Genomic DNA, 56,509 nt, shown 5'->3' on the forward strand with positions numbered 1-56,509 from the left:
CGTCACCGTACCCGTGGCTCGCGGCGATGGCGTGCCCGGCGGTGGCGATCGCCGCGGTGCCCGGCAGCTCGGCGACGACGCGCGCGCTGACCGCGTCCCAGACGTTCACCACCCGCAGGATCTCGGGGGCCCGGTAGGCCCGCGTCAGCTGCGCCGCGTCCGCGGCGACTCGGTCGAGGGAACGGGGACTCGTCTCTTCGCTCATGGGGCCAATCTAGACCCCGGTCGACCGGCCGGGCCAGGGGCTCGGCGCCCCTTCCCGGCCAGTCGTCAGGATGGGGTCAGTGACCCATGCCCATGCCACCGTCGACGGGGATCACGGCACCCGAGATGTAGGCCGCGTCATCGCCCGCGAGGAACGAGGCGGCGCCCGCGATCTCGGAGACCTGGCCGAAGCGGCCGGCGGGAATGGACGCGCGGTACTGCTGCTGCTGGGCCTCGGGCAGTTCCGCCGTCATGTCGGTCTCGATGAAGCCCGGGGCGATGACGTTCGCGGTGATGTTGCGCGCGCCGAGCTCGCGGGTGAGCGAACGGGCGAAGCCGACGAGCGCGGCCTTCGAGGAGGAGTAGTTGATCTGTCCGGGCGAGCCGTAGAGCCCGACCACGCTCGAGATGAGGATGACGCGACCGAAGCGACCCTTGAGCAGTCCCTTGGCTGCGCGCTTGACCACGCGGAAGGTGCCGGTCAGGTTCGTGTCGATGACGCTCGTGAACTCCTCCTCCGTCATGCGGAGCAGCAGGGTGTCCTTGGTGATCCCGGCGTTCGCGACGACGACCTCGACCGCACCCAGCTCGGCCTCGATCTCGGAGAACGCGGCGTCGATCGACGCCGCGTCGCCCACGTCCGCGCGCACGGTGAGCGCGCCCTCGGGACCGCCCTCGCCCGAACGGGAGGTCACGGCCACGCGATGCCCGTCGGCGATCATGCGCTCCGCGATGGCGAAGCCGATGCCGCGGTTTCCGCCGGTCACGAGCACAGTACGAGGAGTGGTCATCGAGGATCCTTCCGTGGGAGTGGGTTCCCAGCCTAGAGGATCGCGGTTCACGGTCAGTTTGCACGCGCCCGGAGCGCGTAGGCTTGAGTGGAAGGACAGGTGAAGATGGCCGAGCAGTATCGTGTGACTTCGGTGGGGGCGGCCCCGGCCGAGGACCGTGCGCACCGCATGCGCGCGTACTTCATCATGATGACGATCAGGATCGCCTGCGTCGCCTCGCTCTTCTTCGTGCATGGCTGGTGGGTGCTGCTGTCCGCAGCGGGCGCCATCATCCTCCCGTACTTCGCCGTGCTCATCGCCAACGCCGTCTCGACCACCGACGGCGAGCGTCCCGACGCGCCGAGCCCGCTGCAGCTCGAGAGCGCCGAGCCGCCCGCCGAGACCGACGAGGCGGCGGACGAGGATCCCGCGGAGACGCTGATCGTGATCGACGCGCCGGCGGAACGACGCTCCGCTCGGCCGTCATCCGCTTCGACCACCGACGGCGGCGATCAGACGGGCGCGACCGCGTGAGCCTCGGACTCCCCCTCGCGTTCGGCGAGGAACCCGCCATGCGTTTCACCTGCTCGCGCGCCGGCTGCGCCGACGCCGCGACGAGCGCGATCCGCTGGCGCAACCCCAAGATCCATTCCGAAGACCGCCGCAAGACCTGGCTGGCCTGCGATGCGCACCTGGAGGTGCTGCGCGACTTCCTCGCCGCGCGCGACTTCCCGCTCGCGGTCGTGCCGGTGAGCGAGCTCGACGATGCGGAGGACCGCGACCGATGACCGCCGAAATCGGGTGGAGCTTCCTCCGCAGCCGCCGCTGGCTGGGCTACTTCGCGCTGTTCGTGATCTTCGCCGTCGCCTGCGTGCTGCTCGGCAACTGGCAGTTCGAGCGACGGGCCGAGGCCCGTGCCGAGATCAACCGGCTCGACGCGAACTACGCCGCCACCGCGGTTCCGATCGACGAGATCGTCACCGATCCCGCGAAGTTCGACGAGGACCGCATGAAGTGGCACCCGGTCGAGCTGCGCGGCGAGTACATCGGCGAGACCTACCTCGCACGCAACCGCCCGGGCGAGGGTCGCGTCGGTTCCGACCTGATCCAGGCGTTCAAGCTCGACGACGGCCGCGTCTTCTTCATCGACCGGGGCTGGGTGCCGGTCGACGGCAACCAGGCCGTTCCGAAGGATCTGCCGCGCGGACCCGAGGGCGAGATCGAGGTGCAGGCGCGGCTCCGCGCGAGCGAGCCCTCGATCGCCGGGCGCAGCAGCACGGGCCACACCGTCGCGAGCATCGACGTGCCCGAGCTTGTCGAGCTCGCGGGAGTGACCGGGGAGGTCTACTCCGCGTCCTACGGCCAGCTCATCTCGGAGAACCCGAGCGCGAAGACCGGAACCCTTCCGCCGAAGCCCGAGCTCGACGAGGGCCCGCACCTCTCCTACGCGCTCCAGTGGTACGTCTTCATCCTGATCGCCCTGATCGGCGTCGGCTACGCCGCGCGGCAGGAGTACCGCACGCTGAACGCCGACGGCGAGACCGTGCGACGCCAGGACGAACGCAGTGCACGACGGAAGCAGCGACGCGGTCCCAGCGACGCCGATGAGGAAGACGCGATGCTCGATGCGTGACCGCGCGATGGATTCGACCGTGCGCGGCCGCCGGGTGCGGCCTGTCCGCAGCCGCCGCGCGGCGCTCGCCGCGGTACTGGGGCTGGCCGTGCTGCTGCCGCCGGCGCTCTCGGCCTGCGCGCCCGAGCCCGACGCGCAGGCGACCCGGAGTTCGCTGTCGAAGGTGACGGAGCCCGCCGCTCCCCCGAAGGCCGCCGAGAAGTTCGACGCGAAGAAGCACCCGGAGCCAGTCGCCCAGCCCGAGTACTGCACCGCGTACCTCGTGATCACCGCGCGCGGCACCGGCGAGCCCGTGGGCAACCAGCTCGTCACCCCGGTCGCTCGTCGCATCGCCGAGGCGCGCCCCGGCGAGATGCTCACGGTCGACCTGTTCTACCCGGCGGACACCGACATCAACGAGGGCGGCACCGAGGGCGTGCGCCGGCTGATCGATCAGCTCAACGTGCAGGCGGAGCACTGCCCCGATCAGCGGACGATCCTGCTCGGGTATTCGCAGGGCGCCTTCGTCATCGGGGACGCGCTCGCGGATCCGAAGGACCGGCTGATCGGCGAGACGGTCGGGCAGCTCAGCCCGGAGGCGCGCGAACGCGTGCTCGCCGTCGTCCTCTACGGGGATCCCCGCTTCGCGGGCGGCGAGCCCTACGACGTCGGCACCTTCACCGAGAAGGTCGGCGGGATCCTCCCCCGTCGTGCCGGCGTGCTCGCGCCGTTCGCAGACCGCATCCGCGACTACTGCGTCAAGAACGACTTCGTCTGCCAGGCCAGCGATTCGCTGGACGAGAAGGGCCACGTGTCCTACTACCGCAACGGCATGCAGGCGGAGGGTGCCGCATTCGTCATCGGGCGGCTCGGCCCGCGCGAGCGGCGCTAGCCGGTCCGGAGCGCGGGAGCCGGGGGTTTCCGCCGGGTCTGCGCCCGAACGAAGCCCGCGCTCAGGAGGAACAGGGCGAGGACGACGAGCGGGAATCCCAGCCCGAAGGCGAGATCGAGCCCGGCCGAGGAGGCGAACGAGAGGGCGAGCGCCGTCGGCATCCCTCCGATGATCGCGGTTCCGAGGCCGGCCCCGAGGGCGGCCACCGACCGGATCCGTTCCGACCCTCCCGCGCCGACCGGGATGAGCGGGAGCAGAGCGAAGGTTCCGATCCCGCCGACCAGGCCGGCTCCGACCGCCGCGAGGAAGAACGGCGCGAAGGCGCCGACGTGGTTCCCGTACGCGGTACTCGGCTGCAGGAGCTGCTCGACGAGCAGCGGGCCGCAGGAGATGGCGAGTACGCTGCCTCCGGACCAGAGGCCCGTGCGGATCGCGAGCGGCCGCTCCGCGCTCCCCGCTGCCGTATCGCCCCGACCGACGCGACGCGCACGTGAGCCGAGCCAGCAGATCAGCCCGATGAGAATGCCCAGCAGCAGCGAACCGAGCAGCGCCGGGAACCAGACGAGGCCGAAGCCCCACCCGATCCCCCAGCGATCCTCAGGCACTGCGTAGAAGGAGTACACGAGGAAGACCGTTGCCGCGCCGACGCCGACCAGGGTCGTCCCGTAGACCGCGACACCGATGGTACTCCGCGCCGTCGCGGCGACCGGGGCCGCTCGCGATGCTTCCTGCGTACTTTCCACACCGAGAGCCTAGTATGCCCCTACGCCAGCTCGATGAGCTCCAGGTACTCCTTCGACCAGTGGTCCTCGGTCGCGTCGGGCATGATCAGCACGCGCTCGGGGTTGAGCGCCTCGACGGCACCCGGATCGTGCGAGACCAGCACGACCGCGCCCGAGAAGTGCGCGAGCGCATCGAGCACTTCCTCTCGGCTGGCCGGGTCGAGGTTGTTGGTGGGCTCGTCGAGCAGCAGCACGTTCGCGCTGGACACCACGAGCATCGCGAGCGCGAGTCGGGTCTTCTCGCCACCGGACAGCACGCCGGCGGGCTTGTGCACGTCGTCGCCGGTGAACAGGAACGAGCCGAGCACGCGTCGCGCCTCGGTCTCGGTGAGGTGCTGCGACACGGAGATCATGTTCTGCAGCACGCTCGCCTTGACGTCGAGCGTCTCGTGCTCCTGCGCGTAGTAGCCGACCTTCAGGCCGTGCCCCGCGACGAGTTCGCCCGTGTCGGGCTCGTCGACGCCGGCGAGCAGGCGCAGCAGCGTGGTCTTGCCCGCGCCGTTGAGTCCCAGCACGACGACCTTCGAACCGCGGTCGATCGCGAGGTCGACGCCGGCGAAGATCTCGAGCGAGCCGTAGGACTTCGAAAGCCCCTCGGCCATGAGCGGGGTCTTGCCGCAGGGCGCGGGATCCGGGAACCGGAGCTTCGCGACGCGCTCGACCTGGCGGACCTCGTCGAGGCCCGAGAGCATCCGCTCGGCGCGCGCGACCATCTGGTGCGCGGCCGCGGCCTTCGACGCCTTCGCGCCGAACTTCGCCGCCTGATCCTTCAGCGCGGTGGCCTTCTTCTCGACGTTGGCGCGCTCCTTGCGGCGGCGCTCCTCGTCGGCGGCGCGCTGGCGCAGGTAGAGCTTCCAGTTCATGTTGTAGATGTCGATGACCTGGCGGTTCGCGTCGAGGTAGAAGACGCGGTTCACCGTCTCGCCCACGAGGTCGATGTCGTGCGAGATGACGATGACGCCGGCCTTCGAGTTCTTGAGGAACTCGCGCAGCCACACGATCGAATCGGCGTCGAGGTGGTTCGTCGGCTCGTCGAGGATCATCGTGTCCGCGTCCGAGAAGAGGATGCGCGCGAGCTCGATACGGCGGCGCTGACCGCCCGACAGCGTCTTGAGCTGCTGGTCGAGGATCCGGTCGGGCAGACCGAGGTTGTGCGAGATCGAGGCGGCCTCGGACTCGGCGGCGTACCCGCCGAGCGCCTGGAAGCGGTCGGTCAGGTTGCCGAAGCGCTTCATCGCCTTCTCGGCGACGGCCGGATCGTCGGAGGCCATGTCCTCGGTGGCCTTCTCGATGTTCTGCTGCAGCGTGCCGAGCCCGCGGGCGTCGAGGATCCGGTGCCGGGCGATCTGCTCGGGATCGCCGGTGCGGGGGTCCTGCGGCAGGAAGCCGAGCTCCCCCGAGATGGTGATCTTGCCCTCGGCGGGCTGCAGTTCACCCGACAGGGTGCGGGTGAGCGTCGTCTTGCCGGCGCCGTTGCGTCCGACCAGGCCGATCTTGTCGCCCGGGTTCACCCGGAACGTCACTCCCGACATGAGGCGTCGGGCGCCGACGTCGATCGCGAGATCCTCGACGGTGATCATGCTGTTCTCTCCTGAACTGGAATCTGCGTGCGGAGGCCCGGGACGAGTCTCCTCGTCCCGGGCCTCCGCACTGAGCCGGCTCGCGAATCAGATCGCGAAGCCCAAAGCTCTCATCATATCTCGACCGTCGTCGGTGATCCGCTCCGGCGTCCACGGCGGCATCCACACCCAGTTGATGCGGAAGGCCGTGACGAGGCCGTCGAGCGCTTCGGCGATGTCGTTCTCGATCACGTCGGTCAGCGGGCAACCGGCGCTCGTCAGCGTCATGCTGATGACCAGCGCGTCGTGCTCGTCGTCGAAGGCCAGGTCGTAGATCAGGCCCAGGTCGACGATGTTGACGCCGAGCTCGGGGTCCGAGACGTCCTTCAGCGCTTCGAGCGCCTGCTCCCGGAACTCCGGGTCGATCGACGTGGTGGTGGCGGTATCGCTCATGCTCGCAGCTTACGCCTCGACGGTGAGGAAGCGGTCGTAACCCTCTTCCTCGAGACGGTTCGCGAGCTCCGGGCCACCCTGCTCGGCGACGCGGCCGTCGACGAAGACGTGCACGAAGTCGGGCTTGATGTAGCGCAGGATGCGGGTGTAGTGCGTGATGAGCAGCACGCCGAGGCCGGTGTTCTCCTTGGCGCGGTTGACGCCCTCGGAGACGATCTTCAGCGCGTCGACGTCGAGACCGGAGTCGGTCTCGTCGAGCACGGCGAACTTCGGCTTGAGCAGTTCGAGCTGGAGGATCTCGTTGCGCTTCTTCTCGCCGCCCGAGAAGCCCTCGTTGACGTTGCGCTCGGCGAACGAGGAATCCATGCGGAGGTCCTTCATCGCGGCCTTGACGTCCTTCATCCAGGTGCGGATGGCGGGCGCCTCGCCGTCGATGGCGGTCTTCGCGGTGCGGAGGAAGTTGGCGTTGGTGACGCCCGGGATCTCGACGGGGTACTGCATGGCGAGGAACAGGCCCGCCTGCGCGCGCTCGTCGACGCTCATCTCGAGCACCTCTTCGCCGTCGAGCAGGATCGAGCCGCTCGTGACCTCGTAGCGGGGGTGGCCCGCGATCGCGTAGGCGAGGGTGGACTTGCCCGAGCCGTTGGGGCCCATGATGGCGTGGGTCTCGCCCTGGCGGATGGTCAGGTCGACGCCCTTCAGGATCTGCTTCGCGCCCTGGTCGGTCTCGACGCTGACGTGGAGGTCCTTGATCTCAAGAATGGAGGCCATGGTTCAAATCTCTTTCGTAACAGTGGGATCGATGTACACGTCACCGTCTTCGATTTCGACGACGAAGACGGGAACCGGCTCGTAGGCCGGGAGGTTCTGCGGGGCGCCGGTGCGGAGCGAGAAGGCCGAGCCGTGAGCCCAGCATTCGAGCGTGTCGTCCTCGACGAACCCCTCGGAGAGGCTGATCTGGCCGTGGGTGCAGGTATCGCCGATGGCGTGCACCTCACCCTGACCGTCGAGCACGACCGCCATCGGCACGCCGTCGATCTCGACGCGGACCGCTTGGTCCTGCGTGAGATCGGCGAGCGCCAGGGCCTTCTGTCGGGTCACGAGCGCACGCTCGCGGCGAGCTCCGCTTCGACGGCTTCGTGGAGACGCTCCTCGGTCGCCGCATCGCCGATCTGAGCGATCACCTCGAACAGGAACCCGCGGACGACGAGCTTGCGCGCCTCCTCGGCCGAGATGCCCCGGCTCTGGAGGTAGAAGATGTGCTCGTCGTCGAAGCGGCCCGTCGCGGAGGCGTGGCCCGCACCCTCGATGTTGCCGGTCTCGATCTCGAGGTTCGGGATCGAGTCCGCGCGCGTGCCCTCGGTGAGCACGAGGTTGCGGTTCTGCTCGTAGCTGTCGGTGCCGTCGGCGTTCTGCCGGATGAGCACGTCGCCGATCCACACGGTGTGCGCGCCCTCGCCCTGCAGCGCACCCTTGTAGGTGACGCGGCTGCGGGTGTGGGGAGCGTCGTGATCCATGTAGACCTGGTGCTCGAGGTGCTGGCCCGCATCGGCGAAGTAGGCGCCGAGCGCCTCGCCGTTGGCGCCCTCGTGGTCGAGGTGGATCGACGGGTTGAGGCGCACCACGGAGCCGCCGAGCGACACCACGATGTGGGTGAGCGACGCATCGCGGCCCACGGTGGCGTAGTGGCTGGCGAGGTGGATCGCCTCGTCGTCCCACTGCTGGACGCTGACCACGGTCAGCTTCGCGCCGTCGCCGACGACGATCTCGACGTTCTCGGTGAGGTTCGCGTCGCCCGCGTTCTCGAGGATCACGAGACCCTGCGACTGCGGGGCGGCCTCGATCACGGTGTGCGCGGCGCGCTCCGCGTGATCGAGCGCGTCGCGGCGGACGATCGCGGTGACCGTCTCGTCGCCCGAGATGGTCACGAGGTGCGCCTCGCCGAACGCGGTCCAGGCGTTCGCCGCGCCGCGCTCCTCGGGAGTGCCCGCGCGGCCGATGCGCGCGTCGTCGCGGGCGATCCACTCGCTCGAGACGCCGGCGACCTCGGTCACGGACACCGGGAGGCGCGAACCGTCGAGCGCACCGTCGAGCAGGCCCTGGAACTTCGCGATGGGTGCGAACTTCCAGGTCGCCTCGCGGCCGGTGACCTGCGGGAAATCGGCGACATCGGTCGAGGTGAACCGATCGGAGCGGGTCTGCACCGGGATCTTGCGGTCCCAGCCGCCGTCCGAGTGCGCCACTGCGCCGTGCTGAGCGGGGTCCATCGTTGCTGCAGCGTTCGTCATTATCCGACGGATCCTTCCATGCCCATCTCGATGAGCTTGTTCAGTTCGAGCGCGTACTCCATGGGCAGCTCTCGGGCGATCGGCTCGATGAAGCCGCGGACGATCATGGCCATGGCCTCTTCTTCGGCGAGCCCGCGGCTCATGAGGTAGAACAGCTGCTCCTCGCTCACGCGGGAGACGGTCGCCTCGTGGCCGAGCTCGGCATCGTCCGTGCGGATGTCGATGGCCGGGTAGGTGTCGCTGCGCGAGATGGTGTCGACGAGCAGCGCGTCGCAGACGACCGAGTTGGCGGCGTGGTGGGCGCTCGCCTCGACGCGGACCTCGCCGCGGTAGCCGGTGCGCCCGCCGCCGCGCGCGATCGACTTCGCGAGGATCGACGACTTGGTGTGGGGTGCGAGGTGGATCATCTTCGCGCCCGTGTCCTGGTGCTGGCCGGGGCCGGCGAAGGCGACCGAGAGGGTCTCGCCCTTCGCGTGCTCGCCGGTCAGGTAGATCGACGGGTACTTCATGGTGACCTTGGAGCCGATGTTGCCGTCGACCCACTCCATGGTCGCGCCCGCCTCGGCGACGGCGCGCTTGGTGACCAGGTTGTAGACGTTGTTCGACCAGTTCTGGATCGTCGTGTAGCGCACGCGGGCGTTCTTCTTCACGATGATCTCGACGACGGCCGAGTGCAGCGAATCGCTCTTGTAGATGGGAGCGGTGCAGCCCTCGATGTAGTGGACGTAGCTGTCCTCGTCGGCGATGATGAGCGTGCGCTCGAACTGGCCCATGTTCTCCGTGTTGATGCGGAAGTAGGCCTGCAGCGGGATCTCGACGTGCACGCCCTTGGGGACGTAGACGAAGGAGCCGCCCGACCAGACGGCCGTGTTCAGCGCGGCGAACTTGTTGTCGCCCGACGGGATGACGGTGCCGAAGTACTCCTCGAAGATCTCGGGGTGCTCGCGCAGCGCGGTATCGGTGTCGAGGAAGATGACGCCCTGCTCTTCCAGATCCTCGCGGATCTGGTGGTAGACGACCTCGGACTCGTACTGGGCGGCGACGCCCGCGACGAGGCGCTGGCGCTCGGCCTCGGGGATGCCGAGGCGCTCGTAGGTCTCCTTGATCTCCTCGGGAAGCTCTTCCCAGGAGGTCGCCTGCTTCTCGGTGGAGCGCACGAAGTACTTGATGTTGTCGAAGTCGATCTCGGAGAGGTCGGCGCCCCAGCCCGGCATCGGCTTCCGGTCGAAGATCTGCAGGGCCTTCAGGCGTCGCTGCAGCATCCATTCGGGCTCGTTCTTGAGCGCCGAGATATTGCGCACGACGGCTTCGCTGAGGCCGCGCTGCGCCGCAGCGCCGGCTTCATCGGCGTCGTGCCAGCCGAACTCGTATACGCCCAAGCCCTCGAGCTCGGGCCGGTCAATCAGCACCTCTGGCATGGCTTCCATCCCTCGATCGTCTCCGCGCGGGAACCCGACGCGAGACCGGAGGGATCCGGCCCTCGGAGCGCGACCGCGCCCTGCGAGTTCCCTGCAGCGGTGCAGTAGTCTGGGCCGTGAGCGGCCGTGACCCCGAGACCGCAGGTGCTGGGCACCGCGCTCCGGGTCGCCGCACGCAACCTCAACTCACCATTCTACAGACTCGCTGTGAAAACGGGAGAGGTGCGCCGCGGTTCGACGAACCCGGTCCGCTCGTTCCCAGCATCGAGAGGAATTCAACCGTGTCGAGCGCGAGCACCGTCTCCCCCGCATCCGATTCGCCCGCGGCGGGTCCGACATTCCGCGCCTCGCGCTTCCTGCGCATCGCCGCGTGGGTGTCCTTCGTGCTGAACGCGACGATCATCGCGACCGGCGGCGCGGTCCGCCTCACCGGCTCCGGCCTCGGCTGCCCCACCTGGCCGCTCTGCACCGCCGGATCGCTGGTCCCCACCGACGAGCTGAGCTACCACTCGCTCATCGAGTTCGGCAATCGCACCATCTCGGGCCCGCTGCTCGTCTTCGCGATCCTCGTCGCGATCCTCAGCTGGCGCATCCGCGCGGTGCGCAGGGACCTCTTCACGATGTCCGTCGTCGTGCTCGCGCTGGTCCTGCTGCAGGCCCTCGTCGGCGGCGTCATCGTCTGGCTGCACCTGAACGCGAACCTCGTCAGCTTCCACTACATCGTCTCGCTCGTGCTCGTCTGCCTCACCGCCGCGTACATCGCGCGCATGTACGATGCGCCCGGTGCTCGCGAGCGCGCCGTGCCGAAGCCCTTCGCGATCCTCACGCACATCACCACTTTCGTCATGGCGATCCTCGTGGTCGTCGGCGTGCTCACCACTGGCGCCGGCCCGCACTCGGGCGACGCCGACATCCAGCGCCACGGGCTCGACGCCTCGATCCTCGCGCACGTCCACGCGTGGCCCGGCTACATCTCGTTCGCCCTCGTGGCCGTGCTCTTCGGCTGGGCGATCACCCGCGAGCTCCGCCCCCGCCGCTGGACCGCCGCGCTGCTCGGCCTCCTCATCGTGCAGATCATCGTCGGCGTCTACCAGTCGCGCTCGGGCCTGCCCCCGCTGGCCGTCGGCGTGCACATGGTGCTCGCCTCGCTCACGGCGGCGACCATGACCATCGTCGTGCTGCGGCTGAAGCGGCCTGTCGCGGCGAACGACTGAAGGACCCCCGCGTGCGCATCGCGATCGCCGCCGCAGGATCCCTGCTGGTCCTCGCATTCGGGATCTTCGGGCTCCTGGTGATGAACGACTGGGGTCTCGTCGCGGCCAGCCACGAACCGCTGGACCGGACGCTGGACGCGATGCAACAGGCCGAGCAGGATCGCGCGCTCGTTCCCGGCGGCATCTTCATCGTGCTGGCCGTCGCTGCGGCGGCCGGCCCTGCGTTCGCCGCGCTCAAGTCCAGCGAGCTCCCTGCCTGGGCGCTCGCGGCGATCTACCTGGCACTGCTGGTACTCGGCGGCCCCGCCTACTTCATGTTCTCGTTCGCCAATCTGAATTCGATCGGCGATACCTACGCCGACTGGGACTCCGAGGCCGTGCAGCGCCTCGAAGCCCCGCTCTATTCGACGAGCCTGGGCGCGATGATCGTCCTGGTGCTCCTGCTCGTCGTCGTCGGCGTGCGGAAGCTCAGTCGCCCGACTCCCGGGACTCGTTCGTCCCGCTGATCGCCTGCCGCTCCGCGCGCTCGGCCTCCTGCGCCGCCCGCAGCTCCTGCTGCACGGCGTGCAGGCGGTCCTCGGCCTGTTGACGTCGGCGCTGGGCGAGCGTCTCCGCACCGAACTTCTGGCGCACGCGGTCGCGCGCCTCGGCGACTCCCGTGATGATGTAGCTGCTCGCGATGAGGATGGCCTGCGCGGACAGATTCACCCAGAGCAGCAGCGCGACGAGCGCGGCGAACGTCGCCAGCAGCGGGTTCGCGGTCGCTCCGCGGACGAAGAGCCCCGACAGCTCCTGCAGCACGGTCAAGGCAACTCCGCCGAGCGCGGCGCCCGCCCACAGGGTGCGGGCGGGGGCGCGCACCCCGGACAAGACACGGAACGCCAGCGCGACCGCCGCGGCGTCGATCGCGAACACGATCACAATGCCCAGTGCGCGCGACAACGCGATCGCGGCACCGCTTCGCGGCGAGAAGCCGAGCACCCCGCTGACGCTCTCGACGCCGGCCGACGCCAGCACGCTGAGCGCCGCTGCTGCGACGAGCAGGCCGCCGAATGCGATGCCGACCAGCAGGTTGCGCAGGAGGGTCCAGAGGAAGAAGCCGTCGTCGTGCTCCTCTCCGGCCAGCACTCGGAGCGCGGTGCGCAGGCTGCTGATCGCGCTGATCGCTGCGCCGACGAGACCGACGAGCGACAGGGCGCCGACGATGCTGAAGCCGACCGGTGCGGAGATCGAGGTCGGGTCGACGACCTTCGATAGCCCGGGGATCACCCGTTCCAGCGCGTCGCGCAGCGCCCGCATGGCCTCGGGGTCGCCGCCCAGCCAGAGCGCCGCGATCGAGAACCCGAGCAGCACCGCAGCGGAGATGCTGAACAGCGCCCGGTAGGTGATGCTGTCGGCGAGCATCGCGCCCCGGCGTTCGGTGTAGAGCAGGAACGCGCGGACCAGCCGCAACCGGAGCGCCCACGCGGTCGCACGTCGGACGAGCGCGTTCACGCCTGACGACCCGATTCGAGTTCACCGTCCGAGACCGGGGTCCCGGTCTGCTCGGTCCGGATCCACGGTGTCAGGTCGAAGCCCTGGGCGCGTGCCGTACTGGCGTAGTCGGCGACCGTCGCCGCATCGAGCTCGGGCTCGCGTGCGAGCAACCAGAGGTGGGTGCGGTCCGGGGTGCCGACGAGCGCGATCCGGTATTCGGGATCGATACGGAGCACCCAGTAGTCGGCGCGGGTGAACGGGATCCATCGGAGGCCGGCGGGGAGGAACGTCACCCGCAGCCGGCCTGGGTGGCCCTCGACCGGCTCCGCCTGGCCGACGGCCTGCGTCGGGACCCCCTCGCCGTCGATGCAGCGGTTGTCGACTCGGATCGTGCCGTCCTCGTGCAGCGAGTACTCCGCGGTGACGCGGATCGCATCGTCGTCCTCGAAGCGCAGCGGCAGGCGCCCGATCTCGAACCACAGCCCCAGGTAGCGCTGCAGGTCCAGCTGGGCCACCGGTGCGACGTCGCCGTGCTCGCTCACGCGCGTCCTCCCTCGAACGCGTCGCGGGACATTCCGGCGATGTACGCCGCCTGGCCCACGTGCTCGAGTGCGTCCGCCGACATGCTGACGAGACGGGAGCCGCGCGTCACCGGCGGGTCCCAGCGGTCGTCGACGATCTGCGCGAGCGACGCTTCGTCCAGCTCAGACAGGTAGGCGAGCTGGGCGGCGACCACGGCGCCCAGGTGGTCGAGCAGCAGGTCCGCGTCGTCCGCTCGAATCGCGCGCGCCTCCTCGGCGCTGTGGCCGTAGCCGAGTTCGTGGGCGCCGGTCGCGAGCCCGAAGCGGCGGTCGAAGCCGTCCGCGGTCCAGACCGGCTCGCGCCCGGAGAGCGCTGAGAGCTGCTCGTCGATCTCTCGCGCCGCGTGCCAGAGCAGCCACGCGATCGAGTTGTCGTGATGCGGGTGAGCGTTGAGCAGCTCCGGAGTCAGCCGCTCGCGCAGATGCTCCGCCGCGTCGAGCGGCCGCCGGGTCAGGTCGGTGAGGATCTCGATGCCGTTCATGGCGCCAGGATATGAGTGCGTTCGGATCGGCGCCAGGGGGTTGCCGCCCGCGTGCGTCCCCGAGCCGATCCGTGCGCGGCGTGGCTCATCAGTGCCCCTGATGGGACTCGCCGTGCGGCAGCGCGAATTCGCCCGGCGTCGAGAGCGCGAGTGCCGGTGTCGTCACCGCGGCGACGACGAGCGCCTCTGCGACGAGCACGAGCACGAACGCACCCGGCCGGCGCCCGCGAGACAGCGGAGCGGCGGGAGCTTCCCGCCGCCCGCGGCGCAGCGCGATCGCCGCGACGGCCGCCACGCTCCAGCTGAGGCCGGCCAGGGCGAGGAACGGGACGAAGCCGATCAGTCCGGTGATGAGCATCCCGCCGGCCAGCAGCACCTCGACCGCGGCGACCGAGCAGGCGATCCGAGGAGTCGCGATCCGGCCGAGACGCAGGGAGATGACCGCCCATCCCAGGTGCGCCGCTGCGAGGACGAGCAGTGGGATCGCGACCGCGATCCCACTGCCCGCGGCCGTCGCGCACAGGATCAGCGCGATACCGACCCCCGCGAGCGACGACCAGAGCGTCCCGTTCACGGCGCGGGCGACGGTGTCAGCCCCGCACCCGATCCCGAGACCTCCCGGTCTGCGGCCAGTGCCACCACGATCAGGACCAGCGCGCTCGCCAGGTGCAGGACGTGGTCCGCGGTGTTCAGCGCGAGGATGTTCGCCGCCGTGTCCGCGATGAAGAAGCCGACGATGCCGACCAGCAGGTAGACGAAGCCGACCGTCCCGTTCGCGCCCTTCGCCGCGCGAACACCGGCGAACGCGGCGAGCAGCAGCGCCGCGCCGATGAGCAGGTGGACGATGTTGTGCAGCGGATTCACCGCGAAGAGCCCGAGCAGCAGCCCGCCCTTCGTCGCGATGAAGCCCACTCCCCCGGTCACGGCGAAGCCGAGCAGGCCGACGAGCAGGTAGACGGCGCCGAAGATGCCTCCGACGATGCGGTTGGGTGAGGTGTTCACGGTGGTTCTCCCTCGAACAGCCGGGACGGCCCGATCGGGCGCGTCGGGCCCGCGCCCGATCGGAGGTGGTTCCCCCGGGCCGACCGCCGACCTCTTTCAAGTTTCCGAACCCGTGGGCTTTCGCGGCACCCCCTTGACTCCAGCTCGGCGAGCGACTATCGGCTGCCGTGCATCCGCTGTCAGGGGCTTCCCATCCGGAGCGATCGGGCGTTTCATGAGTCCATGAGCACTCAGATCCTCGCCATCGGCACCGCAGTCCCCGAATCCCGGCTGCCGCAGCCGAGCACCCGCGACTTCTTCGCGGCGCAACCGGGGGTCGACCGCCTGACCGCCCGACTGATCGGAGCGGCCTTCGACTCCTCCGCCATCGACAACCGCTACTCCGTGATCGGCGGTTTCGGAGCCGGCGAGAACCTGTTCACCGAGGACGGGGCGACATTGCGCGCGCCGTCGACCGGGGCTCGCAACGAGCTCTATCGGCGGGAGGCGCCGCTGCTCAGCGCCGCCGCCTCGCGCGAGGCCCTCGAACGCTCCGGCTACACGGCCGCGGAGGTGACACACGTCGTCACCGCCTCCTGCACCGGGTTCTTCGCGCCCGGCCCCGACTACCTGCTAGTGCGTCAGTTGGGGATCCCCACGAGCGCCGAGCGCACGCACATCGGATTCATGGGCTGCGCCGCCGCGTTCCCGGCGCTCCGCGCGGCCGCCCGTATCTGCGCCGCGCAACCCGGATCCGTCGTGCTCGTGGTCTGCACGGAGCTCTGCTCGCTGCATATCCGGTCGTCGAGCGATCCGGAGCAGATCGTCGCGTCCGCCGTGTTCGGCGACGGTGCGGGCGCCGCGATCGTCTCGTCGGCCCCGGCGAGACGGAGCGAAGCGCTGGAGGTGGGCGACTTCTCCACGGCGATCACCTCGGAAGGCGAGGCCGACATGGACTGGACGATCGGGGATCGCGGATTCGAGATGCGCCTGACCGCGAACGTGCCCCGGATCATCGGGCGCGAGATCGCCGGCGTCGTCGAGTCGATGATCGGGGCGGACGCCGATCCGCTGACCGAGATCGACGTCTGGGCCGTGCACCCGGGAGGTCGGAGCGTGCTCGACCGCGTGCAGGACGGTGTCGGTCTCGGCGACGGAGCGTTGGCGCACTCCCGCGCCATCCTGCGCGACTTCGGCAACATGTCGAGCGCGACGATCCTGTTCATCCTGCAGCGGATCCTCGCGGATGCCGAGGTCGCCGACGGCGCTCGGATCGCCGGTCTGTGCTTCGGGCCGGGGCTGACCGTCGAGACGGCCCGATTCGTGCGGCGCACACGCGCGGATCAGCGGGCATGAAGCCGCCCGGCCCCGGCCTCGCACAGCGTGACGAGGCGCTGACGGAGCTGATGGACGACCCGGACTGCGATCCCCGCCGCCTGCAGCGGACGCTGCGCGGCTTCGGCCTCGTCAATGGCGCCGTGTCGCGGTGGGGCGCGGTCTACCGCACGCTGCTCAGACCGATCCTCGCCGCGACGGAGGCGCCCGCGCGCGTGCTCGACATCGGATCGGGCGGCGGCGATGTGCTCCGGCGGCTGGCACGACTGGCCCGACGCGACGGCTTCGCGATCGATGGGCTCGGCGTGGACCCCGATCCGCGCGCACTCGACGCGGCGGGTCGGGGGCCGCGCACCCCCGGAGTCCGGTTCACGTGCGCGACGAGCGCGGAGATCCGCCGCTCGGGCGACACCTTCGACCTCGTCGTCTCGAACCACGTGCTGCACCACCTCGACGAGGCATCCTTCGACGCGCTGATCGACGACTCGAGCGCGCTCGCCGCGCGCGCCTGCGTCCACTCGGACATCGCCCGCGGGCGGCTCGCCTACGCGGCGTTCTCGGTCGCGGCGCTCCCCGTCGCCCCGGGCACGTTCCTCCGGGTCGACGGGCTGCGGAGCATCCGACGGAGCTACACCCCCGCCGAGCTCACCGCGCGGCTCCCCGCCGAGTGGCGGGTGGAGACCGTCGGCCGGTTCCGCCTGCTCGCGGTGCGCCGCTTCTCCGGGGCGCCCCGATGACCGCCCGCGTCGATCACGAGGCGATCGTCGTCGGCGCGGGCCCGAGCGGGCGTTTCCTCGCCTCGGAGCTCGCCCGGCAGGGCATCGACGTGCTGCTGGTCGAGCGCCGGAGCGCACCCGCGGAGCCCGGCGTGGTACCTCCTCAGGGAGGCCGCGCGATCGGTCTGCACCCGCCCGCGCTCGCCGCGCTCGAGCCGTCCGGCGCGACCGAACTCCTGCTGGCGCTCGCCGCGCGGGTCGAACGGGGCCTCGCCTACGACGGACCCCGCCGGCTCGCGGTCCTCGACTTCGCGAGGCCCGGGCGTCGCTTTCCCTTCGCGGTCTCGGTCCCCCAGTCCGCGACCGAGCACGCCGTATCGCTCGATGCTCCGGAGCCGAGCTTCGACGCGGAGGTGCGATCGGTCGTGCCGTACCCCGACCGGGTCGTCCTGGAGATCGTGCGGAACGAGCAGGAGCAGGAACTCACCGCGCGCGCCGTCGTGCTCGCGACCGGCGCCGCCGGCCGGGTGCTCGCGCTGCCGTACGCGCGCCTCGCCGCCCGCGAGTATCCCGACCGCTTCCTGATGTCGGATTCCGCGGAAGCGTTCGATCGGCGCGGCGACGACCGCACAGCCGTCATTGCGCTCGATCCTCGCGGGGTGCTCGAGTCCTTTCCGCTGGCGGGCGGCGGTCGTCGATTCGTGGCCGGATTCGGAGCAGAACCCGATGACGTGGGCGGTGCCAGTCTCGAGGACTCAGGGAATGGGCGATCCGGGCACGCCGCGCGTGCCTCGGAGCGGTTGCGGCGAGCCGTCGCGGAGCGTTCGGGCGACGCCGCGTCGGTTCCGGCGTTCGAGGCGGTCTCCGTGTTCCGGATCCGCCGCGCGCTGCTGGACCGGATGCGGCTCGACGCGGGCGGCAGGCTCTTCGCGATCGGCGACGCGGCGCACGAGATCAGCCCGATCGGCGGGCAGGGAATGAACCTCGGCCTGCTCGACGCGGCCGGGCTCGCCCCGATCCTCGCCGCGCGTCTGCGCCTGGACGACGACCAGGATCGTGAGCTGGTCCGGTGGGAGCGGCAGCGCCTGGCTTCGGCGAGGACCGCGGCCCGCATCGCGGGCCTCAACACCGCGCTGGGTCGCCCGCGCGGCCGCCTCGAGCACACGGCGCTGCGGGCCTCGATCGGAACGACGATGCGGACGCCGTTGATCCGGACCGCGGCGAAGGCCTACACGATGGGCTTCGATCGCGCCGCGTGATGCGGGCGAGGGATCAGAACGGCAGCAGCGCGTCCACCGCGATGAGGAGCGAGAGCACCGAGAGGTAGAGGTTCGCCGTGTGGAAGACCTGCATCGGCTTGCCCTCCTTGCCGCGGATCGCCTGCGCGTAGAGGCGGTGCGCCTGCACGATGAAGTAGGCGCCGAACGCGGTCGCCGCGATCGAGTAGAGGAGGCCCATGTCGGCGACGGGGATGAGCAGCAGGCTCGCTACGACGGTCGCCCAGGTGTAGAGGATCACCTGGAGGCCGACGGTGACCCGGCCGCGCACCACGCCGAGCATCGGCACGCCGGCGGCGGCGTAGTCCTCGCGGTAGCGCATGGACAGCGGCCAGTAGTGGGCCGGGGTCCAGAGGAAGATGACGAGGAAGAAGACCCACGCCGGCCAGTCGAGCGAACCGGTGACGGCGGCCCAGCCGATGAGCACCGGGAAGCAGCCGGCGATGCCGCCCCACACGATGTTCTGCTCGCTGTGGCGCTTGAGCACGATCGTGTAGATCACGACGTAGAAGAAGATCGCGGCGGCGGACAGCGCCGCCGCCAGCCAGTTGGTCGTGGCCCAGAGCCACGCGACCGACAGGATGCCGAGCACCCAGGAGAAGATCAGCGCGCCGCGGTCCGAGATCTCGCCGGTGACGAGCGGACGATTCTTGGTGCGCTTCATCTTGCGATCCATGTCGCGGTCGATGTAGCAGTTGAACGCGCCCGCCGAGCCGGCGCTCATGGCGCCGCCGATGAGCGTCGCCAGCACCAGCCAGAGGTTCGGCACTCCGCGCTGCGCGAGGAACATCGCCGGGATCGTCACCACCAGCAGCAGCTCCATGACGCGAGGCTTGGTCAGCGACACGTATGCCTTCACGGTACGGCGGAATCCCGGCCGCTGACGCGGCTCGTGGAGCTGTTCGGGGGCTGCGATCTCGGTGGACATCGCTCTCAATGATATCCCGAGCCGCGGTAAGCTGGGACCCGGTCTGCGCGGCCTTCGCGCAATCAACGGTTCCGAGAGGCTGGGCATTGGCAAACGAACTGCAGTGGGATGAACTCGACGATCGCGCGGTGGACACCGCTCGTGTGCTGGCCGCGGACGCGGTCGAGAAAGTGGGCAACGGCCATCCCGGCACCGCGATCAGCCTCGCCCCGGTCTCGTATCTGCTGCACCAGAAGGTGATGCGGCACGATCCGGCCGACGCCGACTGGGTGGGCCGCGACCGCTTCATCCTCTCAGTGGGGCACTCGTCCCTGACCCAGTACGTGCAGCTCTACCTCGGCGGCTACGGCCTCGAGCTCGAGGATCTCGAGTCGCTGCGCACCTGGGGCTCGAAGACCCCCGGCCACCCCGAGTACGGGCACACCAAGGGCGTCGAGATCACCACCGGCCCGCTCGGCCAGGGCCTCGCCTCCGCCGTCGGCTTCGCCTACGCGGCGCGCTACGAGCGCGGGCTCTTCGATCCCGAGGCCGCTCCGGGCACCAGCCCCTTCGACCACTTCATCTACGTCGTCGCCGGCGATGGCGACCTGCAGGAGGGCGTGACCAGCGAGGCGTCGTCGCTCGCGGGCCACCAGGAGCTCGGCAACCTGATCGCGATCTACGACTCCAACCAGATCTCGATCGAGGACGACACCGACATCTCCTTCTCCGAGGACGTGGCGAAGCGCTACGAGTCCTACGGCTGGCAGGTCATCGAGGTCGATTGGAAGAAGACCGGATCCTACGTCGAGGACGTCGCCGAGCTCTACACCGCGATCGAGGCCGCCAAGGCCGAGACCGGAAAGCCGAGCCTCATCATCCTCAAGACCATCATCGGCTGGCCCTCGCCCGGCAAGCAGAACACGGGCGGGATCCACGGTTCCGCCCTCGGCGCGGAGGAGCTCGCCGGACTCAAGACCGTGCTCGGCTTCGATCCCGAACAGCGCTTCGCCGTCGCCCCCGAGGTCATCTCGCACACCCGCGAGGCCGTCGCCCGCGGCGCTGAGAAGCGGGCCGCCTGGCAGGCCGACTTCGACGCCTGGGCCGCGGCCAACCCCGAGCGCAAGGCGCTGTTCGACCGCGTCGAGGCGCAGGAGCTGCCCGCCGAGGCCGCCGAGGTGCTGCCCGAGTTCGAGCCCGGCACGAGCATCGCGACGCGCGCGGCGAGCGGCAAGGTACTGAACGCGCTCGGCCCCGTGATGCCCGAGCTGTGGGGCGGCTCGGCCGACCTCGCGGGCTCCAACAACACGACCATCGCCGGCGCGGCATCCTTCGTGCCCGCCCACCACTCGACCGGCGCCTGGACCGGCAACGACTACGGGCGCGTGCTGCACTTCGGCATCCGCGAGCACGCCATGGGCTCGATCCTCAACGGGATCCAGCTGCACGGCAAGACGCGCAGCTACGGCGGCACCTTCCTCATCTTCAGCGACTACATGCGTCCCGCGGTCCGTCTCGCGGCGCTCATGAACGTGCCGAGCGTCTTCGTCTGGACCCACGATTCGATCGCCCTCGGCGAGGACGGCCCGACGCACCAGCCGATCGAGCAGCTCGCCACGCTCCGCGCGATCCCGAACCTCGCGATGGTGCGCCCCGCCGACGCCAACGAGGTCTCGGTCGCGTGGCACGAGATCCTCACCCGCCACGCGGGCCCCACCGGCATCGCACTGACCCGCCAGAACGTCCCCGTGCTGCCGCGCGGTGGCGACTTCGCGACCGCGGAGCAGGCCGCGGAGGGCGTTCGTCGCGGCGCCTACGTGCTCGCGGACTCCCCCACGGGCACCGTCGACGTGCTGCTCATCGCGACGGGCTCCGAGGTGCAGCTCGCCGTCGAGGCGCGCGAGATCCTCGCCGCCGAGGGCGTCGGCGCGCGCGTCGTCAGCGCTCCCTGCCTCGAGTGGTTCGCCGAGCAGACCGCCGAGTACCGCGAGAGCGTACTGCCCGCGGCCGTCACCGCGCGCGTCAGCGTCGAGGCCGGCCTCTCGCTCGGCTGGGAGCGCTACGTGGGCGACCGCGGCCGCTCCGTCTCGATCGAGCACTTCGGCGCCTCCGCCGACTACCAGACCCTGTTCCGCGAGTTCGGGATCACCACCGAGGCCGTCGTCTCCGCCGCGCGCGAGACCGTCGCCGCCGTCTGACCCGCTGAAAGGACCGAACGATGAACGCATCACCCACCGCCGAGCTCAGCACCGCCGGCGTCAGCATCTGGCTCGATGACCTCTCGCGCTCGCGCATCGAGAGCGGCAACCTGGTCGAGCTGATCGGCTCGCGCAACGTGGTCGGCGTGACCACGAATCCGACGATCTTCGCGAACGCGCTCGCCAAGGGCCACGGGTACGATTCCCGCATCGCCGATTGCGCGAGGCGCGGACTCGACGTCACCGAGACCATCTTCGAGCTGACCACCGCCGACGTGGCCGACGCCTGCGACATCTTCGCCGACGTCTACGCCGCATCGAACGGCCTCGACGGCCGGGTCTCGATCGAGGTCGAGCCGGGTCTCGCCCGCGACACCGCGGGCACCGCGGCGCAGGCGAAGCAGCTCTGGGAGCGCGTCGGCAAGCCGAACGCGATGATCAAGATCCCCGCGACGGTCGAGGGCCTCGAAGCCATCACCGAGACCATCGCGGCCGGTATCAGCGTCAATGTGACCCTGATCTTCAGCCTGGAGCGCTACCGCCAGGTGATCAACGCATACCTGACCGGGCTCGAGCGGGCCCGCGAGGCCGGCATCGACCTGTCGACGATCCACTCGGTCGCGTCGTTCTTCGTGTCGCGCGTCGACACCGAGATCGATGCGCGGCTGCGTGCCGCCGGCACCGACGAGGCCCTGGCGCTCACCGGCGCCGCGGGCGTCGCGAACGCACGCCTCGCCTACGAGGTCTTCGAGCAGTCCTTCGCCTCCGAGCGCGCCGCGCTGCTGCGCGCGGCGGGTGCCAACCCCCAGCGTCCGCTCTGGGCGTCCACGGGCGTCAAGGATCCCGCGCTGCCCGACACGCTCTACGTGATCGACCTGGTCGCGCCCGGCGTCGTCAACACGATGCCGGAGGCCACCCTCGAGGCCGTCGCCGACCACGGCGAGGTCCGCGGCGACACCGTCAGCGGCACCTACCGCGAGGCGGATCAGGTGCTCAACGCGATCGACGCGCAGGGCGTCGACTACGCGGAGGTGACCGAGCTGCTCGAGGTCGAGGGTCTGCAGAAGTTCGACGTGTCCTGGGCGGAGCTCGTCGAGACCGTCAGAGGCGCGCTGAGCGCCGCTCGGGAGGACGTGCGGTGAACCCGGTCGTGCGGATGGGGAACGGGCAACCTCTGACGCGCGAGCGTTCGGCCGACGAGCCGAACGGCAGCCCACTGGCTGACCAACCCGGCGGCACCGCGGGTGCTGCCGCCGACGGTTCGGTCGAGGCGCTCCTGGAGCGCCTCGTCTCCGGCCGCATCGCGAGCCGGATCGCGGCGCACGACGCCGCGATCTGGGGGCCCGAGGCCGAGGCCGAGGCACGGATCCGTCTGGGATGGACCGATGCCTCGGCTCGGGCCGCGGAGCTGCTGAGCGGCATCGCCGAACTGCGGAGCGATTTCGCCTCGCGCGGCATCGATCGGATCGTGCTGTGCGGCATGGGCGGTTCGAGCCTCGCACCCGAGGTCATCACCCGGCACGACGGCGTCGGGCTCGTCGTGCTCGACTCGACGCACCCGGACCAGGTGCGACGCGCGCTCTCGGGCGACCTCGCGCGGACCGCGGTCGTCGTGAGCTCCAAGTCCGGATCCACCATCGAGACCCGGAGCCACCGCGCGACCTTCGCCCAGGCGTTCCGCGACGCGGGCATCGATCCCGCGGATCGCATCGTCGTGGTGACGGATCCCGGCTCCCCCCTCGAGGCCTCCGCGCGCGACGCGGGGCAGCGGGTGTTCATCTCCGACCCGAACGTGGGCGGCCGGTACTCCGCGCTGACCGCCTTCGGGCTCGTCCCCTCGGGGCTCGCCGGCGCCGATGTCGCCGCGCTCGTCGCCGAGGCGGAGGGCGTGCGCGAGGCGCTCGCGACCGATGCACCCGAAAACCCCGCGCTGCAGCTCGCCGCCGCGATCGCCGTGGGGCTTCCCGAGCGGTTCGCGCTGGCCATCGCCGAGGCCGCCGATGCCCGCTGGGGGCTCGGCGACTGGATCGAACAGCTCGTGGCCGAATCGACCGGCAAATCGGGACAGGGCGTGCTCCCCGTCGTGCTGGATCCCGCCGCCCCCGAGCTCGTCGAAGGCCTCCCGACGACCGCGCTCGGCGTCACCGTCGGCGCCGTCGATAACGGTGAGGTCCCGTCCGCGCCGCGGCTCGACCTCTCGGCGTCCGGTCCCCTCGGAGCCCAGATGCTCACCTGGGAGGTCGCGACCGCCGCCCTCGGCTTCCTCATGGGGATCGACCCGTTCGACCAGCCGGACGTCGAGTCGGCGAAGGTCGCTGCTCGGGCCGCCCTCGACGATGCGCACGGCACGATCCCGGCGATCGGTGCGATCGGCGACTCCTCCGGCACCGCCGATCTCGGCATCGAGGTGCTCGCCGCACCTTCGGGCGCCCTCCCGGCCACGATCGCCGAGCTCATCGCGTCGCTCCGCGCCGCCGTCGGCCCGGCCGGCTACCTCGCGATCCAGGCCTATCTCGACCGCGAGGGCGGCACTTCCGAGGCGCTGCACGCGCTCCGGGCCGCCGCGGCGGAACGGCTCCTGGCCCCCGTCACCTTCGGCTGGGGTCCCCGTTTCCTGCACTCCACGGGGCAGCTGCACAAGGGCGGCCCTGCGGTGGGCGTCTTCCTGCAGATCCTCGACGCGGCAGAGCCCGAACTGGCCATCGCCGAGTCGGACTCCGGTTTCGGGGAGCTCATCGCTGCGCAGGCCCGCGGAGATCGCGACGTGCTCGTCGAGCGCGGACGTCCGGTGTTCGCGCTGCGCTGCGCCGACCCGGCCGCCGCCGCGCGCACGATCGCGGCCGCGTTCTCCGATGCGCCGTCGCAGGGCACCGAGGAGGCCTCTGCGTGATCGGGAATCCGCTCCGCTCCCCCGACGACCTCCGACTCGACCGCGTCGCCGGCCCCTGCGCCATCGTGCTCTTCGGCGTGACCGGCGACCTCGCCCGCAAGAAGCTGCTGCCCGCGATCTACGACCTCGCGAACCGCGGCCTGCTGCCCCCGGGCTTCGCCCTCGTCGGGTTCGGCCGACGCGAGTGGAGCGACGAGGAGTTCACGCAGGTCGTGCGCGAGGCCGTCGACGCGCACGCGCGCACCCCGTTCGATCCGGACACCTGGGAGCAGTTCTGCACCGGGATCCGCTTCGTCACCGGCGCCTTCGATGAGGCCGCGGCCTACGAGCGCCTCGCCGAGGTGCTCGGCGAGCTCGAGCGGGATCGTGGAACCGGGGGCAACACCGCGTTCTACCTGTCGATCCCGCCCAAGACGTTCCAGACCGTGAGCACGCAGCTGCGCGACGTCGGCCTCGCCGAATCCCCGTCGAACAGCTGGCGCCGGGTCGTCATCGAGAAGCCGTTCGGGCACGACCTCGAGAGCTCGCAGGAGCTCGGCCGCGCCATCGACGCGGTGTTCCCGCCCGAGCACGTCTTCCGCATCGACCACTACCTCGGCAAGGAGACGGTGCAGAACCTGCTCGCGCTCCGCTTCGCGAACGTGTTTTACGAACCGATCTGGAACGCCGAGCACGTCGACCACGTGCAGATCACGATGGCGGAGGACATCGGCGTCGCCGGCCGTGCCGGCTACTACGACGGCATCGGGGCGGCGCGGGACGTGATCCAGAACCACCTGCTGCAGCTGCTCGCGCTGACGGCGATGGATCGACCCGCGAGCCTCGGTGCCGACGATCTGCGGGCGGCGAAGGAGCGGGTGCTCGAGTCGGTGGTGCTGCCCGACGATCTCGTCGAGACCACCGCGCGAGGCCAGTACCTCGGCGGCTGGCAGGGCGGCGCGAGCGTCACCGGGTTCCTCGAGGAGGAGGGCATGGCCCCGCACTCCACGACCGAGACTTTCGCGGCGATCACCCTCGGGATCGATACGCCCCGCTGGCGCGGAGTGCCGTTCTATCTGCGCACCGGCAAGCGCTTGGCCAAGCGCGTCACCGAGATCGCCATCGTCTTCAAGAAGGCCGTCGATCCGCTGGTCGCTCCCGAGATGCTCGGCAACAACGCCCTCGTGATCCGGGTGCAGCCCGACGAGGGCGTGACCACCCGGTTCTCGTCCAAGGTGCCCGGCCCCGGTCTGCAGATCCGCGACGTCACCATGGACTTCGGCTACAGCCACGCCTTCACCGAGGCCAGTCCGGAAGCGTACGAGCGGCTGATCCTCGACGTGCTGCTGGGCGAGCCCCCGCTCTTCCCCGGCCAGCGCGAAGTGGAGCTCTCCTGGCGGATCCTCGATCCGATCGAGGAGGCCTGGAGCACGAGCGGAGCGCCCGAACCCTACCATCCGGGCGGATGGGGCCCGACGAGCGCCGAGCGGATGCTCGGTCGCAGCGGCCGCGCTTGGAGGATGCCGTGATCGAGACCCTGCCCGACACCACCGTCAGCGGGATCAGCAAGCGTCTCGTGCTGCTGCGCGCCGAGGGCGGAGCGACCACGCTCAGCCGCGTGCTCACGCTGCTGATCTTCAGCACCTCCGAGGGGCTCGAAGAAGCGGTCGCGGCCGCGAACTTCGCGTCCCGCGAGCACCCCATGCGCATCATCGCGATCGCGCTGCCCGAGGGCGAGGACCGCCCGACCTGGGTCGGCGAGGTCAGCCGCGACGTGCGTCAGCGCGAGCTCGGCATCGGCGACGTCCCGGTCAGCGGGCTCGACGCCGAGATCCGCGTGGGTCGCGACGCCGGCGCGGGCGAGGTCATCGTCCTACGCCCTCGCGGTGCCGTCGCCGTGGATCCCGAACGCCTCGTCAGCGGTCTATTGCTCGCCGATGCGCCCGTGGTCGTGTGGTGGTCCGACGTGTGGCCCAGCCGCACCATCGACACGCCGCTCGGCCGGCTCGCACAGCGGCGTATCAGCGACAGCGGCGGCTTCCGGGATCCTGCCGCGCACCTCACGGAGCTCGCCTCGGGCTACCGCGCGGGTGACACCGACCTCGCCTGGTCCCGCGTGACGCTCTGGCGCGCGCAGCTCGCGGCCGCGCTCGACAACGCGCCCGAGCGGCGCATCACGGGCGCCACCGTGTGCGGCACCCCCGACTCCTCGTCGACCATGCTGCTCGGCGCCTGGCTGCGCTTGCAGCTCGGCGTGCCGGTGCGCCTGCTCGACCTTCCGGAATCCGCGGGTATCGAGTGGGGCATCCAGTCCGTCACGATCCACTCCGACGACGCCGACACCGTCATCGAGCGCTCGCGGGGTACCTTCGCCGCCATCACGCAGCCCGGGCACCCGCGCCTCGAGGTCCCGATCCCCCGGCGCGGTCGCGCGCAGTGCCTGGTCGAGGATCTGCGTCTGCTGCAGGCCGACCAGCTCTTCGGCCGCGTCCTCACCGCGGGCGTTCCCCTGCTGCTCGCCGATCAGCCGGAGGGCGAGCGATGACCGCCGGGCTCCGCTTCGAGTCCGCACCCGACGCCGCAGCGCTCACCGAACGGATCGTCGAACGCCTCGTCGGCGTGCTGCGGCGCGCTCAGGAGGACGGTCGGATCCCGGTGCTCGTGCTCACCGGCGGAAGCATGGGCAAGGCGTCCCTCGCGGGCATCGCCGCGCACCGCGACCGCGGTCTCGTCGACTGGCGACGGGTGCGCGTGCTCTGGGGCGACGAGCGCTGGCTCCCCGCCGGCGACGCGGAGCGCAACGACCGGCTCGCCGACGACCTGCTCTTCGGAGCGGTGGACTTCGATCCCGCGCTCGTGCACCGCGTCGCGGCCGCCGATGCCGGCCTGAGCCTGGACGATGCGGCAGCGGCGTACGCCGGGCTGATCGCCGGGCTCGACCGCATCGACCTCGCGCTGAACGGCGTCGGCCCCGACGGGCACCTCTGCTCGCTCTTCCCCGGCCGTGACGATCTGCTCCGCGACGACGATGCGCAGCCGCTCGCGATCGCGGTGCGCGAGTCGCCGAAACCGCCGCCCGAGCGGGTCAGCCTGAGTTTCCGGGCGCTGGACCGGGTCGAGCACCTGTGGCTGCTCGCCGCGGGCGCCGAGAAGGCTCCGGCGATCGCACGAGTGCGCTCCGCCGACGATCCCGAGCCGCTGCCGGCCGGTCGCGCGCGCGGCAGCGTCGAAACGGTGCTCTGGGCAGACGAAGCGGCGCTCGGCCGGAACTGAATCCGGGCCGAGCGCCGCTCGGTGCCCGCTGTTCGCGGGCGGGGTGGGGTTACGCCTTGGAGCGCGCGGAACCGCGGCGGGCGCGCAGCTTCAGCAGCGCCTCCTCCAGCAGCTCTTCGGCTTCCTCGGGCGTGCGACGCTCCTTCACGTATGCGAGGTGCGTCTTGTAGGGCTCGTTCTTGAGGAGCTCCGGCGGATTGTTCTGATCCCGGCCGGCGGGCAGACCGCTGTGCGGGGAATCGATCTGCTCGGGGATCTCCTCTTCGGCGACGTCCGCCGAGAAGTAGCGGACGGTCTCGTTGCCGAGTGCGTCCCAGTACGAGACCTCTTTGCGGTCAGCGCGAACGCCGTGATCCATCTCGCCCATGGGGCCGGATCCGACTCGAGCGCCGCGGATAGCGTTGCTACCGGACACGTGTTGCCTTTCTTGCGATGCAGCCGGGGCTGCGGCTGGTCAGTGGTGCGCCGGACGGCGTCGGACGGTCAGACCGTCGCGAAGCGCTCGACCAGGCCGAGGCCCACGATCGAGGCGAACCACACCAGCGAAACGCCGATGGTGATGCGGTTGAGGTTGCGCTCCGCAACCCCCGACGAACCGAGGCTCGAAGTGACGCCGCCGCCGAACATGTCCGACAGACCTCCGCCGCGACCCTTGTGCAGCAGGATGAAGAGCGTCAACAGCAGGCTGGTGATCACCAGGAAGACGAGCAGAACGATCTTGAGGATACCCACGCGGGCCACCTTTCGAGGGGTCGAGGCGCAGCGCGCCATCGACCAGTATACCGTGCCGTCCCGGGGCCTCCCCCGGGACGGCACGGTGCGTCGCCGACTACGCGCCGGTGACGTGCTTCTTGAACTGGATGATTCGGGAGAACTCGTCGGACTTGAGGCTGGCTCCGCCGACGAGCGCGCCGTCGACGTTCGGCTGCCGCATGAAGCCCGCGATGTTCTGGCTCGTCACCGAGCCGCCGTAGAGGATCCGGGTGGAACCGGCCGCCTCTTCGCCGCGTGCGCGCAGGATCGCCTCGCGCAGGGCGCGGGCGACCGCCTCGGCCTGCTCGGGCGTGGCGGCCTGGCCACTGCCGATCGCCCAGACCGGCTCGTAGGCGAGCACGAACTCGGCGCCCTTCGGGAGCTCGGCGAGCGCGGCCTCGAGCTGCGCGACGGGGATCGCCGCCGCACCGTGCTCGGCGAGGTCCTCGGCGGTCTCGCCGACGCAGATGACCGGGGTGACCCCGGCAGCCGCAGCCGCGCGGGCCTTGGCCCCGACGGTCGCGTCATCCTCGCCGTGCCCGTGACGGCGCTCGGAGTGCCCGACGATGACGTAGGCGGCCTCGAGCTTGGCGAGGAACTGTGCCGAGATATCGCCCGTGTAGGCGCCCGACTCGTGCGGGGAGACGTCCTGCGCGCCGAGCTTCAGCGAGAGCTTGTCGGCGGCGAGCAGCGTCTGCACCGAACGCAGGTCGGTGAACGGCGGGAACACCGCGACCTCGACATCCGCGTAGTCGTGGCGCGCGTCCTTCAGCGCCCACGAGAGCTTCTGCACGAAGGCGATCGCCTGCAGGTGGTCGAGGTTCATCTTCCAGTTGCCGGCGATGAGCGGGGTGCGCTCGACCTGCGGCAGCTCGACGGGTTCGGCCGTCTCGGCTGCGGGGGCCTCATCGGCCGCGGGCGCTGCGTCCTGCTCCGCGAGCGGCGCCACCTCGACCGTGTCGTCGGTGACGAGCTCGGCGTCCTGCGCGTCGTTCTGCGATTCGTTGCTCATGCGAGCACCTCCAAACCGGGAAGGGTCTTCCCCTCAAGGAACTCGAGGCTGGCGCCGCCGCCAGTCGAGATGTGTCCGAACTGGTCGTCGCGGAAGCCGAGCGCGCGCACGGCCGCGGCGGAGTCGCCGCCGCCGACGACGGTGAAGCCGTCGGTCTCGGTCAGCGCCCGCGCCACGGTGCGGGTGCCCTCCGCGAACGCCGCCATCTCGAACACGCCCATGGGCCCGTTCCAGAAGACGGTCTTGGCCTCGGCGATGACCGCGGCGAACGCCGCGGCCGACGCCGGGCCGATGTCGAGGCCGATGCCGGCCGCTCCGAAGGAGCTTCCGTCGATGGCGTCGGCGGCGACCACCTCGTGCGCGGCGTCGGCGGCGAACCGCTCCGCCACGACGATGTCGGTCGGCAGCACGATGCGCACGCCGCGCTTCTCGGCGTCGGCGAGATACCCGCGCACGGTGTCGAGCTGGTCCGCCTCGAGGAGGCTGGAGGCCACCGCGTGCCCCTGCGCGGCGAGGAAGGTGAAGACCATCCCCCCGCCGATGAGCAGGGTGTCGACCCGCTCGATGAGGTGCGAGATGACGCCGAGCTTGTCGGAGACCTTCGACCCGCCGAGCACGACCGCGTACGGCCGCTCGGGGGTGACGGTCAGGCGCTCGAGCACGCGCAGCTCGGCTTCGACCAGGCGGCCCGCGGCGCTCGGGAGCGCCTCTGCCAGTTCGGTCACGCTGGCCTGGCGGCGGTGCACGACGCCGAAGCCGTCCGACACGAACGCGTCGCCGAACTCGGCGAGGCGTGCGGCGAACGCGCGGCGCTCCTCCGCGTCCTTGCTCGTCTCGCCCGGGTTGAACCGCAGATTCTCGAGGAGCACCACATCGCCGTCGCCGAGCGCCGAGACCGCGGCCGAGGCCTCGGTCCCGACGGTCTCGCCGACGAACGCGACGGGGGCCCCGAGCAGTTCCGCCATGCGCACCGCGACCGGACGCAGCGAGTAGCGCTCCTCAGGCGCACCGGCCGGACGGCCGAGGTGGCTGATGAGCACGATCCGTGCACCGACCTCGCGGAGCTCGCGGATCGTGGTGAGCGAAGCGCGGATCCGTCCGTCGTCGGTGATCTCGCCGTCGGCGAGCGGAACGTTCAGATCGCAGCGGACGATCACCGTCTTCGACCGGAGCTGGCCGAGGGATTCGATGGTGCGCATGGCGGCTTGGGTCCTCCTTCAGGGGGATGTGGGTGCCGGGGGCTGGAGTCGGCCGGCGTCCGACTTCGCGCTCAGGAGAGCTGGGATCCGACGAAGCGGGTCAGGTCGACGAGACGGTTGGAGTAACCCCACTCGTTGTCGTACCAGGCCGAGACCTTCGCCAGGTTGCCCGAGACCGCGGTGAGCTCCGAATCGAAGATCGCCGAGTGCGGGTTCTGCTGGATGTCGCTGGAGACCAGCGGATCCGTCGAGTACTGGAGGTACCCGGCGAGCGGGCCCTCGGCCGCCGCGCGGAACGCCGAGTTGATCTCGTCGACCGTGAGGCCGTCGCGCGTGACCAGCGTCAGGTCGACGATCGAGCCGGTCGGGACGGGAACGCGGTAGGAGGATCCGTCGAGCTTGCCCGCGAGCTTCGGCAGGACGAGGCCGATGGCCTTCGCCGCGCCGGTCGAGGTCGGGACGATGTTGATCGCGGCAGCGCGGGCGCGACGGAGGTCGCGGTGCGGGCTGTCCTGCAGGACCTGATCGGCCGTGTACGCGTGCGCGGTCATCATGAAGCCGCGCTCGATGCCGAAGGCCTCGTCGAACACGCTCGCGACGGGCGCGAGACAGTTCGTGGTGCAGGACGCGTTCGAGATGACGTGGTCGTTGGCCGCGTCGTACTGATCCTGGTTGATGCCCATGACGAAGGTGGGAGCCGGGCCCGTGGCCGGCGCGGAGATGATCACCTTGCGCGCTCCGGCGGTGCGGTGCGCCTCGGCATCGCTCACCTTGGTGAAGTGTCCGGTGGACTCGATGACGATGTCGACGCCGAGCTCCGCCCACGGCAGCTTGCCGGGATCGCGCTCGGAGACCACCCGGAAGGTGTCGCCGTTCACCGTGATCGACGTGTCGTCGTGCGTGACCTCTGCATCGAGGATCCCGCCGACGGAGTCGTACTTGAGGAGGTGTGCGAGCGTCGCTGTGTCGGTGAGATCATTCACCGCGACGAGGTCGAGATCCGACCCCTGGCTCAGCGCCGCACGAAGGAAGTTCCGGCCGATTCGACCGAAACCGTTGATAGCGATCCGTGTGCCCATTCACGTGCCTTTCAACTGTTGAGATGGCCGAGACGGACTCCCCGCCCCGGTGCACGGACCGCTCGGGTGAGCGATCCGCACCACTCGACGGCGACCCGCGGGTCCCGCCGAGAGACGAACGGGCCGATCCCCGAAGGGACCGGCCCGAGCCGACTCACTCGCCGAGCTGGATCAGCCCGCTGGTCTGCGTGCGCGCCGCGTCGAAACGCTTCGCGACGTCCTGCCAGTTCGCGATGTTCCAGAACGCGGAGACGTAGTCCGCTCGCACGTTCAGGTAGTCGAGGTAGTACGCGTGCTCCCAGACGTCGAGCATCAGCAGCGGGATCTGGCCGGCCGGCAGGTTGCCCTGCTGGTCGAACAGCTGCTGGATGTGCGGACGCTGGCCGAGCGTGTCCCACGCGAGGAGCGCCCAGCCGGAGCCCTGCACGCCCAGCGCGGTCGCGGTGAACTGCGCCTGGAACTTCTCGAACGAGCCGAAGTACTCGTCGATCGCCGCGGCGAGCTCGCCCTCGGGGCGCTCTCCGCCCTCGGGCGACAGGTTGTTCCAGAAGATGGTGTGGTTGACGTGACCGCCGAGGTTGAAGGCGAGGTCCTTCTCGAGCTTGTTGACCGTGGCCAGGTTGCCGCTCTCGCGCGCCTCAGCCAGCTGATCGACCGCGTTGTTCGCACCGGTCACGTAGGCCTGGTGGTGCTTGTCGTGGTGCAGCTGCATGATCTTGCCGCTGATGTGCGGCTCGAGGGCGGCGTAATCGTAGGGAAGCTCGGGCAGGGTGTATGCGGCCATGTGGCGCTCCTTCGAATTCTTCGTTGATGTGACTTCAGTCTATGCCGACAACCGGACCCGACCGCGAGATATTCCGCGAGATGACCGGTGTTCGCAGCGACTTCAGAGTGCGTCGAGCTCTTCGGGCAGGCTCGCCTCGGTGCCGGGGATGCCGCGAGTCTCGGCTTCCTTGTCGGCCATCGCGAGCAGGCGGCGGATCCGGCCGGCGATCGCGTCCTTGGTGAGGGGCGGATCGGCCCGGGCGCCGAGCTCGTCGAGGCTGGCCTCGCGGTGGCTCAGGCGGAGCGCACCGGCGTAGCGCAGGTGCTCGGGGGTCTCGTCGCCGAGGATCTCGAGCGCGCGCTCGACGCGGGCGCACGCGGCCACGGAGGCCTGGGCGGAGCGGCGGAGGTTGGCATCGTCGAAGTTGACGAGGCGGTTGGCGGTGGCCCGGGTCTCGCGCGCCTTGCGCAGCTCGTCCCAGGCGGCGCGGGCGTCGACGGCGCCCATGGCGCTCAGCATCTCGCCGATCGCCTCGCCGTCGCGCACGAGCACCTTGTGCTGGCCGCGGATGTCGCGGCTCTTGGCGGCGATGCCGAGGCGGCCCGCGGCGCCCACGAGCGCCATGGTCGTCTCGTTCGTCGGGCACACGACCTCGAGGCTCGCCGAGCGGCCGGGCGGGGTGACCGAACCGCGCGCCAGGAACGCACCGCGCCAGATGGCGGCGAGCTCGGGCTGCGAACCGGTGGTCAGGCGGTTGGGCAGGCCGCGGATGGGACGGCGGCGGGGATCCATGAGGCCCAGCTGGCGGGCGATGGTCTCGCCGTCGAGCACGCGGACGAGGAACTGCGGGGCACCGGGGCGGGTGCTCGATGCGGGGAGCTGCATGGCGTCCGAGCGGACGCCGTAGATCTCGGCCAGGTCCTTGCGGACGCGCTGCACGATCGCGGGGGTGTGCAGTTCGGCCTCGAGGGCGATGCGCCCCGAGATGGTGTGGAGTCCCCCGGAGAGCCGCAGGATCGTCGCCAGCTCCGATACACGCTCGCTGGTGCGCTGCGGGACAACGCGGACGAGCTCGGTTTTGACGTCGGGGGTCGATGGCACGAAAAGGATCCTCTCGAAGGGATGCGGATGAGATGACAGACTGCTGGCCGGGAACGGCCGGCGGACTACTCGCGACCGAGGTCGCGGTGGCGCAGACTCACGCTCACGCCGGGCACCCCGGCGAGGCGGTCTGCGAGCTCGCGGGCCATGGCGACCGAGCGGTGCTTACCGCCCGTGCAGCCGACCGCGAGCGACACATGTCGCTTGTTCTCGCGCTGGAATCCGGCGAGGACCGGTTGCAGCGCGGCGACGTAGTGCTCGAGGAACTCGGCCGCCCCCTCGCGGCTGAGTACGTAGTCCTTCACCTCGGCATCGACGCCGGTGAGGGGGCGGAGCTCGGGCTCCCAGAACGGATTGGGGATGAAGCGCATGTCGACCATCAGGTCGACGTCGGTCGGAGCCCCGTACTTGAAGCCGAAGCTCTGCACCGACAGCTGCAGGCCGGGTGTGTCCTCTGCTGAGAACATCTCTCGCGTGGCCGTCGACAGGTCGTGCACGTTGTAGCGCGAGGTGTCGATGACGACGTCGCTGGAGGCGCGCAGCTCCTGCAGCCGCTCGCGCTCGAGCCGGATGCCGTCGAGCAGGCTGCCTTCGGCCTGGAGCGGGTGCGGGCGTCGCACCGCCTCGTAGCGACGCACCAGGATGTCGTCCGTGGCGTCGAGGAACACGACGCGGACGGTCGCGTGCTCGCGGAGCTCGGCGACGGTCTGCTGGATGTCGTCGAACAGGTCGCGCCCGCGCACGTCGATCACGGCGACGATCTTGGGCAGTGCGCCGCCCGATCGATCGGCCATGTCGGCCAGCGTCTTGAGCATGGGGAGCGGGAGGTTGTCGACCACGTACCAGCCGAGGTCTTCCAGGGCGTTCGCGACCGTGGACCGGCCGGCCCCCGACATTCCGGTGACGATGAGGATCTCTTGTCCGGGTGCGTGCTCGCTCACTCGCCGTCCTCCTCCGATGTCTCAGCCGATTCTCCGCCCACCAGCTTACCGGCTGCTGGGGCATGCACGTGCCGATGGATCTGCTCGGCGAGCTGATCCCCCACTCCGGGGGCGCTCGCGATCTCCTCCGGGCTCGCGGCGCGGAGCCGCGCGACCGACCCGAAATGCTTGAGCAGCGCCTGCACCCGCTTGGGCCCGAGCCCCGGGATCTCGCTGAGCTGGCTGCTGATGGCGGTGCTGCGCCGCTGCCGCTGGAAGGTGATCGCGAAGCGGTGGGCTTCGTCTCTGATGCGCTGCACGAGGAACAGGGATTCGCTGGTGCGGGGCAGGATCACCGGGAACGGATCGTCGGGCAGCCACAGCTCCTCGAGCCGTTTGGCGACCCCGCAGAGCGCCACGTCGGTGATGCCGGCCTCGCGCAGGGCGCGCTGCGCGGCCGCGACCTGCGGCTCGCCGCCGTCGACGATCAGGAGCTGGGGCCGGTCCCGGTACCTCCCGCTGGGCGGCTCCCCCGCCTCGGCCGCGGCGTTGAGCTGAGCGGCTCGGCGCGAGACGACCTGGTAGATCGAATCGGTGTCATCGGTCGTCTGCTCGATGCGGTACTTGCGGTAGGCGCCCTTCGCGGGAAGGCCGTCCTCGAACACCACGAGCGAGGCGACGACGCCGGTGCCCTGCAGGTGCGAGACGTCGATGCACTCGATGCGCAGCGGCGCCTCGCCCATGTCGAGCCCCTCCTGCAGCTCGGCGAGCGCATCGGTGCGCGCGGTGATGTCGGCCGCGCGCTTGAGCTTGTGGCGCAGTAGATTCTCGCCCGCGTTCAGCAGTGCGCGATTCATGAGCTGCGCCTTGTCGCCCCGCTCGGGCACCTGGATCCGCACCTTGCCGCGGCGCGGGCGGTTCGCCCGGAGCGCCTCTTCGAGCGCGGGCAGGTCGGCGGGCATGGTCGACACGAGAATCGTCGCGGGGGCTTCGTGACCGTCGTCGTAGGCGGACTGAATCACCTGCTCGAGGAGCGTCCCGGGCGAGTCGTCCAGTTCGACGTCGACGATCCAGCTCCGCTCGCCGCGAATGCGTCCGCCGCGGATGATGAACTGATGCGCCGCGGCCGAGAGCTCGTCGGACTTCAGCCCGAACACGTCGAGCTCGACGTCGAGGCCGAGCACGATCGCGTTCTTCTCGAGCACGTGCTCGACCGCGTGCACCTGGTCGCGCAGGCGCGCGGCGTCCTCGTAGCGCTGCTCGGCGGCCGCGTCGCGCATGGCGTGCTGCAGCTGCTTGAGGTGGCTGGTGTCGCCGCCGGCGAGGAACGCGACGAGTTCGTCGACCCGTTCCCGGTGCGCTTCCATCGTGATCTTGCCCGAGCAGGGTCCGTTGCAGCGGCCGATCTGCCCGGCGAGGCAGGGTCGACCCGAGTCCATCGCCCGCTTGTAGTCGGCGTCGTTGCAGGTGCGGATCGGGAACGCCTGCTGCAGCAGGGTCGTGGTCTCGCGGAGCGCCCAGACCTTCGGATAGGGCCCGAAGTACCGGGCGCCGCGGATCTTCTCGTTGCGCGTGATGATCAGGCGCGGAGCGTCCTCGCGCAGTGTGACCGCGAGGTAGGGGTAGGTCTTGTCGTCCTTGAACTGGACGTTGAACGGCGGCTTGTACTCGGTGATCCAGGTGTGCTCGAGCACGAGCGACTCGGTGTCGGTCGCGACGACCGTCCAGTCGAGCTGCGCCGCGAGGGTGAGCATGCGCTGGGTCCGCGGCATGAGCGCGTGCATCGGCTGGAAGTAGTTCGCGAGACGGGCCCGCAGGTTCTTCGCCTTACCGATGTAGAGCACGCGCCCGTGCCGGTCCGAGAACCGGTAGACGCCGGGCGTGGTGGGGATCTCACCCTGCGCCGGTCGGAACGCCGCGCGGTGATCGCCCTCGATCATCAGTGCTTCGCCAGCATCTCGGCGAGGAACTGCCCCGTGTAGCTCTCCTCGACCTTCGCGATCTGCTCGGGCGTGCCGGTCGCGAGGATCGTGCCGCCGCCGGAGCCGCCCTCGGGTCCGAGGTCGATGATCCAGTCGGCGCTGCGGATCACGTCGAGGTTGTGCTCGATCGTGATGACCGTGTTGCCCTTGTCGACCAGGCCGTTGAGCACGAGCAGCAGCTTGCGCACGTCCTCGAAGTGCAGACCGGTGGTGGGCTCGTCGAGCACGTAGATGCTGCGCCCGTTGGAGCGCTTCTGCAGCTCGGTCGCGAGCTTCACGCGCTGCGCCTCGCCGCCCGAGAGGGTGGTCGCGCTCTGGCCGAGCCGCACGTAGCCGAGTCCGACGTCGACGAGGGTCTTGAGGTAGCGATGAATGCTCGAGATCGGTTCGAAGAACTCGGCGGCCTCGGCGATCGGCATCTCGAGGACCTCCGAGATGTTCTTGCCCTTGTAGCGGACCTGCAGGGTCTCGCGGTTGTAGCGGGATCCGCCGCAGACCTCGCACGCGACGTAGACGTCGGGCAGGAAGTTCATCTCGATCTTGATCGTGCCGTCGCCCGAGCAGGCCTCGCAGCGGCCGCCCTTGACGTTGAAGCTGAATCGGCCGGCGAGGTATCCACGGGTCTTGGCCTCGGGCGTGTCGGCGAAGAGCGTACGGATCTTGTCGAAGACGCCCGTGTAGGTGGCCGGGTTGGAGCGCGGGGTGCGCCCGATGGGCGCCTGGTCGACGTGGACGACCTTGTCGAGGTGCTCGAGTCCGGTGACGCGGGTGTGCTTGCCGGGCACCATGCGGGCGCCGTTGAGCTGGTTGGCGAGTACCCGGTAGAGGATGTCGTTGACGAGGGTCGACTTGCCCGAGCCGCTGACGCCCGTGACCGCGGTCATGATGCCGAGCGGGAAGGTCGCGTCGACGTTCTGCAGGTTGTTGGAGCGGGCCCCGACGACCTTGAGCTCGCGGCCGCGCTCGCGCTTGCGCCGCTTCTTGGGGGTCCCGATGGCGCGCCGACCCGCGAGGAAGTCGCCCGTGATCGATTCCCGGTTGTCGAGCAGCGAGGCGTAGTCGCCCGAGTGCACGACGGTGCCGCCCTCGACGCCCGCGCCGGGCCCGATGTCGACAATCCAGTCGGCCGCCTCGATCGTCTCCTCGTCGTGCTCGACCACGATGAGCGTGTTGCCCAGGTTGCGGAGCTTGACCAGCGTCTCGATGAGGCGCCGGTTGTCGCGCTGGTGCAGGCCGATCGACGGCTCGTCGAGCACGTACAGCACACCGGTGAGGCCGGAGCCGATCTGGGTCGCGAGGCGGATGCGCTGGGCTTCGCCGCCCGACAGGGTGCCCGCGGCGCGCGCGAGGGTGAGGTACCCCAGCCCGACCTCGATGAGGAAGTCGAAGCGGAGCCGGATCTCCCGCAGCACCTGGGCCGCGATCTTGGCCTCGCGCTCGGTGAGCTCGACCTGCTGGAAGAAGCGCTGCGCATCGCTCAGGCTGTAGTCGCCGACGCTCGCGATGGACTCGCCGTCGATGGTGACCGCGAGGACCTCGGGCTTGAGCCGCTGGCCGTTGCAGGCGTGGCAGGGCACTTCGCGGAGGAACTCGGCCCAGCGTTCGCGGCGGTTGTCGGATTCCGCCTCGGCGTACTGGCGCTCGATGAACGGGATGACGCCTTCGAAGCCCGAGCTGTACTTCACCTCGCGACCGAAGCGGTTCTTCCAGCGCACGTTGACCTTGAAGTTGTTGCCGTAGAGCACGGCGTCGCGCACCTCTTCGGGCAGCAGGCGCCAGGGCGTGTCGAGCGTGAAGCCCAGGTCGCGGGCCAGCCCGATGAGCAGCTTCTCGTAGTACTGGTAGAGGCTCTTGCCCTGGCTGGTCCAGGGGACGATCACGCCCTCCTCGATCGACAGGTCGGGATCGCCGAGCACCAGGTCCTCGTCGACCGACATGCTGGTGCCGAGCCCCGAGCAGGTGGGGCAGGCGCCGAAGGGCGCGTTGAATGAGAAGGTGCGGGGCTCGATCTCGGTGAGGGAGACGGGGTGCCCGTTGGGGCAGCTCAGCTTCTCGCTGAACGTGCGGCTGCGGTCGGCGGCGCCCGCCTCGCGGTCGACGTAGTCGATGGTGACGAGTCCGTCCGCGAGCTTGAGCGCCGTCTCGAGCGAGTCGGTGAGGCGACCGAGCCCGTCGGGGCTGGCCACGAGGCGGTCGATCACGACCGAGATGTCGTGCTTGACCTGCTTCTTGAGGGTCGGCGGGTCGGAGAGCTGCACCATCTCGCCATCGACCAGCGCACGGGAGTACCCGCCCGCCGCGAGGTCCTGGAAGAGGTCGACGAATTCGCCCTTCTTCTTGCTGACGATCGGCGCGAGCACCTGGTAGCGGGTGCGCTCGGGCAGCTCCATGAGCGTGTCGGCGATCTGCTGCACGGTCTGCGACGCGATGCGCTCACCGCACACGGCGCAGTGAGGCACGCCGACGCGCGCCCAGAGCAGACGCATGTAGTCGTAGATCTCGGTGATGGTGCCGACGGTCGAGCGCGGATTGCGGTTGGTCGACTTCTGGTCGATGGAGACCGCGGGGCTCAGACCCTCAATGAAATCGACGTCGGGGCGGTCGACCTGCCCGAGGAACTGACGGGCGTAGGCGCTCAGGCTCTCGACGTAGCGGCGCTGGCCCTCGGCGAAGATCGTGTCGAATGCGAGGCTCGACTTGCCGCTGCCCGAGAGGCCGGTGAAGACCACCATCGAGTCGCGGGGAATCGCCAGATCGACGTTGCGCAGGTTGTGCACCCGCGCGCCCTGCACACTGATGTGCGCATGGGCCGAGCTGGAGCGGACTGGGGTGGTTTCGCGCTTCGAGGTCACCCGACTATCTTATCGAATCCGAGCCAGATATTCGAATACATGTACGAACGGAAGCGTGCGCCCCCGCGCTTCCGCCCCGTGTCCGATTCGTTCAAGACGGGACCGGGTCGACGCTCATAGGCTGAGCGCATGACACTCGCATTCGACTTCATCGGCATCGTGACGGCGGACCTCCCAGCGTCCCTCAGTTTCTACCGCACGCTCGGCCTCGACATCCCTGATGGGCAGGACGATGCGCCCCACGTCGAGACGGTGCTGCCCGGCGGCATGACGCTCGCCTGGGACCCGGTCTCGACCGTGCGGTCGTTCCGCCCGGACTTCGAGCTGCCGACCGGCGAGAACCGAATCGGCTTCGCGTTCAGCGCGGCAACGCCGGCCGAGGTGGATCGCGTCTATGCCGAGATCGTGGACCGGTTCCCCGCCGCGGCGTCGATGGCTCCGTGGGATGCCCCGTGGGGGCAGCGCTACTCGACGGTGCTCGATCCCGACGGCAACTCGATCGACATCTACGCGCCGCTCGCCGCCGAGCCCGCGGTCTGACCCCCGTCGGTGCGGTTCCGGGACGGAGCCGCACCGACGTTCGCCGCGACGAATCGCGCCGGCGTGGTTCCGACGATGCGGCCGAACTCGCGTGTGAGGTGGGCCTGGTCGCTGTAGCCGGTGCGGGTCGCCGCGGCCTCGACGGCGATCCCGGCATCGAGCAGACCGCGCGCGCGTTCGGCGCGCAGCACTCTGCGCAGCGCCGTGTAGCCGTAGCCGAAGTGCTGCAGCATACGGCGCTGCAACTGCCGTTCGGAGTAGCCGAGGCGCGCGGCCGCTTCGGTGACGGTCGCACCTCGTCGGGCCATGCGGAGCGCCTCGGCGGTCCAGTCGGGTGCGCCGAGTTCGAACGGTTGCGCGGAGCGGGCGCGGAGCGCGATGCGCGGGTCCGTGCCGGGCCGCTCCCCCGCTGCGGTTCTGACGGAATCACCGAGTGCGCGCAGGAGTCGTTCGCCACGACGTCGCACCTCGGGTGCCAGCGCGTCGGCTGCGGGTACCAGGCTGTCGCGCAGTTCGGACGCATCGAGTTCGAGCGCCCGGCCGGCGAGTCCGGGTGCGAAGCGGAGCCCGATCGTTGCGCCGTGGATGCTGCCGCTGCCGAGGAGCCAGCGCGTCGATGGGCCGGCGACCACGAGTTCGTCGTCCCGCAGGATGATGTCGGCGCTGCCGTCGGCGGGGATCACCGTGGGCGCACCGACGCCGACCGAGCGCTCGGAGCGCCAGAGCACTCCGAGCCCGGGGAGCTCGACTTCGCGGTACACGGCGGCGCCTCTGCTCTAGCGGTGCCCGGCCTGGTCCATGCTGCGCAGTTCGCGCTTGAGTTCGGACACCTCGTCGCGGAGGCGCGCCGCGAGCTCGAACTTGAGCTCCTCGGCGGCGGTGAGCATCTGCTGGGTGAGGTCGGCGATGAGCTCCTCGAGCTGGGCCGCACCCTCGCCCGCGATCGCTCCGGCCCGCGCCGCAGCCTTGCCCTTCGCCCGCTGCGGCGAGACCGCCTTGCGCTGCGCGTGGGCGCCGGTGCGCGAGAGCACGTCCTCGGTGTCGGCCGCCTCGCGCGCGAGGAGCTCGGTGATGTCGCCGATCTTCTTGCGCAGCGGGGTCGGGTCGATGCCGTGCTCGGCGTTGTAGGCGAGCTGCTTCTCGCGGCGGCGGTCGGTCTCGTCGATGGCCTCGCGCATGGAGCGGGTGATCTTGTCGGCGTACATGTGCACCTCGCCCGAAACGTTTCGGGCGGCGCGGCCGATGGTCTGGATGAGCGAGGTCGAGGATCGGAGGAAGCCCTCCTTGTCGGCATCGAGGATCGAGACGAGCGACACCTCGGGCAGGTCGAGGCCCTCGCGCAGCAGGTTGATGCCGACGAGCACGTCGAAGATGCCCGCGCGCAGTTCGGTGAGCAGCTCGACGCGTCGAAGGGTGTCGACGTCGGAGTGCAGGTAGCGGACCCGGATGCCGGCCTCTTCCATGAAGGTGGTCAGCTGCTCGGCCATCTTCTTGGTGAGGGTGGTGACGAGCACGCGCTCGTCGCGCTCGGCGCGGATGCGGACCTGCTCCAGCAGGTCGTCGATCTGGCCTTCGCTCGGCTTCACGACGATGCGCGGATCGATGAGCCCGGTCGGGCGGATGATCTGCTCGACGATGCCGTCCGCGCGTTCCATCTCGTACTTGCCAGGGGTCGCCGAGAGGTAGACGACCTGGCCGACCCGTTCCTGGAACTCGGAGAACTTGAGCGGCCGGTTGTCGAGCGCGCTCGGCAGGCGGAAGCCGTGCTCGACCAGGGTCCGCTTGCGTGAGGCATCGCCCTCGTACATCGCGCCGATCTGCGGCACCGTGACGTGCGACTCGTCGATGACGACGAGGAAGTCGTCGGGGAAGTAGTCGAGCAGGCAGTGCGGCGCCTCGCCGGGCTGCCGGCCGTCGATGTGACGCGAGTAGTTCTCGATGCCCGAGCAGAATCCGATCTGCTCCATCATCTCGAGGTCGAAGGTGGTGCGCATGCGCAGGCGCTGCTCCTCGACGAGCTTCGTCTGCTCCTTCAGCTCGCGGGTGCGCCAGTCGAGTTCTTCGGTGATGGTGCCCATGGCGCGGTTCATGACCTGACGGCTGGCGACGTAGTGGGACCCCGGGAACACCGACACCGCGTCGACCTGGCGGATGACCTCGCCCGTGATCGGGTGCAGGTAGTGGAGCGCCTCGATCTCGTCGCCGAAGAACTCGATGCGGATCGCGTTCTCCTCGTACATGGGGATGATCTCGACCGTGTCGCCGCGCACGCGGAAGTTGCCGCGCACGAACTCGATGTCGTTGCGCTGGTACTGCATGTCGACGAAACGCCGCAGCAGCACGTCGCGGTCGAGGCGGTCGCCGACGACCAGCGGCACCATCGCCTCGTAGTACTCCTCGGGCTTGCCGAGACCGTAGATGCAGGAGACGGTGGAGACCACGACCACGTCGCGCCGGCTCAGCAGCGCGTTCGTGGTCGAGTGCCGCAGACGCTCGACCTCGGCGTTGACCGACGAGTCCTTCTCGATGAAGGTGTCGGTCTGCGGCACGTAGGCCTCGGGTTGGTAGTAGTCGTAATAGCTGACGAAGTACTCGACCGCGTTGTTGGGCAGCAGGCTGCGGAACTCGTTCGCGAGCTGCGCCGCGAGGGTCTTGTTGTGCGCGAGCACCAGCGTGGGACGCTGCACCTCTTCGATGAGCCACGCCGTGGTCGCCGACTTGCCCGTGCCCGTCGCGCCGAGCAGCACGACGTCGGTCTCGCCGGCGTTGATGCGCTGCGCCAGCTCGGCGATCGCCTGCGGCTGATCGCCGCTCGGCTCGTATTCGCTGATGACCTCGAACGGGCGCACACTACGTGTCGGTTCCATGCGTTCGAGGCTACTCCGTACCACTGACATCGAGGCCCTGGATACACTCGACCCCATGCGTTCCGAGTCTCCCCGTCTCGCGGTGCTCGGTCCCGTTCGACTCGACGGCCGGGATCCCGGCGGCCCGATGATCCGGGCGCTCCTCGTCGCCCTCGCCCTCGAACCGGGCGGCGCTCCCCGTTCGGTCGATGCGCTCTCCGCCGATATCTGGGGCGACGACCTCCCGCACAATCCGAAGGCATCGCTGCAGAGCCTCGTCTCCCGAGCACGAGCCGCCGGCGACGGCGGCATCATCACGACCCTCCCGGGCGGATACGCCCTCGAGCGTTCCTGGAGCGACGGCGCGCGGAGAATCCCCGGGGCGCGCAGCGATCTCGACCTCGCCCGCGATGTCGTGGAGCACCCGGACGGCGGCGGCCGCAGCGTCCGCGATCCGGCCGACCGGGTGCGGGCCCTCGACGCGGCACTGATGCTCTGGACCGGGGAACCCGGCCATGACCTCGCCGACTCCCCCGTCGCGGAGGACCTCCGGGTCGCAGCCGCCCGTCTGCACGACCGTCTGCGCACCGAACGGGCGCGAGCGCTCGCGACGACCGGGCGAACCGACGACCTCGACGCGGCAGCGCGCGAGCTCCGCGCGCTGCTCCCGGAGCACCCGCTCGACGAGCAGCGGCACGTCGAACTCATGGAACTGCTCGTCCGCGCCGGACGCGCCGCCGACGCGCTCGCGGTCCACGCGGAGTTCCGCACGCGTCTCCGCGACGAGCTCGGCGCTTCGCCGAGCACCGCGATCACCGAGCTCAATGCCCGGATCCTGCGCGGCGAGGGTGGACCCGACGCGCCTCGCGACCGTCCCGGAAACGCCTCCGCCGAAGCCGCGAGCGGCGCGGCGGGCGGCACCGCCCGCAGGGATCCCATCAGGATCGGGCTCCCCGTCGCCCTGAGCCCGCTCATCGGCCGCGACTCCGATATCGACGAGACCTCCGCGCTGCTCCGCGCCCACCGGCTCGTCACCGTCCTCGGGGCCGGCGGCCTCGGCAAGACCCGCCTCGCCGCAGCCGTCGCCACGGCCTCCGACGCTCCGTCCGTCGTCTTCGTGCCGCTCGCGGGCGCACGCGAATCCGCGGACGTGCTCCCCGCCATCGGCGGAGCGCTCGGCATCAGCGAGACCACCACGAGCACGCGGCTCGCCGACGCCCGCACGCAACCGGACCTCCGCCAGCGCGTGCTCTCCGCACTCGGCGAACGCGACACCCTGCTCGTCCTCGACAACTGCGAGCAGATCGTCTCGGGCGTCGCGTCGTGGGCGGCCGACGCGCTCGCCACGGTGCCCGGTCTGCGGATCCTCACGACGAGCCGCACTCCGCTCGCGCTCGCATCCGAGGTCTGCCGTCCCCTCGACCCGCTCGCCTACGACGAGGTCACCGGATCCGCGGTCCGGCTCTTCGTCGAGCGCGCCCGGGCCGTCAGACCGGGCGCGGATCTCCCGCTCGACGTCGTCGCCCGCCTCTGCGCGCGCCTCGACGGCCTCCCGCTCGCGATCGAGCTCGCGGCCGCGCGGATCAGGACCATGAGCCCGGCGCAGATCGAGGCCCGGCTCGAGGATCGCTTCGCGCTGCTCACCGTCGGGGACCGCGCGGCACCCGAGCGGCACCGGACCCTCCAGGCCGTGATCGAGTGGAGCTGGGAGCTGCTCGAACCCGTCGACCGCCGTGCTCTGGCGATGCTCTCAGTGCTGCCGGGCGGCCTCTCGCTCGAGACCGCGATCGGCGTCCTGCGCTCCGGTGGCGTGTGCGCGAGCGAGACCGAGGTCGACGAGGTCCTCGACCGGCTCGTCTCGCAATCGCTGCTCGTGGTGTTCGAGGACGCGGGATCCGGCACGATCCGCTTCCGCATGCTCGAGACGGTCCGCGAGTTCGGCCTCGCCCGGCTCCGGCTCGACGGTGTCGAGGACGCGGCCTGGGACGCGGTGCTCGGCTGGGGGCGCGGTTTCGCGGACGCACGATCCCCGGGGATCTTCGCGCTGCCCGGATCGCTCGGAGCCCCGGCCTACCGGGTGATCCGGGCCGAGCAGGACAACCTGCTCGCGGCCCTGCGCCGCGCGGTACGCGACGACCGCCGCCGGGAGGCGGTGCTGCTGCTCGGCGTGCTGGCGCAATCCTGGACGGTTCGCGGCGCGTTCACCGAGTTCACCCGCACCGCGTCCGAGGTCTTCGACGTCATCGCGCGCGCCGCACGCCGGACGGACGGCGCCGATGTCCCGGGCGACGCGCTCGCGCTCTGCCTGGCCACCTGCGCGGTCGGCCTCGGCAGCACCGATCCCGGCCGCGCCGTTCGCGCCATCGCGCTCCTGCGCCGGCTGTGCCGCCGCGATCCCGCGCTGAGCCCGCTGTGGCAGGGCGTCTCGCACATGCTCGAATCCGGGCTCGATGCCGACGCCACCCGCACCGAGCTCGAGACGCTGCGGGCCGGCCCGGACGCCGACGCCCGACTCTTCGCCGAGATGCTCGTCGCGCAGCTCGCGGAGAACGACGGCGATCCGGAGACCGCGCGCATCGCCGCCGAGCGCACCTGGCGGCTCGCGACGGCCGATGACGAACCGTGGATCGCGGCCATGGCCGCCCACTCGCTCGCGCAGCTCGCCAGCCAGTCCGCCCGGCCGGCCGAGGCGCTGCACTGGCTCGACATCGGCACCGCCGGGTTCGAGGACTTCGGGGCCGAGGACGAGATGGGCGAGCGCGGTTGGCTCCGCGGCCTCGCGCTGATCTCGCTCGGACGCGCGGACGAGGCCGAGGCGATGTTCCGAGACCTCACCGGCGCGGTCGATCGCACCGACGACGGCATGGGCCTCGCATCGATCGGCTGGTTCGGCGTCGCCGAGATCGAGCGGTCCCGCGGACGGTTCGGCGACGCGATCGTGAGCTTCGGCCGTGCCATCTCCGAGTTCCGCGAGAACGATCAGCGCGCATCCCCCTGGTACCTGATCGCGCTGGCGGGCTACGTCTCGGCCGCCTGCATCGACGGCTCCCTCCCGTCCACCGAGCAGGCCCGGCTCGCCGCGAAGCTGCGCTCCCGGACCATCGCGGTGCAGCGGCTCCTCGTGCTGCAGCGCTTGCGCTCCGTCTACGTCGATCGCCCGGTGCTCGGCACCGCGCTCACCGGTTGGTCGTCCTGGGCCATCGGGATCCCCGAGTTGCGGGAGCGCGGCCTCGAAGCGCTCGCCCTCGCCGAGCTGCTGGGCGCGCGCCAGGATCAGCCCTGCCTCGCGCTCGAACTGCACCGCGCGCGTGCCGCACGCCTCGTCGGAGCCGATGCGGTCGAGCGGGCGCGCGGCCGGGCGCGCGCGCTGAGCACGGACGAACGGGTGCCCCGAGCATTCACCGTGCTCGGGGCACCCGTCCCGTCGGTCTGATCCGGATCCCGGAATGCCGGATCCCGGCTCAGGCTTTGCGCATGTAGGCCCTCACCGTCAGCGGGGCGAAGATCACGACGATCACCGCGGCTCCCAGCAGCGACACCCAGAGGTCCGCACCGACCGTGCCGGAGTTCGCGAGGTCGCGCACCGCGGTGACGAGGTGCGACACCGGGTTGATGTCGGCGAACCAGCGCAGCCAGTCGGGCAGGGTGTTCGCCGGTACGAAGGCGTTCGACAGGAACGTCAGCGGGAACAGGATCAGCATCGAGATGCCCTGCACGCTCGACGCGGTGCGGGCGATCACACCGAAGAAGGCGAAGATCCAGCTGATCGCCCACGAGCAGGCGATCACGAGCAGACCGGCGAGCACGACCCCGCCGAGGCCGCCGCCGGGCCGGTAGCCCATGAGAAAGCCGACGAAGAAGGTCATGGTCGTGGCGATCGTGTAGCGGACCGTATCCGCGAGCAGCGCCCCCGAGAGCGGGGCGATGCGCGCGATCGGGAGCGAGCGGAACCGGTCGAACACGCCCTTGTCCATGTCCTCGCGCAGCTGGGTGCCGGTGACGACCGAACCCGTGATCACGGTCTGCACCAGGATCCCGGGGATCAGCAGCGGCAGGTACTTCTGCACGTCGCCGGAGATCGCACCGCCGAAGATGTACGCGAACATCAGCGTGAAGATGATCGGCTGGACCGTGACGTCGACGAGCTGCTCCGGCGTGCGGCGGATCTTGACGAGCCCGCGGTAGGCCATCGTGAACGTGTTCGCGATGGACTGGCTCAGGCTGGTGTGGTTCTTGAGATCCCGCTCGGCGGCGGGGACGATGCGTTCGAGGGTGGCGGTGCTCATGCTCGGACCTCCTGGAGTTCGGCGGCGGCCGATTCCGCCTGGTCGGCGGCATCGTGCCCGGTGATGGCGAGGAAGACCTCGTCGAGGGTCGGCTTCTGCACGCTCATCTCGACGAGGGGGATCCCCTCCTCGCGAAGGGTGATCAGCAGATCGGCGACGCGGTCCGCGTCGGCCATGGGTGCGGTGAGGCGGGATCCTTCAGGCGACGGTGCCGCGGTGACGCCGAGCACCCGCTGGATCGCGCGTGCGGCGGTCTCCAGGTCGGATCCGAGCACGGCTCCCCCGTCGCGTCCGCCGATGCGCAGCTGCAGCGATGAGGTACCAACCGAGCTCTTCAGCTCGTCCGGCGTGCCCTCGGCGACGACACGGCCGCGGTCGATCACGGCGATGCGGTCGGCCAGCTGATCGGCCTCATCGAGGTACTGCGTCGTGAGCAGCACGGTCGATCCGGTCGCGACGAGCTCGCGGATCGTGTCCCACATCTGCCCACGGGTGCGGGGGTCGAGGCCGGTGGTGGGTTCGTCGAGGAAGATGAGCGGCGGCTGCGCGATGAGCGAGGCCGCGAGATCGAGCCGGCGGCGCATGCCGCCCGAGAACTTCTTCAGGGGGCGCTTCGCCGCCTCGGTCAGGCCGAAGCGCTCGAGCAGGTCGACGGCCTTCGCTCGGGCTTCGATCCGCGAGAGGCCGAGCAGGCGTCCGAAGATGATCAGGTTCTCGGTGGCCGACAGCGTCTCGTCGACCGACGCGTACTGGCCGGTCACGCCGATCAGCTGCCGCACGACCTGCGGCTCGCGGACGACGTCGTGTCCGAATACCCGGGCGCTGCCGCCGTCGGGACGGAGCAGCGTCGCGAGCATGCTGATGGTGGTGGTCTTGCCTGCGCCGTTCGGGCCGAGCACGCCGTAGATGGATCCCGCGGCCACGCGGAGGTCGACGCCGTCGACCGCCCGGTTGTCGCCGAACACCTTGACGAGCCCATCGGCCTCGACGGCCCATTCGTTCAGTAGTGATGTCATGCGGCAAGCCTCGCGGGGGCCGCTGTCACCGCGCTGTCGCGCCGCTGTCACGGGCTGCCGTGCACGGTCTTGCCCGGCCGCACCCGGCTCCGGACCGCCGCCGCGCGAGAACTCGGGCTGGCGCACGGGGCATCGAGGTGCTTCGATGAGGCCATGACGTCGATCGCCTCGCGTCTCGGACGCACCCCGCTGCTCGTGCTCGTCCTGCTGCTCGCCGCGTGCTCCGGCGCGCCCGCCGATCCGCCGCCCACGTCCTCCGCATCGGGATCCGGAGTGCTGCCGAGCGAAGATCGTCTGCGGGCCGCGCTCGAGTCCGCACTGGCGGGTTCGGGCGTGCCCGGCGGCGCGGTCGTCGTCACCGATGCCGACGGCGGCTCGGCGACCGCGGTCTTCGGCGAACGCGCCCCCGGTGAACCGGTGACGGCGGACACGCGCTTCGCCTACCGGAGCATCACCAAGTCGTTCGTGGGCACGGTGATCCTGCAGCTCGCCGACGAGAAGCGGCTGTCGCTCGACGATCCGGTGTCGAAGTACGTCGCCGGGGTCCCGAACGGCGACCGGATCACCATCGCCGAGCTCGGCGACATGCGGTCCGGGCTCGCGAACTACTCGGCGCAACCCGGCCTCGGCGCGATGCTCAGCAAGGATCCGGCCCGCGACCCGAAGACCTCGGAGCTGCTCGCGCTCTCCTACGCCGTGAAGCCCGTCGCGCCCGGCACCGCCTACGAGTACTCGAACACGAACACCCTGCTGCTCGGCGAGGTGATCCGGAAGGTCACCGGGGACGATTGGGCCACGGCCGTCGATCAGCGTCTGCTGCGCCCGCTGAAGCTGGAGAGCGTGCGCACCGGTTTCGTCGCGGGGAGCGAGAACGCGGCGGGATTCCAGCTCGCCGACGGCAAGATCGTCGAGCAGCTGCCCGTGGTCGCACCCGGGTGGTTCGGAGCGGCGGGCGCGCTCACCGGCAACGCCGCCGACCTCGCCACCTGGGGACGGTCGCTGGGTTCGGGGTCGCTCGTCTCGCAGGACGCCCAGCGGTGGCGCCTGGAGCAGTTCGGCTCGACCGCGGACGACCCGGCGAGCCCGCTCTACGACGACTACGGCTTCGCGATGGGCCGCATCTCGGACTGGATCGGCCACACCGGCACAGGACTGGGCTTCCAGGGCCTCGTCATGTACGACCCCGCGACGCAGCACGTCATCGCGGTGCTGATCAACGGCACCGGCGAGAACCCGGATCTCCCCGTCACCGTGTTCCAGGCGGTGCGGAAGCTCTAGCTCGGGCGACCTGCCCGGGTTCCGAAGGAGATCCGGGTTCAGAAGGACGGATCGTCCCCGAACTCTCCTATCGAAGCCGGATCTCCTCCAGAACCACCGCGATCAGCTCCCCCACCAGCCCCGCGTAGTCGAGCCCGACCGCGGCGTACATGCGCGGCACCTGCGACTGCTCGGTCATGCCCGGCGAGGTGTTGACCTCGTTCAGCACCACCCCGTCGTCGGTCGCGAAGAAGTCGAAGCGCGCGACCCCGGCGCAGCCGAGCGCCTCGTAGAGCAGCACGGCGGCCTGCCGGATCGCGCCCTCCTCGCGCGGATCGAGCGACGCGGGGATCCTGAACTCCGCACTTCCGTCGTATTTCTCGGCCCGGTCGAACACCCCGCCGGGAACCACCCCGATCTCGAGGGTCGATCCGACTCGCAGTCCACCGGACGCGTCCCGGAACACGGCGATGTCGACCTCGCGGCCGCGCACGTATTCTTCGACCAGCACCGTATCGCCGTAGGCGCGGGCCTGCTCGACGGTCGCGACGAGGTCGGCGCGGTCCGCGACGACGAAGACCCCGTTGCTCGATCCCCCGGTGGTCGGCTTCACGACGAACGGCGGCCTGAACTCCGAGGCGAACGCGGCCCCGACGGGCGCCGCCCAACCGCCGGCCAGCGCGCCGCGGGAGGTGGCGATGCCGAGGTCGTCCGCGACGAGCTTCGTCGCCCACTTGTCCATCCCGAGCGCGCCCGCCCGCACCGGGGATCCGACGAACGGGATCCCGGCCATGCGCAGCAGCCCGGCGATCGCGCCGTCCTCGCCGTCGACGCCGTGCAGCACCGGGAACGCGAGATCGCAGTCCGCGATGCGCCCGAGCGCCGCGTGCGCCGGCAGCCGCTGCCCGTCTTCGGCGAGCCAGTGCCCGTCCCGGGCGATCGTGAGCGGAACCGCTTCGAATCCGAGGGCCGCGACAGCCCGGACGACGGACGCCGCCGAGGCGATCGACACCTCGTGCTCGTCGCTGGTCCCGCCGCCGATCACGGCGACTCGGGTGGTGGGGGTCTGCGTCATGCTGCTGCTCCTTGCGCGTGGTTCGAGGGTTCGATGGTGCGATGGATCCGCGGGATCCGGCTCCCGAGCCGGGTCACGATCTCGTGCGGGATCGTGCGCGCCCAGGCGGCCCACTCGGCGACGGTGGGTTCGCCCTCCGCACCGGGACCGAACACGGTCACCTGCTCGCCCGGCTGCAGCTGATCATCGCCCGTGTCGACGACGACCATGTCCATCGAGAAGCGTCCGACGAGCGGCCTCCGACGTCCGCGCACGAGCACCTCCGCGCGGCCGGACGCCTCGCGGGGCAGCCCGTCGCCGTAGCCGACGGGGAGCAGCGCGAGGTGGGTGCGATCCGACGCGACGAAGTCGAGGCCGTAGCCGACACCCGTGCCGGCGCCCACCTCGCGCGAGGACACCACTCGTGAGGTGAGGGTGAGCGCGGGCTTCAGGAGGTCGGTGCTCGCCGACGGGTCGATCCCGAACAGTCCCGCACCGATCCGGTGCACGCCGAACCCGCCGCCCGCACCGGTGAGCGTCGCGGCCGTCGCGGCGAGGTGCGGCACGGCCGGCGCCAGCCCGCGCCGCGACGCGGTCCGGATCGCGTTCGCGAACACCAGCCGCTCGCGCGCGTTCTGCGGGTCCGCGGGGTCGTCGGCGCACGACATGTGCCCCATGATCCCGACCACCCGCACCGAGCCCGACGCCTCGACCTCGCGGGCGAGCGCGCAGAGCGGTGCCCAGTCGGCCGCGGCGCAGCCGTCGCGGGCCATGCCGACGTCGATGTGCAGGTGGATCCGCGCGGGCGACCCGGCGCGCACCGCACCGCGAACCACCGCCGCCAGCAGTTCGACGCTCGGTACCGCCAGGTCGATACGCCGCCGCACCGCCTCCTCGAAGTCCGCCTCGGGCGTGTTCAACCAACTGAGGATCGGCGCGTCGACGCCGCCATCGCGCAGCGCCACGGCCTCATCGATCGAGGTGACGCCGATCGACTTCGCGCCGGCCTCGAGCACCGAGTGCGCGATGGCGCCGTGCCCGAACGCGTCGGCCTTCAGCACGGCCATGAGCCGATCGCCGGTCAGGCGCGCGAACGCGGCGGTGTTCTCGCGGATCGCGTCGTCGTGCACGATGAGTTCGGAGACGGTTGGCTGCATGTGCAGCAGTCAAGCGGGTTCGATGTTGCCGCAGCCTATGCCGCTTTCGATACGCGGACGGTACGTCTCGCTTCATAGGCTGGCGCCATGACCCGCTATCTGCTCGCCGGCGGCGGGACCGCCGGCCACGTCTCACCGCTGCTCGCGGTCGCCGACCGGATCCGAGAACGCGATCCCGGGGCGTCGGTCCTCGTCCTCGGCACCGAGGAGGGGCTCGAAGCACGTCTGGTCCCGCAGCGCGGGCACGAGCTCCGCACGATCCCGCGGGTACCGTTCCCGCGCAGGCCCGATCTGCACGCCGCACGGTTCCCGGCGCGATTCCGACGCGCGGTCGCACTCACGCGCGAACTCCTGCGCGAAGAGCGCATCGACCTGCTGATCGGCTTCGGCGGATACGTCTCGGCCCCGGCCTACGTCGCGGCCCGGCGGGAGCGCGTGCCCTACGCGGTGCACGAGGCGAACGTCCGGCCGGGGCTGGCCAACGTCTGGGGCGCCCGCCGCGCCGCAGCCGTCGGCACGGTCTTCCCCGGGACTCCGCTGCGCGGTGCCGAGGTCGTCGGCATGCCGCTGCGCGCCGAGATCGCGTCGCTCGACCGCGCGGCCTCCCGCGCGGAAGCCGCCGAGGTCTTCGGACTCGATCCGCACCGCCCGGTGCTGCTGGTGTTCGGCGGCTCGACCGGCGCGCGCCGGATCAACGACGCCTTCGCGGCGTCCTGGCCCGCGATCGCCGCCGCGGGGTGGCAGCTCCTGCACGTGACCGGCGAGCAGAAGATCGACGAGGTGGGCGCGAGCAGCGCCGACGCCCGCGCGGTGGTCCCCTATGTCGATCGGATGGACCTCGCGTACGCGCTCGCCGATCTGGTCGTGTGCCGCTCGGGCGCGGCGACCGTGAGCGAGATCAGCGCACTCGGTATCCCGGCGGTCTACGTGCCCTACGCCGTCGGGAACGGCGAGCAGGCGCTCAACGCCCGCGCCGCGGTCGAGGCGGGCGGCGCCGTGCTGCTCGCCGACGCGGATCTCACTCCGGACGCGGTGGACGAACGGATCGTGCCGCTGCTGCAGGACGCGGATCGGCGCCGGCGCATGAGCGCGGCCGCCTCAGTGCTCGGCGTGCGGGACGCCGCCGGCCGGATGCTCGCGCTCGCCGAGCGTGCGCTCGGCTAGGCCCTCCTGACGAAGCGAACGCGCCCGCCTCCGCTCCGCGTACGGAGGAAGAGGGGCGCGCTCGACGTGCGGAGCGGCGGTCGACTCAGGCGAACCAGAGCGCGAGCTCGCGGGCGGCCGACTCGGGCGAGTCGGACCCGTGCACGAGGTTCTGCTGCACTTTGAGGCCCCAGTCGCGGCCGAGGTCGCCGCGGATGGTGCCGGGTGCCGCCGTGGTCGGATCGGTGGTGCCCGCGAGCGAGCGGAAGCCCTCGATGACCCGGTGGCCCTCGGCGCGGATCGCGACCGTGGGGCCCGAGCTCATGAACTCGATGAGGGGCTCGTAGAAGGGCTTGCCCTCGTGCTCGGCGTAGTGCGCGGCGAGCAGCTCGCGATCGGCGTCCACCAGTCGGAGGTCGACCAGACGGTACCCCTTCGCCTCGATGCGGCGCAGGATCTCACCGGTCAGGCCACGGGCGACGCCGTCGGGCTTCACCAGGATGAGGGTCTCTTCTGCGGACATGCGTCTCCTTCGTTCAGAACGGAATACGGGGAACAAGTGTAGTGAGCGGAGGTGGCTACTCCGGTGCGCCTTGGGAGGCGAGCCAGGCGGCGCGGTCCCGGTCGATCTGCGCGCCCCGCACCATGCAGAAGATCCACAGGGCCAGGAAGACGAGGCTCACGAACAGGCTCATCGGCATGATGAAGGCGACGGCGAGCATGAGCGCGTGCACCGCCCAGCCGAGCTTGATCCCGAGCCCGCCGCGCATGCACGCCAGCGCGACGACGATCACCAGGCACAGCCCGATGCCGATATAGATGCCGAGCTCCCGTGGTTCCAACAGTGACAGCCCGAACACCGTCATGCCCATGAGGAACACGATGATCAGCTCGAAGCCGAGCACGATGGAGGCGAGCGCCCGCTGGGTGGACTGGCGACCGCTGCGGGCACCCGAGACGCGCATGGCGGAGTTGTGCGCGAGCGTCTCGGACGGCGACAGCTGGAGCTCCTCGCCGTCCTCGGCGGAGGCGCCGCGGACCTTGCGCGGGCTCATGCGATCCCCCAGCCCTCGTCGCGCGAGTACGCGATGGCCTCGCCGGCGAGCATGACCGACCCGGTGACGAGGACGCCGCGCGACTCGCCCTCCTCGACGGTCGACGCCCAGGCCCGAGCCGCGTCGAGCGCGTCGGGCAGGCGCTCCTCGACCTCGACCGGCAGGCCGGGCAGCGCGGTCGCCGCCAGCTCGGCGAGCCGGTCGGCGTCGATGGCACGGGGCGAATCCACGGTGGTGAGGATCACGCGCGACGCGAGCGGGGCCAGCGCGGCGAGCACGCCGGCGGCGTCCTTCTCGCCGAGCACGCCGACGATCAGTGCCACCTCGGAGAAGCGGAACGACTCGACGAACGCTCGCGCGAGCGCCTCCGCGCCGTGCGGGTTGTGCGCCGCATCGACGACCACGGACGGGTCGGTCCCGATCAGCTGCAGGCGGCCCGGCGAGGTCAGCTGTCCGAGCCCCTCGTCGAGCACCTCCTCGGGCACCGGTCGCTCGCCGCCGAGGAATGCCTCGACGGCGGCGATGGCGAGCGCCACGTTCTCGGCCTGGTGTCCGCCGAACAGCGGGACGAAGGCCGGATCGTACGCATTGCCGGTCGCACCGACGACATCGATCTGACGTCCGCCGACGGCGAGACGGTCGTCGGCGAGGCGGAAGTCGCGCCCCTGCACGAGCACGCGCGAACCGGTGCGCTCCGCGGCGGCCTCGATCGCCGCCAGCGCGGCCGGATCCTGCGCGGCCGAGACGACCGTGCTGCCCGGCTTGATGATGCCGGCCTTGGTCTGCGCGATGGTCGCGATGTCCGGGCCCAGGATCGCGGTGTGGTCGAGCGCGATCGGCGTGAATACGGCGACCTGCGCGTCGACGATGTTCGTCGCGTCCCACTCGCCGCCCATGCCGACCTCGATCACCGCGACGTCGACCGGAGCGTCGGCGAAGGCCGTGAACGCGAGCACGGCGAGCGCCTCGAAGAAGGTGATCGGACCCTGGCCCGACTCCTCGAGCTCGGCGTCGACGACCTCGAGCGGCAGCTGCAGCTCGCTCCACGCCTCGGCGAGTCGCGGTCCGCTGATCGGCGATCCGTCGACCTGGAAGCGCTCCGTGAAGTCGACGAGGTGCGGGCTCGTGAAGAGCCCGGTGCGCAGCCCGTGCGCGCGCAGCAGCGACTCCACCGCGCGGCTCGTCGAGGTCTTGCCGTTGGTGCCGGCGATCTGCACGACGGGGAACGAGAGCTGGGGCGAGCCCGCGAGCTCGGCGAGTCGGCGCACCGGCTCGATGCGCGGGCGGGGGTTCGCCTCGCCCACGCGGCCGAGCAGCGCGTCATAGACCTCTTCTGCGGTGCTCATCGGGCGTCCTCCTCTTCGGGCGCGTCGAGCCCGGTGGTGTCGATCGTGATGATGAGCGGAGCCTTGTCCGTGCCGAGGGCCTTCGCGCCGGTCACGAAGACGCCGTCGCCGGGAGACGGGATGTCGTCGACGATCGCGTCGATCCCGATCGCCTCCTGCACCGCGAAGCCGGCCGCGAGCGTCTCCGCGGCGATCAGTCCGCCGTGCGTCCGGAGCGCGTCCACGTGAGCGGGCTCCGCGTTCAGCGCGAGCACGATGCGATCGCTCACGTCGAGACCGGCGTTCTTGCGCGCCTCCTGCACGGCGCGGATCGCGTCGCGTGCGATGCCCTCGGCCTCGAGCTCGGGCGTCGTCTCGGTGCGCAGCAGCACGAAGCCGCCGCCCTGGAGCAGCGCGAGCGCCGTCGACCCGTCGGAGCCGTCGCCGGCCGAGAGCGTGAGCTCGTACTCCCCCGGCTCGAGCGCGATGCCGCCGGCGGTGACGACGCCGTCGGTCTCGGACCAGTCGCCCGACTTCGCACCGCGGATCGCCTGCTGCACGTTCTTGCCGATGCGCGGGCCGGCGGCGCGGGCGTTGACGGCCAGCGTGTGCACGATCCCGTGCTCGGCCGCACTCTCGGCGGTCTGCTCGACGAGCGTGACCCGCTTGACGTTGAGTTCCTCGCGCAGGATCTCCGCGAACGGCTCCAGAGCCTCCGGCCGTGCGCTCACGACGGTGAGCTCCGAGAGCGGCAGGCGGACCCGCAGACGACGGGCCTTGCGCAGCGCGAGCGCCTGCGAGGTGATCTGACGGACCTCGTCCATCGCGACGATCAGCTCGTCGTCCGCGGGGAACTCCGCGGCGTCCGGCCAGTCCGCGAGGTGCACCGAGCGGCCGCCGGTGAGTCCGCGCCAGATCTCCTCGGTGACGAGGGGCGCCATCGGCGCCGCGACGCGTGCCACGGTCTCGAGCACGGTGAACAGGGTGTCGAAGGCCTGGCGGTTCGACTCCTTGCCGTTCTCGCCGTTCGTGCCCTCCCAGAAGCGGTCGCGCGAGCGGCGCACGTACCAGTTGGTCAGCGTCTCGGCGAAGTCGCGCAGGGTCTCGGCCGCGCTCGTCGTGTCGAGCCCGTCGAGGTGCGCCTCGACCTCGCGCACCAGGCGTCCGGCCTTGGCCAGGATGTAGCGGTCCAGCGGATCGCTCGAGTCGGTGCGGCGCTCCGCCTCGATCCCGTCCGCGTTCGCATAGAGGCTGAAGAAGTAGTACGAGTTCCACAGCGGCAGGATGAACTGGCGCACGCCCTCGCGGATCCCCTCTTCGGTCACGACGAGGTTGCCGCCGCGGACCACCGGCGAGGCCATGAGGAACCAGCGCATCGCGTCGGATCCGTCGCGGTCGAAGACCTCGTTCACGTCGGGGTAGTTGCGCAGCGACTTCGACATCTTGTTGCCGTCGGAGCCGAGCACGATGCCGTGGCTGATCACGTTCTTGAACGCGGGGCGATCGAAGAGCGCGGTCGCGAGCACGTGCTGCAGGTAGAACCAGCCGCGCGTCTGCCCGATGTACTCGACGATGAAGTCGGCGGGCTGGTGCGTGTCGAACCACTCGCGGTTCTCGAACGGGTAGTGCGCCTGCGCGAACGGCATCGAGCCCGAGTCGAACCAGACGTCGAACACGTCCTCGATCCGGCGCATGGTGCTCGCGCCGGTGGGATCGTCGGGGTTCGGCCGGGTCAGGGAGTCGATGTACGGGCGGTGCAGGTCGACCTCGCCCTGCTCATTGCGCGGCAGCTCGCCGAAGTCGGCCTCGAGCTCGGCGAGCGAGCCGTAGACGTCGACGCGCGGGTACTCGGGGTCGTCGCTCTTCCACACCGGGATCG

The 56,509-nt window shown here is 70.6% G+C and carries 54 protein-coding genes (2 of these 54 only partly in view); 19 read left to right on the plus strand and 35 right to left on the minus strand.

Features of this window, described 5'->3' with window-relative positions:
* Together XM48_RS15085 and fabG are read right to left on the minus strand one after the other, a co-directional pair.
* Positions 1-205, minus strand: the 5' end (the start) of a protein-coding gene (locus XM48_RS15085; RefSeq protein WP_046456665.1) for an isocitrate lyase/phosphoenolpyruvate mutase family protein. It extends 605 nt beyond the left edge of the window; 205 of the gene's 810 nt are visible here — the first part of the coding sequence; it begins with the start codon at positions 203-205; its stop codon lies beyond the left edge, outside the window.
* 76 nt (positions 206-281) lie between these two features.
* Entirely contained in the window at positions 282-995 is a 714-nt protein-coding gene (fabG, locus tag XM48_RS15090; RefSeq protein WP_046456666.1) for a 3-oxoacyl-ACP reductase FabG, read from the minus strand.
* A 105-nt stretch (positions 996-1,100) separates the two neighbouring features.
* On the opposite strand from fabG, the gene XM48_RS15095 reads away from it, so the two are divergent.
* Genes XM48_RS15095 through XM48_RS15110 form a run of 4 tightly spaced genes read left to right on the plus strand, consistent with a single transcriptional unit; the run spans position 1,101 to position 3,478 of the window.
* On the plus strand, positions 1,101-1,508 hold the full coding sequence (locus tag XM48_RS15095) for a DUF3099 domain-containing protein (protein WP_046456764.1): 408 nt from the start codon (positions 1,101-1,103) through the stop codon (positions 1,506-1,508).
* Positions 1,509-1,546: 38 nt separating this feature from the next.
* A complete protein-coding gene (locus tag XM48_RS15100) occupies positions 1,547-1,762 on the plus strand; it encodes a hypothetical protein (RefSeq protein WP_046456667.1) in 216 nt (71 codons plus the stop codon).
* Complete coding sequence (locus tag XM48_RS15105) at positions 1,759-2,607, plus strand: SURF1 family protein (protein WP_046456668.1); 849 nt, start codon at positions 1,759-1,761, stop codon at positions 2,605-2,607. The genes XM48_RS15100 and XM48_RS15105 overlap by 4 nt, the downstream gene beginning before the upstream one ends.
* Positions 2,600-3,478, plus strand: coding sequence for a cutinase family protein (locus XM48_RS15110; RefSeq protein ID WP_231580915.1), 879 nt, complete (start codon positions 2,600-2,602; stop codon positions 3,476-3,478). The genes XM48_RS15105 and XM48_RS15110 overlap by 8 nt, the downstream gene beginning before the upstream one ends.
* Here the strand turns inward: XM48_RS15110 and XM48_RS15115 are convergent.
* The 7 genes from XM48_RS15115 to sufB all read right to left on the minus strand — a co-directional run bounded on the left by XM48_RS15115 (position 3,475) and on the right by sufB (position 9,978).
* Positions 3,475-4,221 carry a hypothetical protein gene (locus XM48_RS15115; RefSeq protein ID WP_046456669.1) on the minus strand — a complete coding sequence of 249 codons (747 nt, stop codon included), beginning with the start codon at positions 4,219-4,221 and terminating at the stop codon, positions 3,475-3,477. The genes XM48_RS15110 and XM48_RS15115 overlap by 4 nt on opposite strands.
* A 20-nt stretch (positions 4,222-4,241) precedes the next feature.
* Positions 4,242-5,840: an ABC-F family ATP-binding cassette domain-containing protein gene (locus tag XM48_RS15120; RefSeq protein WP_046456670.1), complete on the minus strand. Its 1,599-nt coding sequence runs from the start codon at positions 5,838-5,840 to the stop codon at positions 4,242-4,244.
* Between the two features lie 87 nt (positions 5,841-5,927).
* The gene (locus XM48_RS15125; protein WP_046456671.1) at positions 5,928-6,272 is read right to left on the minus strand and encodes a metal-sulfur cluster assembly factor; all 345 of its coding nucleotides are present in this window, start codon (positions 6,270-6,272) and stop codon (positions 5,928-5,930) included.
* A gap of 9 nt (positions 6,273-6,281) precedes the next feature.
* Positions 6,282-7,043, minus strand: coding sequence for a Fe-S cluster assembly ATPase SufC (gene sufC / locus XM48_RS15130; RefSeq protein WP_046456672.1), 762 nt, complete (start codon positions 7,041-7,043; stop codon positions 6,282-6,284).
* A 3-nt stretch (positions 7,044-7,046) separates the two neighbouring features.
* The gene (locus XM48_RS15135; protein ID WP_046456673.1) at positions 7,047-7,373 is read right to left on the minus strand and encodes a non-heme iron oxygenase ferredoxin subunit; all 327 of its coding nucleotides are present in this window, start codon (positions 7,371-7,373) and stop codon (positions 7,047-7,049) included.
* On the minus strand, positions 7,370-8,560 hold the full coding sequence (sufD, locus tag XM48_RS15140; protein ID WP_046456674.1) for a Fe-S cluster assembly protein SufD: 1,191 nt from the start codon (positions 8,558-8,560) through the stop codon (positions 7,370-7,372). Before sufD ends, XM48_RS15135 begins: the two co-directional genes overlap by 4 nt.
* Positions 8,560-9,978, minus strand: a complete 1,419-nt coding sequence (sufB, locus tag XM48_RS15145) for a Fe-S cluster assembly protein SufB (RefSeq protein WP_046456766.1) — start codon at positions 9,976-9,978, stop codon at positions 8,560-8,562. Before sufB ends, sufD begins: the two co-directional genes overlap by 1 nt.
* A 281-nt stretch (positions 9,979-10,259) precedes the next feature.
* Between sufB and XM48_RS15150 the strand changes: the two genes are divergently transcribed.
* Both XM48_RS15150 and XM48_RS15155 read left to right on the plus strand, forming a co-directional pair.
* Positions 10,260-11,192, plus strand: a complete 933-nt coding sequence (locus XM48_RS15150; protein WP_231580916.1) for a heme A synthase — start codon at positions 10,260-10,262, stop codon at positions 11,190-11,192.
* Positions 11,193-11,203: 11 nt separating this feature from the next.
* A complete protein-coding gene (locus tag XM48_RS15155; RefSeq protein ID WP_046456675.1) occupies positions 11,204-11,698 on the plus strand; it encodes a hypothetical protein in 495 nt (164 codons plus the stop codon).
* On the opposite strand, the gene XM48_RS15160 is transcribed toward XM48_RS15155, so the two are convergent.
* From XM48_RS15160 to XM48_RS15180, 5 genes are all read right to left on the minus strand, one after another.
* Positions 11,661-12,686, minus strand: a complete 1,026-nt coding sequence (locus XM48_RS15160) for a YihY/virulence factor BrkB family protein (RefSeq protein WP_231580917.1) — start codon at positions 12,684-12,686, stop codon at positions 11,661-11,663. The genes XM48_RS15155 and XM48_RS15160 overlap by 38 nt on opposite strands.
* Complete coding sequence (locus XM48_RS15165; RefSeq protein ID WP_046456677.1) at positions 12,683-13,210, minus strand: lipocalin family protein; 528 nt, start codon at positions 13,208-13,210, stop codon at positions 12,683-12,685. Before XM48_RS15165 ends, XM48_RS15160 begins: the two co-directional genes overlap by 4 nt.
* Positions 13,207-13,731, minus strand: a complete 525-nt coding sequence (locus tag XM48_RS15170; RefSeq protein ID WP_046456678.1) for a DinB family protein — start codon at positions 13,729-13,731, stop codon at positions 13,207-13,209. The genes XM48_RS15165 and XM48_RS15170 overlap by 4 nt, the downstream gene beginning before the upstream one ends.
* A gap of 88 nt (positions 13,732-13,819) precedes the next feature.
* Complete coding sequence (locus XM48_RS17150; RefSeq protein WP_052961558.1) at positions 13,820-14,305, minus strand: hypothetical protein; 486 nt, start codon at positions 14,303-14,305, stop codon at positions 13,820-13,822.
* Positions 14,302-14,733, minus strand: a complete 432-nt coding sequence (locus XM48_RS15180; RefSeq protein WP_046456679.1) for a DUF4383 domain-containing protein — start codon at positions 14,731-14,733, stop codon at positions 14,302-14,304. Before XM48_RS15180 ends, XM48_RS17150 begins: the two co-directional genes overlap by 4 nt.
* Positions 14,734-14,955: 222 nt before the next feature.
* Between XM48_RS15180 and XM48_RS15185 the strand changes: the two genes are divergently transcribed.
* The 3 genes from XM48_RS15185 to XM48_RS15195 are packed head-to-tail and all read left to right on the plus strand — an operon-like array spanning position 14,956 to position 18,022.
* Complete coding sequence (locus XM48_RS15185; RefSeq protein WP_046456680.1) at positions 14,956-16,068, plus strand: type III polyketide synthase; 1,113 nt, start codon at positions 14,956-14,958, stop codon at positions 16,066-16,068.
* On the plus strand, positions 16,065-16,784 hold the full coding sequence (locus tag XM48_RS15190; protein ID WP_046456681.1) for a methyltransferase domain-containing protein: 720 nt from the start codon (positions 16,065-16,067) through the stop codon (positions 16,782-16,784). The genes XM48_RS15185 and XM48_RS15190 overlap by 4 nt, the downstream gene beginning before the upstream one ends.
* Positions 16,781-18,022, plus strand: coding sequence for an NAD(P)/FAD-dependent oxidoreductase (locus XM48_RS15195; RefSeq protein ID WP_046456682.1), 1,242 nt, complete (start codon positions 16,781-16,783; stop codon positions 18,020-18,022). The genes XM48_RS15190 and XM48_RS15195 overlap by 4 nt, the downstream gene beginning before the upstream one ends.
* Before the next feature lie 13 nt (positions 18,023-18,035).
* Here XM48_RS15195 and XM48_RS15200 read toward each other — a convergent pair whose 3' ends face one another.
* Positions 18,036-18,968 carry a heme o synthase gene (locus tag XM48_RS15200; RefSeq protein WP_046456683.1) on the minus strand — a complete coding sequence of 311 codons (933 nt, stop codon included), beginning with the start codon at positions 18,966-18,968 and terminating at the stop codon, positions 18,036-18,038.
* 86 nt (positions 18,969-19,054) lie between these two features.
* Here XM48_RS15200 and tkt point away from each other — a divergent pair, with 86 nt between their 5' ends.
* The 6 genes from tkt to pgl are packed head-to-tail and all read left to right on the plus strand — an operon-like array spanning position 19,055 to position 27,287.
* The gene (gene tkt / locus XM48_RS15205; protein WP_046456684.1) at positions 19,055-21,145 is read left to right on the plus strand and encodes a transketolase; all 2,091 of its coding nucleotides are present in this window, start codon (positions 19,055-19,057) and stop codon (positions 21,143-21,145) included.
* 20 nt (positions 21,146-21,165) lie between these two features.
* Positions 21,166-22,287 carry a transaldolase gene (tal, locus tag XM48_RS15210; protein ID WP_046456685.1) on the plus strand — a complete coding sequence of 374 codons (1,122 nt, stop codon included), beginning with the start codon at positions 21,166-21,168 and terminating at the stop codon, positions 22,285-22,287.
* Entirely contained in the window at positions 22,284-24,035 is a 1,752-nt protein-coding gene (locus XM48_RS15215; protein ID WP_231580918.1) for a glucose-6-phosphate isomerase, read from the plus strand. Before tal ends, XM48_RS15215 begins: the two co-directional genes overlap by 4 nt.
* Positions 24,032-25,543: a glucose-6-phosphate dehydrogenase gene (zwf, locus tag XM48_RS15220; protein ID WP_046456686.1), complete on the plus strand. Its 1,512-nt coding sequence runs from the start codon at positions 24,032-24,034 to the stop codon at positions 25,541-25,543. Before XM48_RS15215 ends, zwf begins: the two co-directional genes overlap by 4 nt.
* Positions 25,540-26,559 carry a glucose-6-phosphate dehydrogenase assembly protein OpcA gene (locus tag XM48_RS15225; RefSeq protein WP_046456687.1) on the plus strand — a complete coding sequence of 340 codons (1,020 nt, stop codon included), beginning with the start codon at positions 25,540-25,542 and terminating at the stop codon, positions 26,557-26,559. Before zwf ends, XM48_RS15225 begins: the two co-directional genes overlap by 4 nt.
* Positions 26,556-27,287: a 6-phosphogluconolactonase gene (gene pgl / locus XM48_RS15230; protein WP_046456688.1), complete on the plus strand. Its 732-nt coding sequence runs from the start codon at positions 26,556-26,558 to the stop codon at positions 27,285-27,287. The genes XM48_RS15225 and pgl overlap by 4 nt, the downstream gene beginning before the upstream one ends.
* A 49-nt stretch (positions 27,288-27,336) precedes the next feature.
* Here pgl and XM48_RS15235 read toward each other — a convergent pair whose 3' ends face one another.
* The 10 genes from XM48_RS15235 to uvrA form a co-directional block, all read right to left on the minus strand.
* Positions 27,337-27,702, minus strand: coding sequence for an RNA polymerase-binding protein RbpA (locus XM48_RS15235; protein ID WP_084821223.1), 366 nt, complete (start codon positions 27,700-27,702; stop codon positions 27,337-27,339).
* 68 nt (positions 27,703-27,770) lie between these two features.
* A complete protein-coding gene (secG, locus tag XM48_RS15240; RefSeq protein WP_046456770.1) occupies positions 27,771-28,019 on the minus strand; it encodes a preprotein translocase subunit SecG in 249 nt (82 codons plus the stop codon).
* Between the two features lie 97 nt (positions 28,020-28,116).
* Positions 28,117-29,052, minus strand: coding sequence for a triose-phosphate isomerase (gene tpiA / locus XM48_RS15245; RefSeq protein ID WP_084821224.1), 936 nt, complete (start codon positions 29,050-29,052; stop codon positions 28,117-28,119).
* The gene (gene pgk, locus XM48_RS15250; RefSeq protein WP_046456690.1) at positions 29,049-30,251 is read right to left on the minus strand and encodes a phosphoglycerate kinase; all 1,203 of its coding nucleotides are present in this window, start codon (positions 30,249-30,251) and stop codon (positions 29,049-29,051) included. The genes tpiA and pgk overlap by 4 nt, the downstream gene beginning before the upstream one ends.
* Positions 30,252-30,322: 71 nt before the next feature.
* Positions 30,323-31,330 (minus strand): type I glyceraldehyde-3-phosphate dehydrogenase, encoded by a 1,008-nt coding sequence (gap, locus tag XM48_RS15255; RefSeq protein ID WP_046456691.1) that lies wholly within the window; start codon positions 31,328-31,330, stop codon positions 30,323-30,325.
* A gap of 154 nt (positions 31,331-31,484) precedes the next feature.
* Entirely contained in the window at positions 31,485-32,114 is a 630-nt protein-coding gene (locus XM48_RS15260) for a superoxide dismutase (RefSeq protein WP_046456692.1), read from the minus strand.
* A 102-nt stretch (positions 32,115-32,216) separates the two neighbouring features.
* Positions 32,217-33,197: a DNA-binding protein WhiA gene (gene whiA / locus XM48_RS15265; RefSeq protein ID WP_046456693.1), complete on the minus strand. Its 981-nt coding sequence runs from the start codon at positions 33,195-33,197 to the stop codon at positions 32,217-32,219.
* Positions 33,198-33,262: 65 nt separating this feature from the next.
* On the minus strand, positions 33,263-34,138 hold the full coding sequence (gene rapZ, locus XM48_RS15270) for an RNase adapter RapZ (RefSeq protein ID WP_046456694.1): 876 nt from the start codon (positions 34,136-34,138) through the stop codon (positions 33,263-33,265).
* Positions 34,135-36,057: an excinuclease ABC subunit UvrC gene (uvrC, locus tag XM48_RS15275; protein ID WP_046456695.1), complete on the minus strand. Its 1,923-nt coding sequence runs from the start codon at positions 36,055-36,057 to the stop codon at positions 34,135-34,137. The genes rapZ and uvrC overlap by 4 nt, the downstream gene beginning before the upstream one ends.
* Positions 36,057-38,951, minus strand: a complete 2,895-nt coding sequence (uvrA, locus tag XM48_RS15280; RefSeq protein ID WP_046456696.1) for an excinuclease ABC subunit UvrA — start codon at positions 38,949-38,951, stop codon at positions 36,057-36,059. The genes uvrC and uvrA overlap by 1 nt, the downstream gene beginning before the upstream one ends.
* Positions 38,952-39,080: 129 nt before the next feature.
* Here uvrA and XM48_RS15285 point away from each other — a divergent pair, with 129 nt between their 5' ends.
* Positions 39,081-39,491, plus strand: coding sequence for a VOC family protein (locus XM48_RS15285; protein WP_046456697.1), 411 nt, complete (start codon positions 39,081-39,083; stop codon positions 39,489-39,491).
* On the opposite strand, the gene XM48_RS15290 is transcribed toward XM48_RS15285, so the two are convergent.
* Together XM48_RS15290 and uvrB are read right to left on the minus strand one after the other, a co-directional pair.
* Complete coding sequence (locus XM48_RS15290; RefSeq protein ID WP_052961559.1) at positions 39,458-40,252, minus strand: helix-turn-helix transcriptional regulator; 795 nt, start codon at positions 40,250-40,252, stop codon at positions 39,458-39,460. The genes XM48_RS15285 and XM48_RS15290 overlap by 34 nt on opposite strands.
* Positions 40,253-40,267: 15 nt before the next feature.
* Positions 40,268-42,358, minus strand: coding sequence for an excinuclease ABC subunit UvrB (gene uvrB, locus XM48_RS15295; RefSeq protein WP_046456698.1), 2,091 nt, complete (start codon positions 42,356-42,358; stop codon positions 40,268-40,270).
* Between the two features lie 55 nt (positions 42,359-42,413).
* On the opposite strand from uvrB, the gene XM48_RS15300 reads away from it, so the two are divergent.
* A complete protein-coding gene (locus tag XM48_RS15300; protein WP_046456699.1) occupies positions 42,414-45,770 on the plus strand; it encodes a BTAD domain-containing putative transcriptional regulator in 3,357 nt (1,118 codons plus the stop codon).
* 28 nt (positions 45,771-45,798) lie between these two features.
* Here the strand turns inward: XM48_RS15300 and XM48_RS15305 are convergent, their stop codons facing one another.
* On the minus strand, positions 45,799-46,623 hold the full coding sequence (locus XM48_RS15305) for an ABC transporter permease (RefSeq protein ID WP_046456700.1): 825 nt from the start codon (positions 46,621-46,623) through the stop codon (positions 45,799-45,801).
* On the minus strand, positions 46,620-47,639 hold the full coding sequence (locus XM48_RS15310) for an ATP-binding cassette domain-containing protein (RefSeq protein WP_046456701.1): 1,020 nt from the start codon (positions 47,637-47,639) through the stop codon (positions 46,620-46,622). Before XM48_RS15310 ends, XM48_RS15305 begins: the two co-directional genes overlap by 4 nt.
* Positions 47,640-47,792: 153 nt before the next feature.
* On the opposite strand from XM48_RS15310, the gene XM48_RS15315 reads away from it, so the two are divergent.
* A complete protein-coding gene (locus XM48_RS15315; RefSeq protein ID WP_046456702.1) occupies positions 47,793-48,917 on the plus strand; it encodes a serine hydrolase in 1,125 nt (374 codons plus the stop codon).
* Positions 48,918-48,984: 67 nt separating this feature from the next.
* On the opposite strand, the gene XM48_RS15320 is transcribed toward XM48_RS15315, so the two are convergent.
* Positions 48,985-49,971 (minus strand): D-alanine--D-alanine ligase, encoded by a 987-nt coding sequence (locus XM48_RS15320; RefSeq protein ID WP_046456703.1) that lies wholly within the window; start codon positions 49,969-49,971, stop codon positions 48,985-48,987.
* Entirely contained in the window at positions 49,968-51,107 is a 1,140-nt protein-coding gene (gene alr, locus XM48_RS15325; protein WP_046456704.1) for an alanine racemase, read from the minus strand. Before alr ends, XM48_RS15320 begins: the two co-directional genes overlap by 4 nt.
* A gap of 87 nt (positions 51,108-51,194) precedes the next feature.
* Here alr and murG point away from each other — a divergent pair, with 87 nt between their 5' ends.
* Positions 51,195-52,271 (plus strand): undecaprenyldiphospho-muramoylpentapeptide beta-N-acetylglucosaminyltransferase, encoded by a 1,077-nt coding sequence (gene murG / locus XM48_RS15330; RefSeq protein WP_046456705.1) that lies wholly within the window; start codon positions 51,195-51,197, stop codon positions 52,269-52,271.
* A gap of 85 nt (positions 52,272-52,356) precedes the next feature.
* Here the strand turns inward: murG and ndk are convergent, their stop codons facing one another.
* The 4 genes in view from ndk to ileS are tightly spaced (at most 55 nt apart) and all read right to left on the minus strand, a layout consistent with a single transcriptional unit that may run on beyond the window.
* Positions 52,357-52,773 carry a nucleoside-diphosphate kinase gene (ndk, locus tag XM48_RS15335; protein WP_046456706.1) on the minus strand — a complete coding sequence of 139 codons (417 nt, stop codon included), beginning with the start codon at positions 52,771-52,773 and terminating at the stop codon, positions 52,357-52,359.
* A 55-nt stretch (positions 52,774-52,828) separates the two neighbouring features.
* Complete coding sequence (locus XM48_RS15340) at positions 52,829-53,305, minus strand: DUF4233 domain-containing protein (protein WP_046456707.1); 477 nt, start codon at positions 53,303-53,305, stop codon at positions 52,829-52,831.
* Entirely contained in the window at positions 53,302-54,651 is a 1,350-nt protein-coding gene (locus tag XM48_RS15345; RefSeq protein ID WP_046456708.1) for a folylpolyglutamate synthase/dihydrofolate synthase family protein, read from the minus strand. Before XM48_RS15345 ends, XM48_RS15340 begins: the two co-directional genes overlap by 4 nt.
* Positions 54,648-56,509: the 3' portion of an isoleucine--tRNA ligase gene (gene ileS / locus XM48_RS15350; protein ID WP_046456709.1), read on the minus strand. 1,519 nt of this gene lie beyond the right edge of the window; the window shows 1,862 of its 3,381 coding nt (coding positions 1,520-3,381); the start codon falls outside the window, past its right edge; its stop codon occupies positions 54,648-54,650. Before ileS ends, XM48_RS15345 begins: the two co-directional genes overlap by 4 nt.

Origin of the sequence: Leucobacter sp. Ag1 (assembly GCF_000980875.1) — a bacterium.
GTDB classification, from domain to species: domain Bacteria; phylum Actinomycetota; class Actinomycetes; order Actinomycetales; family Microbacteriaceae; genus Leucobacter; species Leucobacter iarius.

Excerpts from the sequence above, each read along its gene's own strand:
- fabG (WP_046456666.1), bottom strand. The coding sequence starts at position 995 with ATGACCACTCCTCGTACTGTGCTCGTGACCGGCGGAAACCGCGGCATC.
- XM48_RS15095 (WP_046456764.1), top strand. The coding sequence starts at position 1,101 with ATGGCCGAGCAGTATCGTGTGACTTCGGTGGGGGCGGCCCCGGCCGAG.
- XM48_RS15100 (WP_046456667.1), top strand. The coding sequence starts at position 1,547 with ATGCGTTTCACCTGCTCGCGCGCCGGCTGCGCCGACGCCGCGACGAGC.
- XM48_RS15105 (WP_046456668.1), top strand. The coding sequence starts at position 1,759 with ATGACCGCCGAAATCGGGTGGAGCTTCCTCCGCAGCCGCCGCTGGCTG.
- XM48_RS15110 (WP_231580915.1), top strand. The coding sequence starts at position 2,600 with ATGCGTGACCGCGCGATGGATTCGACCGTGCGCGGCCGCCGGGTGCGG.
- XM48_RS15120 (WP_046456670.1), bottom strand. The coding sequence starts at position 5,840 with ATGATCACCGTCGAGGATCTCGCGATCGACGTCGGCGCCCGACGCCTC.
- XM48_RS15125 (WP_046456671.1), bottom strand. The coding sequence starts at position 6,272 with ATGAGCGATACCGCCACCACCACGTCGATCGACCCGGAGTTCCGGGAG.
- sufC (WP_046456672.1), bottom strand. The coding sequence starts at position 7,043 with ATGGCCTCCATTCTTGAGATCAAGGACCTCCACGTCAGCGTCGAGACC.
- sufD (WP_046456674.1), bottom strand. The coding sequence starts at position 8,560 with ATGACGAACGCTGCAGCAACGATGGACCCCGCTCAGCACGGCGCAGTG.
- sufB (WP_046456766.1), bottom strand. The coding sequence starts at position 9,978 with ATGCCAGAGGTGCTGATTGACCGGCCCGAGCTCGAGGGCTTGGGCGTA.
- XM48_RS15170 (WP_046456678.1), bottom strand. The coding sequence starts at position 13,731 with ATGAACGGCATCGAGATCCTCACCGACCTGACCCGGCGGCCGCTCGAC.
- XM48_RS15185 (WP_046456680.1), top strand. The coding sequence starts at position 14,956 with ATGAGCACTCAGATCCTCGCCATCGGCACCGCAGTCCCCGAATCCCGG.
- XM48_RS15190 (WP_046456681.1), top strand. The coding sequence starts at position 16,065 with ATGAAGCCGCCCGGCCCCGGCCTCGCACAGCGTGACGAGGCGCTGACG.
- XM48_RS15195 (WP_046456682.1), top strand. The coding sequence starts at position 16,781 with ATGACCGCCCGCGTCGATCACGAGGCGATCGTCGTCGGCGCGGGCCCG.
- XM48_RS15200 (WP_046456683.1), bottom strand. The coding sequence starts at position 18,968 with ATGTCCACCGAGATCGCAGCCCCCGAACAGCTCCACGAGCCGCGTCAG.
- tal (WP_046456685.1), top strand. The coding sequence starts at position 21,166 with ATGAACGCATCACCCACCGCCGAGCTCAGCACCGCCGGCGTCAGCATC.
- pgl (WP_046456688.1), top strand. The coding sequence starts at position 26,556 with ATGACCGCCGGGCTCCGCTTCGAGTCCGCACCCGACGCCGCAGCGCTC.
- tpiA (WP_084821224.1), bottom strand. The coding sequence starts at position 29,052 with ATGAGCAACGAATCGCAGAACGACGCGCAGGACGCCGAGCTCGTCACC.
- pgk (WP_046456690.1), bottom strand. The coding sequence starts at position 30,251 with ATGCGCACCATCGAATCCCTCGGCCAGCTCCGGTCGAAGACGGTGATC.
- gap (WP_046456691.1), bottom strand. The coding sequence starts at position 31,330 with ATGGGCACACGGATCGCTATCAACGGTTTCGGTCGAATCGGCCGGAAC.
- XM48_RS15260 (WP_046456692.1), bottom strand. The coding sequence starts at position 32,114 with ATGGCCGCATACACCCTGCCCGAGCTTCCCTACGATTACGCCGCCCTC.
- uvrC (WP_046456695.1), bottom strand. The coding sequence starts at position 36,057 with ATGATCGAGGGCGATCACCGCGCGGCGTTCCGACCGGCGCAGGGTGAG.
- XM48_RS15285 (WP_046456697.1), top strand. The coding sequence starts at position 39,081 with ATGACACTCGCATTCGACTTCATCGGCATCGTGACGGCGGACCTCCCA.
- uvrB (WP_046456698.1), bottom strand. The coding sequence starts at position 42,358 with ATGGAACCGACACGTAGTGTGCGCCCGTTCGAGGTCATCAGCGAATAC.
- XM48_RS15300 (WP_046456699.1), top strand. The coding sequence starts at position 42,414 with ATGCGTTCCGAGTCTCCCCGTCTCGCGGTGCTCGGTCCCGTTCGACTC.
- XM48_RS15305 (WP_046456700.1), bottom strand. The coding sequence starts at position 46,623 with ATGAGCACCGCCACCCTCGAACGCATCGTCCCCGCCGCCGAGCGGGAT.
- XM48_RS15310 (WP_046456701.1), bottom strand. The coding sequence starts at position 47,639 with ATGACATCACTACTGAACGAATGGGCCGTCGAGGCCGATGGGCTCGTC.
- XM48_RS15315 (WP_046456702.1), top strand. The coding sequence starts at position 47,793 with ATGACGTCGATCGCCTCGCGTCTCGGACGCACCCCGCTGCTCGTGCTC.
- XM48_RS15320 (WP_046456703.1), bottom strand. The coding sequence starts at position 49,971 with ATGACGCAGACCCCCACCACCCGAGTCGCCGTGATCGGCGGCGGGACC.
- alr (WP_046456704.1), bottom strand. The coding sequence starts at position 51,107 with ATGCAGCCAACCGTCTCCGAACTCATCGTGCACGACGACGCGATCCGC.
- murG (WP_046456705.1), top strand. The coding sequence starts at position 51,195 with ATGACCCGCTATCTGCTCGCCGGCGGCGGGACCGCCGGCCACGTCTCA.
- ndk (WP_046456706.1), bottom strand. The coding sequence starts at position 52,773 with ATGTCCGCAGAAGAGACCCTCATCCTGGTGAAGCCCGACGGCGTCGCC.
- XM48_RS15340 (WP_046456707.1), bottom strand. The coding sequence starts at position 53,305 with ATGAGCCCGCGCAAGGTCCGCGGCGCCTCCGCCGAGGACGGCGAGGAG.
- XM48_RS15345 (WP_046456708.1), bottom strand. The coding sequence starts at position 54,651 with ATGAGCACCGCAGAAGAGGTCTATGACGCGCTGCTCGGCCGCGTGGGC.